The organism is Cryobacterium sp. TMN-39-2, from assembly GCF_004402745.1.
Taxonomy (GTDB): Bacteria; Actinomycetota; Actinomycetes; order Actinomycetales; family Microbacteriaceae; genus Cryobacterium; species Cryobacterium zongtaii.
This window is the reverse complement of the sequence record NZ_SOFX01000033.1, coordinates 115343-173013: the sequence shown is the minus strand read 5'-3', so window position 1 is coordinate 173013 and position 57671 is coordinate 115343. Positions and strand designations below refer to the sequence as shown.

51 protein-coding genes, 2 tRNA genes and 1 pseudogene (2 of these 54 running past the window's edge) are annotated in these 57671 nt (G+C 66.0%); 26 read left to right on the top strand and 28 right to left on the bottom strand.

The window, feature by feature from the left end; all coding sequences use genetic code 11:
- Window positions 1–59 carry the 5' end (the start) of a hypothetical protein gene (locus E3O57_RS12390; RefSeq protein ID WP_133159761.1) on the bottom strand. 238 nt of this gene lie to the left of the window's left edge, so 59 of the gene's 297 nt are visible here — the first part of the coding sequence; it begins with the start codon at window positions 57–59; its stop codon lies beyond the left edge, outside the window.
- Window positions 60–194: 135 nt separating this feature from the next.
- Here E3O57_RS12390 and E3O57_RS12385 point away from each other — a divergent pair, with 135 nt between their 5' ends.
- Both E3O57_RS12385 and purB read left to right on the top strand, forming a co-directional pair.
- Window positions 195–722 carry a low molecular weight protein-tyrosine-phosphatase gene (locus E3O57_RS12385; RefSeq protein WP_088457753.1) on the top strand — a complete coding sequence of 176 codons (528 nt, stop codon included), beginning with the start codon at window positions 195–197 and terminating at the stop codon, window positions 720–722.
- Window positions 719–2101 carry an adenylosuccinate lyase gene (gene purB, locus E3O57_RS12380; protein ID WP_088457754.1) on the top strand — a complete coding sequence of 461 codons (1383 nt, stop codon included), beginning with the start codon at window positions 719–721 and terminating at the stop codon, window positions 2099–2101. Before E3O57_RS12385 ends, purB begins: the two co-directional genes overlap by 4 nt.
- Here the strand turns inward: purB and E3O57_RS12375 are convergent.
- From E3O57_RS12375 to E3O57_RS12365, 3 genes are all read right to left on the bottom strand, one after another.
- Window positions 2089–4872, bottom strand: coding sequence for an HAD-IC family P-type ATPase (locus E3O57_RS12375; RefSeq protein WP_103479205.1), 2784 nt, complete (start codon window positions 4870–4872; stop codon window positions 2089–2091). The genes purB and E3O57_RS12375 overlap by 13 nt on opposite strands.
- Before the next feature lie 80 nt (window positions 4873–4952).
- On the bottom strand, window positions 4953–5222 hold the full coding sequence (locus E3O57_RS12370; protein WP_088457756.1) for a hypothetical protein: 270 nt from the start codon (window positions 5220–5222) through the stop codon (window positions 4953–4955).
- Window positions 5219–5818 (bottom strand): HdeD family acid-resistance protein, encoded by a 600-nt coding sequence (locus E3O57_RS12365; protein WP_174776341.1) that lies wholly within the window; start codon window positions 5816–5818, stop codon window positions 5219–5221. Before E3O57_RS12365 ends, E3O57_RS12370 begins: the two co-directional genes overlap by 4 nt.
- A gap of 125 nt (window positions 5819–5943) precedes the next feature.
- Between E3O57_RS12365 and E3O57_RS12360 the strand changes: the two genes are divergently transcribed.
- Window positions 5944–6729, top strand: a complete 786-nt coding sequence (locus E3O57_RS12360) for a HEAT repeat domain-containing protein (RefSeq protein ID WP_198416831.1) — start codon at window positions 5944–5946, stop codon at window positions 6727–6729.
- Window positions 6730–6795: 66 nt separating this feature from the next.
- Here the strand turns inward: E3O57_RS12360 and E3O57_RS12355 are convergent, their stop codons facing one another.
- The 3 genes from E3O57_RS12355 to E3O57_RS12345 are packed head-to-tail and all read right to left on the bottom strand — an operon-like array spanning window position 6796 to window position 9619.
- A complete protein-coding gene (locus tag E3O57_RS12355) occupies window positions 6796–8169 on the bottom strand; it encodes an NAD(P)(+) transhydrogenase (Re/Si-specific) subunit beta (RefSeq protein ID WP_088457758.1) in 1374 nt (457 codons plus the stop codon).
- Window positions 8166–8474 (bottom strand): NAD(P) transhydrogenase subunit alpha, encoded by a 309-nt coding sequence (locus E3O57_RS12350; protein WP_103460053.1) that lies wholly within the window; start codon window positions 8472–8474, stop codon window positions 8166–8168. Before E3O57_RS12350 ends, E3O57_RS12355 begins: the two co-directional genes overlap by 4 nt.
- Entirely contained in the window at window positions 8474–9619 is a 1146-nt protein-coding gene (locus tag E3O57_RS12345; RefSeq protein ID WP_103460054.1) for an NAD(P) transhydrogenase subunit alpha, read from the bottom strand. Before E3O57_RS12345 ends, E3O57_RS12350 begins: the two co-directional genes overlap by 1 nt.
- 327 nt (window positions 9620–9946) lie before the next feature.
- Between E3O57_RS12345 and E3O57_RS12340 the strand changes: the two genes are divergently transcribed.
- Both E3O57_RS12340 and hrpB read left to right on the top strand, forming a co-directional pair.
- Window positions 9947–11953, top strand: coding sequence for a BCCT family transporter (locus E3O57_RS12340; protein WP_241990401.1), 2007 nt, complete (start codon window positions 9947–9949; stop codon window positions 11951–11953).
- 206 nt (window positions 11954–12159) lie between these two features.
- Window positions 12160–14718 carry an ATP-dependent helicase HrpB gene (hrpB, locus tag E3O57_RS12335; RefSeq protein ID WP_103479207.1) on the top strand — a complete coding sequence of 853 codons (2559 nt, stop codon included), beginning with the start codon at window positions 12160–12162 and terminating at the stop codon, window positions 14716–14718.
- Window positions 14719–14749: 31 nt separating this feature from the next.
- Here hrpB and dnaB read toward each other — a convergent pair whose 3' ends face one another.
- The 6 genes and pseudogenes from dnaB to E3O57_RS12305 all read right to left on the bottom strand — a co-directional run bounded on the left by dnaB (window position 14750) and on the right by E3O57_RS12305 (window position 20313).
- Window positions 14750–16156 (bottom strand): replicative DNA helicase, encoded by a 1407-nt coding sequence (gene dnaB / locus E3O57_RS12330; protein ID WP_088457763.1) that lies wholly within the window; start codon window positions 16154–16156, stop codon window positions 14750–14752.
- Window positions 16157–16600: 444 nt separating this feature from the next.
- On the bottom strand, window positions 16601–17050 hold the full coding sequence (rplI, locus tag E3O57_RS12325; RefSeq protein WP_088457764.1) for a 50S ribosomal protein L9: 450 nt from the start codon (window positions 17048–17050) through the stop codon (window positions 16601–16603).
- An 11-nt stretch (window positions 17051–17061) separates the two neighbouring features.
- The gene (gene rpsR / locus E3O57_RS12320) at window positions 17062–17325 is read right to left on the bottom strand and encodes a 30S ribosomal protein S18 (RefSeq protein ID WP_035835236.1); all 264 of its coding nucleotides are present in this window, start codon (window positions 17323–17325) and stop codon (window positions 17062–17064) included.
- A gap of 54 nt (window positions 17326–17379) precedes the next feature.
- Complete coding sequence (locus E3O57_RS12315) at window positions 17380–17889, bottom strand: single-stranded DNA-binding protein (protein WP_088457765.1); 510 nt, start codon at window positions 17887–17889, stop codon at window positions 17380–17382.
- Window positions 17890–18030: 141 nt separating this feature from the next.
- Window positions 18031–18399 (bottom strand): annotated as a pseudogene (rpsF, locus tag E3O57_RS12310) (30S ribosomal protein S6); the annotation flags it as partial.
- Window positions 18400–18882: 483 nt separating this feature from the next.
- Window positions 18883–20313 (bottom strand): CCA tRNA nucleotidyltransferase, encoded by a 1431-nt coding sequence (locus tag E3O57_RS12305; RefSeq protein ID WP_103479208.1) that lies wholly within the window; start codon window positions 20311–20313, stop codon window positions 18883–18885.
- 90 nt (window positions 20314–20403) lie between these two features.
- Between E3O57_RS12305 and E3O57_RS12300 the strand changes: the two genes are divergently transcribed.
- From E3O57_RS12300 to E3O57_RS12275, 6 genes are all read left to right on the top strand, one after another.
- Window positions 20404–22701 carry a DUF6049 family protein gene (locus tag E3O57_RS12300; protein WP_103479209.1) on the top strand — a complete coding sequence of 766 codons (2298 nt, stop codon included), beginning with the start codon at window positions 20404–20406 and terminating at the stop codon, window positions 22699–22701.
- Window positions 22694–24313 (top strand): murein biosynthesis integral membrane protein MurJ, encoded by a 1620-nt coding sequence (murJ, locus tag E3O57_RS12295; protein ID WP_241990400.1) that lies wholly within the window; start codon window positions 22694–22696, stop codon window positions 24311–24313. The genes E3O57_RS12300 and murJ overlap by 8 nt, the downstream gene beginning before the upstream one ends.
- A 164-nt stretch (window positions 24314–24477) precedes the next feature.
- The gene (trxB, locus tag E3O57_RS12290; RefSeq protein WP_103429920.1) at window positions 24478–25452 is read left to right on the top strand and encodes a thioredoxin-disulfide reductase; all 975 of its coding nucleotides are present in this window, start codon (window positions 24478–24480) and stop codon (window positions 25450–25452) included.
- A gap of 10 nt (window positions 25453–25462) precedes the next feature.
- Complete coding sequence (gene trxA, locus E3O57_RS12285; RefSeq protein ID WP_088457771.1) at window positions 25463–25786, top strand: thioredoxin; 324 nt, start codon at window positions 25463–25465, stop codon at window positions 25784–25786.
- Window positions 25787–25919: 133 nt separating this feature from the next.
- Complete coding sequence (locus E3O57_RS12280; protein WP_088457772.1) at window positions 25920–27239, top strand: PLP-dependent aminotransferase family protein; 1320 nt, start codon at window positions 25920–25922, stop codon at window positions 27237–27239.
- A gap of 41 nt (window positions 27240–27280) precedes the next feature.
- A complete protein-coding gene (locus tag E3O57_RS12275) occupies window positions 27281–28240 on the top strand; it encodes a D-alanine--D-alanine ligase (protein WP_103479211.1) in 960 nt (319 codons plus the stop codon).
- A 1801-nt stretch (window positions 28241–30041) separates the two neighbouring features.
- On the opposite strand, the gene E3O57_RS12270 is transcribed toward E3O57_RS12275, so the two are convergent.
- The 8 genes from E3O57_RS12270 to rpmH form a co-directional block, all read right to left on the bottom strand.
- Entirely contained in the window at window positions 30042–31082 is a 1041-nt protein-coding gene (locus E3O57_RS12270) for a ParB/RepB/Spo0J family partition protein (RefSeq protein ID WP_103479212.1), read from the bottom strand.
- Window positions 31082–32020: a ParA family protein gene (locus E3O57_RS12265; protein WP_088457775.1), complete on the bottom strand. Its 939-nt coding sequence runs from the start codon at window positions 32018–32020 to the stop codon at window positions 31082–31084. The genes E3O57_RS12270 and E3O57_RS12265 overlap by 1 nt, the downstream gene beginning before the upstream one ends.
- 87 nt (window positions 32021–32107) lie before the next feature.
- Window positions 32108–32737 (bottom strand): 16S rRNA (guanine(527)-N(7))-methyltransferase RsmG, encoded by a 630-nt coding sequence (gene rsmG / locus E3O57_RS12260; RefSeq protein ID WP_088457776.1) that lies wholly within the window; start codon window positions 32735–32737, stop codon window positions 32108–32110.
- An 11-nt stretch (window positions 32738–32748) separates the two neighbouring features.
- Window positions 32749–33273: a R3H domain-containing nucleic acid-binding protein gene (locus tag E3O57_RS12255; RefSeq protein ID WP_088457777.1), complete on the bottom strand. Its 525-nt coding sequence runs from the start codon at window positions 33271–33273 to the stop codon at window positions 32749–32751.
- A gap of 5 nt (window positions 33274–33278) precedes the next feature.
- Window positions 33279–34253, bottom strand: a complete 975-nt coding sequence (gene yidC / locus E3O57_RS12250; RefSeq protein ID WP_088457778.1) for a membrane protein insertase YidC — start codon at window positions 34251–34253, stop codon at window positions 33279–33281.
- On the bottom strand, window positions 34241–34573 hold the full coding sequence (yidD, locus tag E3O57_RS12245; RefSeq protein ID WP_088457779.1) for a membrane protein insertion efficiency factor YidD: 333 nt from the start codon (window positions 34571–34573) through the stop codon (window positions 34241–34243). The genes yidC and yidD overlap by 13 nt, the downstream gene beginning before the upstream one ends.
- The gene (rnpA, locus tag E3O57_RS12240) at window positions 34570–34911 is read right to left on the bottom strand and encodes a ribonuclease P protein component (RefSeq protein WP_103460063.1); all 342 of its coding nucleotides are present in this window, start codon (window positions 34909–34911) and stop codon (window positions 34570–34572) included. Before rnpA ends, yidD begins: the two co-directional genes overlap by 4 nt.
- A gap of 8 nt (window positions 34912–34919) precedes the next feature.
- Window positions 34920–35057, bottom strand: coding sequence for a 50S ribosomal protein L34 (gene rpmH, locus E3O57_RS12235; RefSeq protein WP_010204566.1), 138 nt, complete (start codon window positions 35055–35057; stop codon window positions 34920–34922).
- 393 nt (window positions 35058–35450) lie between these two features.
- On the opposite strand from rpmH, the gene dnaA reads away from it, so the two are divergent.
- The 10 genes from dnaA to E3O57_RS12185 all read left to right on the top strand — a co-directional run bounded on the left by dnaA (window position 35451) and on the right by E3O57_RS12185 (window position 46392).
- On the top strand, window positions 35451–36872 hold the full coding sequence (gene dnaA, locus E3O57_RS12230) for a chromosomal replication initiator protein DnaA (protein WP_088454781.1): 1422 nt from the start codon (window positions 35451–35453) through the stop codon (window positions 36870–36872).
- A gap of 365 nt (window positions 36873–37237) precedes the next feature.
- The gene (gene dnaN / locus E3O57_RS12225; protein WP_088454782.1) at window positions 37238–38386 is read left to right on the top strand and encodes a DNA polymerase III subunit beta; all 1149 of its coding nucleotides are present in this window, start codon (window positions 37238–37240) and stop codon (window positions 38384–38386) included.
- 43 nt (window positions 38387–38429) lie between these two features.
- A complete protein-coding gene (gene gnd / locus E3O57_RS12220) occupies window positions 38430–39317 on the top strand; it encodes a phosphogluconate dehydrogenase (NAD(+)-dependent, decarboxylating) (protein ID WP_088454783.1) in 888 nt (295 codons plus the stop codon).
- A gap of 6 nt (window positions 39318–39323) precedes the next feature.
- A complete protein-coding gene (gene recF, locus E3O57_RS12215) occupies window positions 39324–40517 on the top strand; it encodes a DNA replication/repair protein RecF (protein WP_103479213.1) in 1194 nt (397 codons plus the stop codon).
- The gene (locus E3O57_RS12210; RefSeq protein WP_088454785.1) at window positions 40510–40998 is read left to right on the top strand and encodes a DUF721 domain-containing protein; all 489 of its coding nucleotides are present in this window, start codon (window positions 40510–40512) and stop codon (window positions 40996–40998) included. Before recF ends, E3O57_RS12210 begins: the two co-directional genes overlap by 8 nt.
- Before the next feature lie 121 nt (window positions 40999–41119).
- The gene (gene gyrB / locus E3O57_RS12205; protein ID WP_103460065.1) at window positions 41120–43099 is read left to right on the top strand and encodes a DNA topoisomerase (ATP-hydrolyzing) subunit B; all 1980 of its coding nucleotides are present in this window, start codon (window positions 41120–41122) and stop codon (window positions 43097–43099) included.
- Window positions 43100–43181: 82 nt separating this feature from the next.
- Window positions 43182–45674, top strand: coding sequence for a DNA gyrase subunit A (gene gyrA, locus E3O57_RS12200; protein ID WP_241990403.1), 2493 nt, complete (start codon window positions 43182–43184; stop codon window positions 45672–45674).
- Window positions 45667–46074, top strand: a complete 408-nt coding sequence (locus E3O57_RS12195; protein ID WP_088454787.1) for a DUF3566 domain-containing protein — start codon at window positions 45667–45669, stop codon at window positions 46072–46074. The genes gyrA and E3O57_RS12195 overlap by 8 nt, the downstream gene beginning before the upstream one ends.
- An 84-nt stretch (window positions 46075–46158) precedes the next feature.
- Window positions 46159–46232: transfer RNA gene (locus E3O57_RS12190), tRNA-Ile, on the top strand.
- A gap of 87 nt (window positions 46233–46319) precedes the next feature.
- Window positions 46320–46392: transfer RNA gene (locus tag E3O57_RS12185), tRNA-Ala, on the top strand.
- A gap of 236 nt (window positions 46393–46628) precedes the next feature.
- Here the strand turns inward: E3O57_RS12185 and E3O57_RS12180 are convergent.
- Complete coding sequence (locus tag E3O57_RS12180; protein WP_088454788.1) at window positions 46629–47165, bottom strand: hypothetical protein; 537 nt, start codon at window positions 47163–47165, stop codon at window positions 46629–46631.
- A gap of 123 nt (window positions 47166–47288) precedes the next feature.
- On the opposite strand from E3O57_RS12180, the gene E3O57_RS12175 reads away from it, so the two are divergent.
- Window positions 47289–47828, top strand: a complete 540-nt coding sequence (locus tag E3O57_RS12175) for a peptidylprolyl isomerase (RefSeq protein WP_088454789.1) — start codon at window positions 47289–47291, stop codon at window positions 47826–47828.
- 12 nt (window positions 47829–47840) lie between these two features.
- Complete coding sequence (locus E3O57_RS12170; protein WP_103460067.1) at window positions 47841–48686, top strand: rhomboid family intramembrane serine protease; 846 nt, start codon at window positions 47841–47843, stop codon at window positions 48684–48686.
- 150 nt (window positions 48687–48836) lie between these two features.
- Here the strand turns inward: E3O57_RS12170 and E3O57_RS12165 are convergent, their stop codons facing one another.
- Window positions 48837–49079 carry a cell division protein CrgA gene (locus E3O57_RS12165; protein WP_088454791.1) on the bottom strand — a complete coding sequence of 81 codons (243 nt, stop codon included), beginning with the start codon at window positions 49077–49079 and terminating at the stop codon, window positions 48837–48839.
- 85 nt (window positions 49080–49164) lie between these two features.
- Between E3O57_RS12165 and E3O57_RS12160 the strand changes: the two genes are divergently transcribed.
- Genes E3O57_RS12160 through E3O57_RS12155 form a run of 3 tightly spaced genes read left to right on the top strand, consistent with a single transcriptional unit; the run spans window position 49165 to window position 50808 of the window.
- The gene (locus tag E3O57_RS12160) at window positions 49165–49965 is read left to right on the top strand and encodes a class E sortase (protein WP_241990399.1); all 801 of its coding nucleotides are present in this window, start codon (window positions 49165–49167) and stop codon (window positions 49963–49965) included.
- A 46-nt stretch (window positions 49966–50011) separates the two neighbouring features.
- The gene (locus E3O57_RS18735; protein WP_165787924.1) at window positions 50012–50173 is read left to right on the top strand and encodes a hypothetical protein; all 162 of its coding nucleotides are present in this window, start codon (window positions 50012–50014) and stop codon (window positions 50171–50173) included.
- Window positions 50170–50808, top strand: coding sequence for an aminodeoxychorismate/anthranilate synthase component II (locus E3O57_RS12155; RefSeq protein WP_103460068.1), 639 nt, complete (start codon window positions 50170–50172; stop codon window positions 50806–50808). The genes E3O57_RS18735 and E3O57_RS12155 overlap by 4 nt, the downstream gene beginning before the upstream one ends.
- Window positions 50809–50932: 124 nt before the next feature.
- Here the strand turns inward: E3O57_RS12155 and pknB are convergent, their stop codons facing one another.
- The 5 genes from pknB to E3O57_RS12130 form a co-directional block, all read right to left on the bottom strand.
- A complete protein-coding gene (gene pknB, locus E3O57_RS12150; RefSeq protein ID WP_103460069.1) occupies window positions 50933–52630 on the bottom strand; it encodes a Stk1 family PASTA domain-containing Ser/Thr kinase in 1698 nt (565 codons plus the stop codon).
- Window positions 52631–52711: 81 nt separating this feature from the next.
- On the bottom strand, window positions 52712–54451 hold the full coding sequence (locus tag E3O57_RS12145; protein WP_103460070.1) for a protein kinase: 1740 nt from the start codon (window positions 54449–54451) through the stop codon (window positions 52712–52714).
- Window positions 54448–55899, bottom strand: coding sequence for a penicillin-binding protein 2 (locus E3O57_RS12140; protein WP_103460071.1), 1452 nt, complete (start codon window positions 55897–55899; stop codon window positions 54448–54450). Before E3O57_RS12140 ends, E3O57_RS12145 begins: the two co-directional genes overlap by 4 nt.
- A complete protein-coding gene (locus tag E3O57_RS12135; RefSeq protein ID WP_088454796.1) occupies window positions 55900–57300 on the bottom strand; it encodes an FtsW/RodA/SpoVE family cell cycle protein in 1401 nt (466 codons plus the stop codon).
- A protein-coding gene (locus E3O57_RS12130) for a PP2C family serine/threonine-protein phosphatase (RefSeq protein WP_088454797.1) crosses the window boundary here: on the bottom strand, window positions 57284–57671 show its end. Its footprint extends 842 nt past the window's final position; only the last 388 of its 1230 coding nucleotides appear in the window; the start codon falls outside the window, past its right edge; the stop codon is at window positions 57284–57286. Before E3O57_RS12130 ends, E3O57_RS12135 begins: the two co-directional genes overlap by 17 nt.

Sequence of the window (57671 nt, the reverse complement as noted above, 5' to 3'; positions counted from 1 at the left end):
GTCTCGGCATCCGGCCCATTGCCCGCATCCGGCAGGATGCTGCCCCCCAGTGATTCCACCGCGCCTCCTCGGTCCAGACTGTGCGGCCCACCCTGGGCCGGCCCGGTCGTGGCCGCGTGGTCCGCGCTCAACCCGGGGAAAATTTGCCCAGGACCGCGGATGTGGAGGAGGGGAATGTGGAACACAATGGACACATGAATTTCGCGGCGCTCAGTCCAGATGAGTCGACGCCATTCCGGATCATTTTCGTCTGCACCGGCAATATCTGCCGGTCGCCCATGGCCGAGGTGATGCTACGCGACCTCGTCACGCGCTCCGGACTGGGTCGGCTCATCACGACGAGCTCCGCGGGCACCGGCGACTGGCACGTCGGCGAGCAGGCCGACACCCGCACGATCTCGGCGTTGGCCAAGCGCGGCTACGACGGCAGTCACCACCGGGCCCGCCAATTCGACGCGGGCTGGTTCGACGACCTCGACCTCGTCGTGGTGCTCGACAGGTCGCAGGAACGCATCCTGCGCAATTGGGCGCCGACCGAACGGGACCGCAACAAGGTGCGCCTGCTGCTCAGCTTCGACCGGGATCAGGCCACTCTGCGGGACGTGCCCGACCCCTACTATTCCGACGATGCGCTGTTTGACTCCGTATTAGGCATGATTGAGAGAGCCAATTTTGCGCTCTTCGCGCAGCTCGCACCCGCAATCAGACAGGGAGTCCGATGAGTCCTCTACCCCCGCAGGTCCTCAGTCCACTCGACGGCCGGTATCAAGCCGCCGTCACCGAACTGGGCGAGTACCTGTCTGAGGCCGGACTGAACCGGGCCAGGGTCAAGGTCGAGGTGGAGTGGTTGATCACCCTCACCGACCGCAGCCTGTTCGGATCCACGCCGCTCACCGTCGACCAGAAGTCAGGCCTCCGCGCCCTCGTCACCGACTTCGGTCAGGCCGAGATCGACGAACTGGCCGCCCTCGAGGCCGTCACCCGGCACGACGTCAAGGCCGTGGAGTACCTCGTGCGCCGCCGCCTGGTGCCGCTGGGCCTCGAATCGATCAGCGAACTGACCCACTTCGCCGCCACCAGTGAGGACATCAACAACCTCGCCTACGCCCTCACGGTCTCCGACGCCGTGCGTGAGGTCTGGCTGCCCAAGTTCCGCGCCCTGATCGGCGCCCTCCGCGCCCTGGCCGGCGACTACCGTGCCGACGCCATGCTGGCCCGCACCCACGGCCAGCCCGCCACGCCCACCACCATGGGCAAGGAGCTGGCGGTCTTCGTCTACAGGCTCGAGCGGATCCAGAAGCAGATCGAGGCCAACGAGTACCTCGGCAAGTTCAGCGGCGCCACCGGCACCTTCGCCGCGCACGTCGCCGCGGATCCCGCCGTGGACTGGCCGTCGGTGTCCCGCGAGTTCGTCGAGGGCCTGGGCCTGGGCTGGAACCCGCTGACCACCCAGATCGAGTCGCACGACTGGCAGGCCGAGCTGTACGGCAAGGTGTCGCACGCCAACCGGGTGCTGCACAACCTCGCCACGGATGTCTGGACCTACATCTCGATCGGCTACTTCCGTCAGGTGCCGCAGGCCGGCGCCACCGGATCGTCGACCATGCCGCACAAGATCAACCCGATCCGGTTCGAGAACGCCGAGGCCAACCTCGAACTCTCCAGCGCCCTGCTGGATTCGCTGGCCGCCACCCTGGTCACCTCCAGGCTGCAGCGCGACCTGACCGATTCCACCACCCAGCGCAACATCGGCGTCGGTTTCGGGCACTCGTTGCTCGCACTGGACAACCTGGTGCGGGGCTTGGGCGAGATCGACCTGGACCGCGAGCTGCTCGCCCACGACCTGGACACCAACTGGGAGATCCTCGGCGAGGCCATCCAGACGGTCATCCGCGCCGAGGTCAGCTCCGGGCGCTCCACCATCGCCGACCCGTATGCGCTGCTCAAGGAACTCACCCGCGGCAAGCGGATCAACCGCGCCGACCTGGTCGCGTTCGTGCAGGAACTCGAGATCGGCGACGCCGCCAAGGCCCGCCTGCTCGAGCTGACGCCGGCCGGCTACGTGGGCCTGGCCGACCCGCTGGTGGATTACCTGGGCTGACCGTCCGACGGCCGGGCATCCCGGGGTGCTGCGCCCCGGGATCCCGCCGCACTGTCCGCGCGGCGGCGCGCCCCGCGCCGGCCGATCAGCTTGTTGACTTCGACGAGCAGGAAGATCACCAGGGCAAGGCCCAGCGTGTACACCCACTCGCGTAGGCCGATCGGTGTGGAGCTGAACCATACGTTCATCACCGGCGTGTAAATGAAGACCAGCTGCAGCACGAGCATCGTGCCTACCGAGATCCACACCGACCGATTCCCGCGCAGCACGGCCGGGGTGAGGCTCGACGCGCGCAGGAACCGGCAGTTGAACAGGAACACGAGCTGGCTGAGCACCAGCATCGTCACGGCGGTGGTCTGCGCTACCGCGCGCGGCGACCCGATCGACAGCTCGTAGAAGAACACCCCGATGGTCGCGGCCGTAATCAGCACCGAGACCCAGAGCAGCCTGCCCAGGTATTCGGAGTCGAGCACCGCGCCGCCGGCCGGCCGGGGCCGGCGCAGCATGATGCCGGGTTCGGCGGGTTCGGTGGCCAGGGCGAGCGACAGGGTGACGGCGGTGATCAGGTTCACCCAGAGGATCTGGGTGGGCTGCAGTGGCAGCGCAAAACCGAACAGCACCGCCAGCAGCACCACCAGCGACTGGGCCGCGGTGGTGGGCAGGATGAAGATGATCGATTTCTGCAGGTTGTCCCTGATCCGCCGGCCCTCTTCGACGGCCTTCTGGATGGTGGCGAAGTTGTCGTCGGCCAGCACGATGTCGGCGGCCTCCTTGGTGGCTTCCGTGCCCTTGATGCCCATCGCCACGCCCACATCCGCCCGGCGCAGTGCCGGGGCGTCGTTGACGCCGTCACCGGTCATCGCGACGACCTCACCGTGCGATTGCAGCGCCTTCACGATGCGCAACTTGTGCTCAGGGCTGGTGCGGGCGAACACGTCGACGTCGCGCACCACCCGTGCCAGCCGGTCCTGGGAGAGTTTCTGCAGCTCGCCACCGGTGAGCACCCGGGGTTCACCGGTCACGATGCCCATCTCCCTGGCGATCGCGACGGCCGTGCCGTGGTGGTCGCCGGTGATCATCTTCACCCGGATGCCGGCGGCGTGCATGATCCCGATCGCCGCGATCGCCTCCGGCCGGGGCGGATCCACGATGCCGACCACGCCGAGGAACAGCAGGCCGTCCTCGACATCGCCCAGGTGCAGGGCGCTCAGGTCGGCCGGGGCGTCGCCGACGGCCGCGCCGAGGACTCGCAGCCCGGTGGAGCTGAGCTCGTCGACCTGCTGCTCCCAGAAGGCCTCGTCGAGGGGTTCCGGCAGCCCCGCGGCATCCAGCTGCCTGCTGCACCGCTCGAGCAGCCGGGCCGGTGCGCCCTTGACCAGGATGCGTGCGGGCTCGTCGTGCCACCGGTTGAGGGTGGCCATGAACTTGTTGGCCGACTCGAACGGGATCACGGCCAGCCGATCGAAGCCCGCCGGGTCGAAACCGGCCTTGTGCCCGAGGGTGCAGAGCGCCCCCTCGGTCGGTTCGCCGACCACCCGCCAGGCGCCGTCGTCGGCGCTGACCCTGGCGTCGTTGCAGACGAACATGACCTCCACCAGCCGGGCCAGGTCGTCCTGGTCGGCCACGGTCACGGGCCGGCCGTCCCTGAGGACCGCGCCGTCGGGCTCGTAGCCGATCCCCAGCACCTCGTACCGGGCCGCACCGGTGATCACGGTGCGTACCGTCATCTCGTTGCGGGTGAGGGTGCCGGTCTTGTCGGTGCACACCGTGGTCACCGACCCGAGGGTCTCCACGGCGGTGAGCTTCCGCACGATGGCGTTGTGGGTGGCCATCTGCCGCACGCCGAGGGCCAGCGTGATGGTGACGAGTGCCGGCAGCCCCTCCGGCACCGCCGCCACCGCGAAGCCGATGGTGGCGGCGAAGAGGTCGGCAAAGCCGCGGTCGTGCACCAGCCGGCCGATCACGAGCATCAGCCCGGACACGGCGAGGATGCCCAGCGAGATACGGGTGCTGAAGACATCCAGTTGCCGGGTCAACGGGGTGGCCAGGGCTTCGGCGGCGGTGACCAGGGTCTGGATGCGGCCGATCTCGGTGTCCGATCCGGTGCCGGTCACCACGCCCCGGCCGCTGCCCGCCGCCACGATGGTGCCGGAGAAGAGCATGCAGTGCCGGTCCCCGACGCCGGCATCCGCCGCGACGGCGGCGATGTCCTTGCCGGCCGGGACGGATTCGCCGGTCAGCGCGGACTCCTCGACCCTGAGATTGGTGCCCTCGATCAGACGCAGGTCGGCGGGCACCTTGTCGCCGGACTTCACCCGCACGATGTCGCCGGGCACCAGGGTCGCGGCGTCGGTGTTCACCCAGTGTCCGCCGCGGCGGGCCTTCGCGTTCAGCGACAGCATCCGGCGGATCCCGTCGAGCGCCTTCTCCGCCCGGCCCTCCTGCAGGAACCCGATCACCGCGTTGATCACGGCCACCGCGAGGATCACCGACGCGTCCACCCAGTCGCCGAACACCATCGTGAGCACTGCGGAGCCGAGCAGCACGTAGATGAGCACGTCGTTGAAGTGGCCGAGGAAGCGAAGCACCGGGTTCTTCTTCGCCACGACGGGCAGGGCGTTGGGGCCGAACCGGGCCAGCCGTGCGGCGGCCTCGGCCTCGTCGAGACCGTGCCGGCTGGTGTGCAGGTCAGCGCACACGGCCTCGACGGTGCGGGCATAGGGCCGGTCTGGACTCGCCGGGGCGGGGCCGGCCAAGCCGTCTGTGGTCATGGCTGCCCCGTCAGGGGAGGAAACGCCGGGAAGCGGACCACAATGGGTCCATTAAAGCACCCTGCGGGCGGCGGAGGAGGCTAGTGGCCCGGGGTCTCGCCGGTCTTGTTCTGCTCGTCGAGGTCGCTTTTCTCGGCCGCGTCGGGCTTCATACCCAGCGCGAGCATCGCGATGACGACCAGGGCCACGATGAAGGTGATGCCCAGGGCGATCGACGACAGCGCCCAGTTGCGGGTGGCCAGCAGGATGGTGAGCCCGACGAAGAGCCCCATTCCGGCGGAGATGGCGACCAGCTCGACGGGCTTGAGGATCTCGGACCGGCTGGGCTTGTGTGGGCTGTTCTGGGTCACGGGGTGTCCGAATCTGTGGAGGAGGAGGCCAGGTCGCGCGGCGCATCCGCGTGCGCAGAAGAAAGGGAGACGCCGGCGATGACCAGGTAGACGCCGATGATCACCAGGTAGGCGCCGAGCAGCCCGACCGCGACGACGGCGTGCGGCGGCAGCAACAGGAACACCAGCGCGAGCACCGCGGTGAGAGAACCGACGACCAGCCAGTCGCGGGTGACCTGGCCACGTCCGCGGACGCGGATGCCCGTGTACAGCTCGAGAGCGCCAGTGACCGCAGCCCACACCGAGACTATGTAGAGGAAGAAGCCCAGCCCGCCGGCGGGCATGGCCAGCGCGAGCACGCCGGCGAGCACACCGACCGCGCCCTGGATGGCGAAAATGTTGCGGTCGCGGGGGTCGGTGACGGTCTTCCAGCTGAGCAGCCCGGTGATCAGGCCGCTGACCAGCGCGAAGGCGCCGAACACGATGAGCCCGAAACCGGCGGAGTGGTCGGCGTTGAAGGTGATCACGGCCGCCGGCACGAAGGCCACGATGGCGCGCGTTATGGGCACGGTCCAGTACCGGGTACCGATGACGGCTGCTGCCGGGGCATGCGCCACGCGGGCACCTCTTTCGTCGCAGGGAGTCCTGCCAGTCTACGCGGCGCATTCGGCCGGGTTCGGTGCCCGGGCGTAGCGGGCGCCGGCATCCGCGACTACCGTCGGGCGGGACAGGGGGTCCAACGGTGGTCACTTCGAACGTACCGGCCGGCAGCGTGCGGGTCAGCCCTAGGGAAGACGCGGCCGCGTTGGCGGACCTGCTGGCCCGGGCGCCGGCCGAGGTGCCCGGTTTCCTCACCGGTCGCTCCGGCCTGCCGGGCCCGCGGGCCAACCTCCCGCTCGCCGATGCGTTCGCCGGTACGGCGCCGGCCGAACTGATCTGGAGCCTGGTCGATTCGGCCGACGAGTATCTGGCATTCTGCGGCACCGAGGGGCTCGGACGGCTCGCGGTCTCCCCCGACGAGCGGCCCGCTGCCCTCACGGCGCTTCGTCGGGCCGCCGCCGACGAGCGCTGGCGGGTACGGGAGGGCGCCGCGCGGGCGCTGCAGCTGATCGGGGACGCCGACCCGGCCCTGATGCACGCCGTCGTGGAGGCCTGGTCGGAGTCCATGGACGCCTGGCTGGCGCGCGCCGCCGTGGCCGCGATCTGTGAGCCACGGCTGTTGGCCGATGACGACGCCCAGGCGCTGGCACTGCGGGTCTGCGACCGGGCCACGGCCCTGCTGCTTCGCGGCGAACCGAACCCGAACGACCCTGTGCGCGCCCGCGAGGCGCACCGGGTGCTGCGCCAGGCCCTGGGCTACGGCTGGAGCGTGGCGATCGCCGCGAGCCCGGCGGCGGGCCTCACCGCTTTCCGCGCGCTGACCGCCAGCGACGACCCGGATGCCCGCTGGATCGTGCGGTCGAACCACGCCAAGGCGCGGCTGCGGTCGGTGCTCGCCGATCGCAACCTTTGGGGAACCCTCGGCTGAACCGCGCTCTGTACTCCGAGGCACTGAGTCGCCCCGCCTTGCAGTGTCGAAGGGACGCAGCCCGGGTCAGAGGGCGTTGACGGCGCCGAGCACCTTGGTTAGCGAGTCCTTGGCGTCACCGAACAGCAGCGTGGTCTTCGGGTCGAAGAGCAGCTCGTTCTCGATGCCGGCGAAGCCCGGGCGCATCGACCGCTTGAGGAAGACGATCTGGCGGCCCTCTTCGACCTCGAGGATCGGCATCCCGTAGATCGGCGCGCCCGGCGAGGTCTTCGCGGCCGGGTTGACGACATCGTTCGCGCCGACCACGAGCACCACATCGGTGTTCTTGAACTCGGGGTTGACCTCGGCCATCTCCTTGAGCGACTCGTAGGGCACGTTGGCCTCGGCGAGCAGCACGTTCATGTGTCCGGGCATCCGCCCGGCGACGGGATGGATCGCGAAGGCCACGTCGACGCCGCGCGCCTCGAGGGTCGTGGCGAGCTCGGCGATGGTGTGCTGACCCTGGGCCACGGCCAGGCCGTAGCCGGGCACGATCACCACACGCTGCGCGTAGGCGAGCATCACGGCGACGTCCTCGGGGTTCGAGGATCGCACCGGGCGGTCGCTCTGCGTTGTGGAGCCGGCGGTCGAGCCGCCGCGGAAAGCGCCGAACATGATGCCGCTGACGCCGCGCCCCATGGCGGAGGCCATGGCTCGGGTGAGGATGGTACCGCTGGCACCGACCAGGGTGCCGGCGACCACGAGCAGCACGTTGTCCAGCACCACACCGGATGCCGCGACCGCGAGTCCGGTGAAGGCGTTGAGCAGCGAGATGACGATGGGCACATCGGCGCCGCCGACGGGCAACACGAGCAGCAGGCCGACGACCAGGCCGAGTACCAGGAGCAGCAGCGCCCAGCCGGTGGACCCCGTCGCCACGACGAGCCCGCCGATGACGAGGGCTGCCACGACCGCGAGGGTCATGACCCACTTCATGCCGGGGAACACCACCGGGCGGGTGGTGATCAGTTCCTGCAGCTTGGCCACGGTGATCGCGGAACCGGCGAACGAGACCGCGCCGACGAGCATGGTGAAGACCACCGCCACGAGCACCCAGGGGCCTTCACTGTGACCGAGTTCGAGCATCGCGACCAGCGCCGCGGCGCCGCCGCCGACGCCGTTGAACAGTGCCACCAGTTGGGGCATCTGAGTCATCTGCACCCGACGGGAGATGGGCGCCGCGATCGCGGATCCCACCGCGATCGCCAGCAGGATCAGCGGGATGTTGTCGAGCTTGGCCGACAGGAACACCGTGATCACGGCGAGGGTGGCGCCGGCGGCGCCGATCAGATTGCCGCGGCGGGCGGTGCGGGGCGAGCTCAGGCCCTTGAGGGCGAGGATGAAGCAGACGGCCGCGGCCAGGTAGAGCAGTGCGGTCCACTCGGCGGACAGGAGGCTCATTTGGTGGTGTCCTTCGGGGTGGCGGCGGGCTTCCGGCCGCGGAACATGCCCAGCATCCGGTCGGTGACGACGAAACCGCCGACGAGATTGGCGGTGGCGAGGGCGACGGCGAGTAGGGCCACGAATATCAGCCACGGGTCGTCCAGCTGGCCGGCGACGATGATCGCGCCGATCAGGATGATGCCGTGGATGGCGTTGGCGCCGCTCATCAGGGGGGTGTGCAGGGTGCTGGACACCTTGGAGACCACCTCGAAGCCGACGAAGACGGTCAACACGATGACCGTGAGCAGAGTGATCGGATCCATCAGTTCTTTCCTTCCAGCGCGGCAGCGGTCGGTGCGTGCCGCACCTCGCCGCCGGTGGTGAGACAGGCTCCGGCGATGACCTCGTCGGTGAAGTCGGGTACGACCTGGCCGTCATGAATCATCAGCGCGAGCAGGTTGGCGACGTTCTTGGCGTACAGCCGCGATGCGTCGGAGGCCATCGCGGAGGCGGCGTCCTGCATGCCGACGAGGGTGACGAAGCCGTCACCGGCCGCGGTGGGCACCAGCTGGTCGACGCCGGGGAGTACGCCCTCGACGTTGCCGCCGGTTTCGGCGGCGAGGTCGATGACCACGGAACCGGCGGGCATGGCCGCGACCATCTCCCGGGTCACCAACAGCGGGGCCGGCCGGCCGGGGATCGCGGCGGTGGTGATGAGCACATCCGCCTTGGCCACGTGTGGGGCCAGCAGTTCGCGCTGGCGCACGGCGCGGTCCTCGGCCAGTTCGCTGGCGTAACCGCCGGTGCCTTCGACGGCGGCCAGGTCGAGGGTGATGAAGGTGCCGCCCATCGAGGTGACCTCGTCGGCCGACGCCGGCCGCACGTCATAGGCGGAGACCCTGGCGCCGAGGCGCTTGGCGGTGCCGATGGCCTGCAGTCCGGCGACGCCGGCGCCGAGTACGAGCGCCCGGGCCGGCGGAATGGTGCCGGCCGCGGTCATGTAGAGCGGGAAGAACCGGGGGAACCGGATGGTGGCTTCGAGCACGGCCCGGTAGCCGGCGACCAGGGCCTGCGAGGTGAGCGCGTCCATCGACTGGGCCCGGGAGATACGTGGCACCAGTTCGAGCGCGAACGATGTGACCTGTGCGGCGGCCAGGGCTGCCACCGTGGGCAGTTCGGACGCCGGCGACGCCAGACCCACCGTGATGACTCCGGCCGGTAGCGTGGCGGCCAGCTGGGGACTCAGCGGACGCACGTGGCAGAGCACATCGAACGCGGTGGCGTCGAAGTCCGCGACCAGCTGCGCGCCGGCCTTCTCATAGGCGGCGTCGGAGTAGCCCGATGCCAGTCCGGCGCCGGCTTCGACGGTGACGTCGACACCCAGCGCGGTGAGTTGGGTCACCGTTTCCGGTGTTGCTGCGACGCGTTTTTCGCCCTCTCGGCGTTCACGCCCTATGCCAACCTTCACGAGTAACCACTCCTTTGACGCATCTGCCACCTGACGAGCGAAACGGGGTCGTTCGCGCGTCCCAGGGCGATCTCACTCCGTAGCGTACCGTCGGGTTTTGCCGGCCCGGGGCGTTTTTCAGGGCCGAAAGACCCTGCCCGGGTGGCCAAGAGCACCCTCGACCTCGTAGGCTGAAGGATTGCCCGGGCCGCCGTAGTGGCGCCCACCCCGTACGAATTGCCTGATCTTCCCGCACTGCCGCCGGCATCCACACCCGAGCAGCGCCCGGCTAAACGGATGCCCCAACCCGATTGGTTGTCCGTTATCAGCTCCACTGAACCTGCCGACGTGGCGGGCGCTCCCAGCGCCGCCCCGTCCCCGTCAGCCCCGCAAACAGCAGCCGCCTCGACCAGCCGGCCCCGACGTTTCGGGGTGCACGTGCCGGCCCCGCGGATCTTCTATCCGGCGTTGGGCATCATCGTGGCCGTCGTCCTGGTCAGCATCTTCTTCCCGGTGCGCACCGGCGCCGTCCTCGCGCAATTGCAGACCCTGGTGGTGGCCGGCCTCGGGCCGTATTACCTCGTGCTGGTGGCCTTCTTCGTCATCTTCGCACTGTGGATGGGGCTGAGCCGGTTCGGTGACATCAAGCTCGGCCAGGACGACGACAAGCCGGAATTCGGGCTGATGTCCTGGTTCTCGATGCTCTTCGCCGCGGGCATGGGCATCGGCCTGGTGTTCTGGGGTGCCGCCGAGCCGCTCACCTACTTCCTGGAGCCCAAGCCGGGCGTGCACGGCAGCCGCCCGGAACTTGCGGCCGCAGCCATGTCCCAGACCTTCCTGCACTGGGGCTTCCACGCCTGGGCGGTGTACGCCGTGGTCGGCCTGTCCCTCGCCTATGCCATTCACCGCAAGGGACGGCCGGTCTCGATCCGTTGGGCCCTGGAACCGCTGCTCGGCGACAAGGTGAAGGGTCGCCTCGGCGATGCCATCGACGTCACCGCGATCGTGGGCACCCTGTTCGGTGTGGCCACGTCGCTCGGGCTCGGTGTCAAGCAGATCGCTGCGGGGCTGCGCCACCTGGGCGTCGTCGATTCCGTGAGCAACACCCTGCTGGTGGTCCTGATCGTGATCATCACCCTCATCGCCATCGCCAGCGTCGTCAGCGGCGTCGGCAAGGGCATCAAGTGGCTGTCGAACATCAACCTCGGCGCGGCCGCGCTCTTCCTGGTCGCCGTCCTGCTGCTCGGCCCCACGATGTACCTGCTGCGGGTCTTCGTGGAGTCCCTCGGCGGCTACTTGCAGAACATCGTCGGACTCACCTTCGACGCCAGCGCCTTCACCGGCCAGGCGGGTCTGGACTGGCAGGGCAGCTGGACGGTCTTCTACTGGGGCTGGTGGATTTCCTGGGCGCCGTTCGTCGGTGTCTTCATCGCCCGGATCTCCCGTGGCCGCACCGTGCGCGAGTTCGTCGCCGGCGTTCTCCTGGTGCCGACCCTTGTCACGTTCCTCTGGTTCGCCGTGATGGGTGGCAGCGTTATCAAGCAGGTGTGGGAGGACCCCGCGGCCCTGGTCGACCCCGAGGTGGGGATCGTGCCGGAGAACGTGCTCTTCGACTTCCTCGCCGCGCTTCCGTTCGGGCCGGTGCTGGCGGTGCTGGCTGTCGCGATCGTCGCGATCTTCTTCATCACCTCGGCCGATTCCGGCTCCCTCGTGATCGATATGCTCGCCTCCGGTGGTGAGACTGATCCGCCCAAGTGGAGCCGTATCCTGTGGGCCAGCCTGGTCGGCGTCGTCGCGATCGCTCTCCTGCTCGCCGGTGGCCTGTCCGCGCTGCAGACCGGAGCCATCCTCACCGCCATCCCGGTGAGCGTGGTGATGATCGGCATGTGTATCGCCACCTATCGGGCCTTCAGGGCCGAACACCAGGTGCTCGTGCAGGTCGAACGCCGGGTCCGCCGGGAGGAAATGGCCCGCCGGATCAGCCAGAGCGTCACCAACCATCTGGAGAACAACTTCGACGACCACTTCGGCGACCAGATGGACGGCCGCATCAGCGCCGCGATCACGGATGCCGCCGGCAACGTCTCCATCCAGACGCGGGAACGACGTGCTTTCTGGCCACGCCGACCGCGCGGCCAGACCCCCCTGGTCGACCGCCCCGACCTGGGCGAACTCACCCCGGAGGAGATCGGAGAGATGCAGGACCTGGGCGATCTGATGCCTCAGGACCCGCAGCCCACTGCGGACACGTCGTCGGCGCACCCGTCGGCGGCAGACCACGCCGAACCCGACGCCGTGACGCCGGATGCCGCTCTCGCGCCGGACGCCGACCCGGAGGACCCGCGCACGTCGTGAGCCGTCTGGCGAACCGGGCCGGCCGGGCCTGATGCGCCGCACACCGAAAGGGCCTGACAGGCGAGGCCATCCCCGCTGTCAGGCCTTTATCGACGGTTGCCGAAGCGGGCCAGTGGCTCGCTGAGGCAAGTCACGTGGGCACAGAGTCGAGGCTCGGTACCTACGACACGTGAGCACACACCCCCCAAACGCGACAGACTGAGGACGTGACCCGTCTTTCGTTCGATCCGTCCAGACTCGGTCGCGGGCTCGCATTCGCCTCGGCGATCGATGATCTGAGTGCTGCGCTTGATCGGAGCCGCACCGTGGTCGTCAGCGCGCCGCCGGGCACGGGAAAGACCACACTCGTGCCGCCCATCCTCGCCGATCGGGTTCCGGGTCGTGTGATCGTCACTCAGCCACGCCGGGTCGCTGCCCGCGCTGCCGCCCGACGACTCGCGCAGTTGGACGGATCCTCTCTCGGCTCTCGCGTCGGATACACCGTCCGTGGCGAACGCCAGGTGAGTCCATCCACCCTGATCGAGTTCGTTACCGCCGGCGTGCTCCTGCGCCGACTGCTCGATGACCCTGGTCTCGACGGGATCGATGCGGTCATCATCGACGAAGTGCACGAACGGGCTTTGGAGACGGACCTGCTGATCGGGCTACTCGGCGAGGTCCGCGAGCTGCGCGACGACCTCGTCCTCATCGCGATGTCCGCGACCCTCGACGCCGAGAGGTTCGCGTCAATTCTCGGTACGGATGCGGGCCCGGCCCCGATCGTGACCCAGAGCGCACCGGCCCATCCGCTCGAGGTGCGCTGGGCGCCCTCTCCCACCCCTCGACTGGATGAGCGGGGGGTCACCTGGGCTTTCCTCGACCACGTCGCGAGCACCGCGGTTGCCGCACACCGCACCCTCGTGCGCACCGATCCGGCCGCCGATGCTCTCGTCTTCGCGCCGGGTGCGCGTGAGGTCTCCGAGATCGCCGGACGCATCCGTGGTCTCGCCGCGGAGTTCGACGTGCGGGAACTGCACGGCCAGATCCCCGCCGCGGAGCAGGATACGGTGGTCAGTGGGCGGAGCCCCGATGCTGCGGCACGGATCATCGTCACGACGTCACTGGCCGAATCCTCTCTGACCGTGCCCGGCGTACGCCTGGTCGTCGACACCTGCCTGTCTCGTGCTCCGCAGCGGGATGCTGCGCGCGGCATGAGCGGTCTCGTCACCGGCCCGACGCCCAAGGCCTCCGCCATCCAGCGCTCGGGGCGCGCCACCCGGCAGGGGCCTGGCGTCGTGGTCCGCTGCGTCGACGAGCGCACCTTCGCCACGGCGCCGTCGCACGCCGCCCCTGAGATCCAGGCGGCAGATCTCACCGATGCAGCCCTGCTCCTCGCCTGCTGGGGCGCCCCAAGTGGCGTGGGCCTGCGGCTGGTCGATCCGCTCCCGTCTGGCAGCCTGGACGAGGCCCTCGCCGCGCTGCGTGGGCTCGGCGCGATCGATGCCGATGGCCGCGCCACCGACGAAGGCCGAGCGCTCGCCCGCGTCCCGACAGCTCCGCGCCTCGCCCGCGCACTGCGCGCCGGGAGTGACCTGGTCGGCGGGCGCACAGCGGCCGAGGTCATCGCGCTGCTCACAGGTGACCTCCGCGTTCACGACGGAGACGCCCAGGCCGCTCTGAACGCGCTGCGCACTGGACGAAGCCCGGATGCCCGCCGATGGGAGCAGGATGTCCGCCGTCTCGAGCGCTTCGCCGGGGCGATTGACACGGCGCGAGGAGGCGCTGATCAGACCGGACTGATCATCGCGCTCGCCTTTCCCGAGTGGATCGCCCGCCGCGTCGATCAATCGCCCAACGGTGCAACCTTTCTTCTCGCCTCCGGCACCCGTGCCGGGATCACCGGTCAGCTCGCGAGTGCCGACTGGTTGGCGGTGGCGGACGTCACTCGGGCAGAGGGACGAGCGGCCGCAGGAACCGGAGCACTCATCCGCTCTGCCGCCGTCATCTCCGAGAACCAGGCGGAGCAGGTGGCGCCCCATCTCTGCACAGACCGGGTCGAAGCACGGTTCGTGGACGGGCGCGTCGTGGCCCGCCGCGAACGTCGGATCGGTGCGATCATTCGCTCGTCCGTGCCGGTGCGCGTACCGGCGGACGATGGCGGACGGGATGCCGTCCGCCGTGCCGTCACAGCGCACGGCCTCGGAGTGTTCATCTGGTCAGACGCCGCGGACGCTCTGCGGCGTCGCCTCGCGCTGCTGTATCGCGAGCTCGGATCGCCCTGGCCGGATGTCTCAGACACCGTTCTGCTCGCTACGCTCGATGCCTGGCTCGGCCCCGAGCTGTCAGACCTGGCCGCCGGCACTCCGGCCGCGCGCATCGACCTTGCCCCTGCACTCCGCCGTACCCTGCCCTGGCCCGCCGCGGTCGACCTTGACGCTCTGGTTCCGGAGCGCTTCCGGGTTCCCAGCGGTTCGCATGTCCGTCTCAGCTACCCACCCGCCGATGATTCGTCGGCTCGTCCCGTTGTGGCTGTGAAACTCCAGGAGTGCTTCGGATGGGCAGAGACCCCACGAATCGTCGGAGGACGAGTGCCGGTGTTGTTCCACTTGCTTTCCCCCGCCGGGCATCCCCTTGCCGTGACCGACGACCTCGCATCCTTCTGGGCAGGTCCGTACTCGCAGGTGCGAGCGGAGATGCGCGGACGCTACCCGAAGCACCCTTGGCCGGAGGACCCCTGGTCCGCCGTACCCACCCGGCACACCACGCGCCGCGCTGCCCTGGGCTAGGGCCGCGACACACCCTGCGGTCAGCTGAGCGCTATGCGCCGGGCACCATGTCTGCGAAGCGGGAGTAGTGGCCGTGGAAGGCCACGGTGACGGTGCGGGTGGGGCCGTTACGGTGCTTGGCCACGATCAGGTCGGCCTCGCCCGCGCGCGGGTTGTCCTTTTCGTACGCGCTCTCGCGGTGCAGCAGGATCACCATGTCGGCATCCTGCTCGAGCGAGCCGGACTCGCGAAGATCGGAGATCGCGGGCATCTTGTCGGCTCGCTGCTCCGGGCCACGGTTCAGCTGGGACAGGGCGATCACGGGGACCTGCAGTTCCTTGGCGAGCAGCTTGAGCGCCCGGGAGAACTCGCTCACCTCTTGCTGGCGGGATTCGACCTTCTTGCCCGACGTCATCAGCTGCAGGTAGTCGATCACGACGAGCTTGAGGCCGACGCGCTGCTTAAGTCGTCGGCACTTGGCGCGGATCTCGACGAGGGTCATATTGGGGCTGTCGTCGATGTAGAGCGGCGCATCGTTGATGCGGCCGCGGGTGGCGGCGATGGTGGTCCAGTCGCGCGCTTCGACGTTGCCCTTACGCATGCTCTGCAGGGGCACGGAGGCCTCGGCGGCGAGCAGACGCATGGCGATCTCACTGCGGCCCATTTCGAGCGAGAAGAAGATGCTCGGCATGTCGTGGTGGATCGAGGCGGCCCGCGCGAAGTCCAGCGCGAGGGTGGACTTACCCAGGGCCGGTCGGGCGGCGACGATGATGAGCTGGCCGCCGTGGAAGCCGTTGGTGAGCTCGTCGAGGTCGGCGAAGCCGGTGGGGACTCCGGTGAATTGGCCGTCCTTGAGCTTGGCGGCCTCGATGTCCTCGATAGCGGCCGTGACGGCGTCGGTGAGGGGGACATAGTCTTCGACCTCGGTGCTGCCGGTGATCGAGTAGATCTCGGCCTGCGCGGTGTTCACCAGGTCGAGGACCTCGCCCTCCCCCGCGTAACCCATCTGGGCGATCCGGGTTCCGGCGTCGACGAGCTTACGGAGCATGGACCGTTCGGCCACGATGGTGGCATAAAAACCGGCGTTGGCGGCGGTGGGCACCAGGCTGGTGAGGGTGTGCAGGTAGTCGGCGCCGCCGGCGCGGGAGATCTCGCCGAGCTTGGTCAGCTCGTCGGTGACGGTGATGACGTCGGTGGGTTCACCCTGCGCGTAGAGCGAGAGGATCGCGTCGAAGATGATCTCGTGCTTGGGAACGTAGAAATCGGCCGCGCGGACGGTCTCGACGACATCGGCGACGGCATCCTTGCTCAACATCATGCCGCCCAGGGCGCTCTGTTCGGCCAGCAGGTCGTGTGGCGGCGTGCGTTCGGCGTGGCGCGGTTCGGAGCTGCCACGGTACTCGGAGCCGCGTTGATCTGAGCCGCGTTGATCGGCGTAACCCAGGTGAGCTATCGACACGCCGAGCCTCCTCGTGTTGGTGTGGTTCTGGTGTATCAGGAGCCGCTGACAGCGATCATCCGGTAGGCAGGCGCACAAGAGCGAATACCTGCTTGCCCACCATAGAGAGACTCGTCTGCCCAGCCAAACCACCCTGTGGATAACTCTGTGAGTAATCTGCGCGAAACGCCGCACGACTTGTGCACAACCTGTGCACTCGGCTGTGGACAACTCACGGATATTTAACTAGAAGTTGCGTTTGATCAGGCATTAAAACTACTCACATGTGTGTGGAAAAACTAGTTTCAATGCTCGATTGAATGTTGATGAAATAGGTGGACACCTGTGCACAAAGCGGTGTGAAACACGGGACAAATGTGCCAAGAACGGGGGCTACGCGCTTGCCGTTAAATAGGAGTAGCGGCGGCTTCTTTCGAAACCGCCGCTACTCCTGATGAAACGAGACTACTTTGCGGCTACCACCTGGAGGGTGATGGTCGCGCTGACCTCGTCGCGCAGACGAACCGTCGCGGTGTGCTCACCGGTCAGCTTGATCGGGCTGAGCTCGATCTTGCGCTTGTCGATGGCACCGAGGCCGGCCGCGGCAACCGCGTCGGCTACGTCGGTGGTCTTGACGGAGCCGAACAGGCGTCCGCCGGCGCCGGCCTTGACGACCAGCTTGACCTTGGTGTTCTCAAGGGTTGCCTTGAGAGCCTGGGCCTCTTCGAGGGTGGCGTGCTCGCGGGCTACGCGGGCGGCCTTGATCTGCTCGATCTGCTTTTCGCCACCGCGGGTCCACGCAACAGCGAAGCCCTGGGGGAGAAGGTAGTTGCGAGCGAACCCGTTCTTGACATCAACGATGTCACCGGGGGTACCGAGGCCGGAGACCTCGTGCGTCAGAATCAATTTCGACATGTGAGGGCTCCTTACCGGCCTGAGCCGGCGTAGGGCAGCAAGGCCATTTCGCGGGCGTTCTTGACGGCACGCGCGATCAGGCGCTGCTCCTGGACGGAGACGCCGGTGATGCGGCGGGCGCGGATCTTTCCACGCTCTGAGATGAACTTCCGAAGAGTGGGGACATCTTTGTAATCGATGACACCAACCCGGATCGACTTCGCGGGAGCGGCGTTCTTGCCACCCTTAGCACCGCGGAGCGGCTTGCGGCGGTCGCCGCTCGACTTTCCAGCCATGATTTCCTAACTTTCTAAAACGTGTGAGTGCAGCCGTCAACCGTGAGGTTCGGCTTAGAAGGGGGTCTCGTCGCTGAAGTTGCCCGGGGTGTTCCAGACGTCGCCGCCGCCAGTGTTGGCTGCGGGGGCGCTGGGTGCCCAGGGCTCGTCGTTACCCTGCTGCTGCGCGACGGGCGCGCCGCCGCGGGGAGCAGAGGATGACTGCGCGCGCGTGAGGGAGGCGGTGGCGTAGCGCAGCGAAGGACCAATTTCGTCGATCTCGAGCTCCATGCTCGTGCGCTTTTCACCTTCCTTGGTCTCATACGAACGCTGCTTGAGACGCCCGGAAGCGATGACACGGGAACCCTTGGTCAATGAACCGGCCACGTGCTCGGCGAATTCACGCCAAACGCTCGCGCGCAGGAACAGTGCCTCGCCATCTTTCCACTCACTCGTTGCGCGATCGAAATTGCGCGGAGTGGAAGCGATGGTGAAGTTGGCTACCGCCAGCCCGTTCTGCGTGTAACGCAGTTCCGGATCGCTGGTGAGGTTGCCCACCACGGTGATTACGGTCTCGCCGGCCATGGGCTACTTGTCGCTTGCCTTGTCGGCGTCTGCCTCGGCAGGAGCGTCCACGGCGACCGGAGCTGCCGGGGCAGCTGCAGGCTTCGCGGATGCGGCGACCTTGGCAGCGGGAGCTGCGGCAGGAGCGTCGGCCTTGACCGGAGCAGCAGCAGCCTTCGGGTTGGCTGCCTTGCGGGCGGCCTTCTCGGCGGCAAGCTTGCTTGCGACGGCAACCTGGGCGATGCCCTCTTCTGCGCGAAGCACCTTGGTGCGCATGACGGCTTCCGACAGCTTCAGCTGACGGTCGAGCTCGGCAGTTGCTGAGGCGTTTGCGGTGAAGTCGACGACGGCATAGATGCCTTCGGCCTTCTTGTTGATCTCGTATGCGAGACGGCGGCGACCCCAAACGTCAACCTTGTCAATGGTTCCACCATCGTTGCGAACAACGTTGAGGAACTTGTCAAGGCTGGGAGCTACGGTGCGCTCATCGATCTCGGGATCGAGGATTACCATCAATTCGTACTGATGCATGACTAACCCACCTCCTTCGGACTAAACGGCTGCAGTATTTCTGCAACAGGAGGGTTGTGCATGTGTTGAACGTGGAGGCCGGGAATCCGGCACACAGACAACCTGCCAAGACTACTGGAACCGCGGCGATTGCGCCACCATCGCCTCCGATGCCCTCCGCACCGGAAATCTTCGGCCGGGACCGCCGACCCTCCCGGCAACACGTGGAAGCCGCGGCGCAGGTGCTCGGTGGCGCCGGGTCCGTGCTCGCGGGGCCGGGCGCGAGCGTCGTGGTCAAGCTGATCGCGAGTGAGTCGCAGCTGGGACAGCGTGGAAGCTTAAGGGTCCATGCCGAGAAGCGTCTCCCGGTGGTCGTGTCAGGCGCTGACCGCTGCGTGGGCGGTGCAGAACACGGCCGGATTCAACCTGTGGAGGACAGGCACTCCTACCCGAGTTACCCCGCCCCGGTTGGCAACGCGACGAGGGGGTGCAGCGGCGGGCGGGTCAGGCGCTGCGGGCCGCCCACCAGGACTGCAGACGGCGGGTGGCTTCCTCGGTGCCGAGAGGCCCGTCGTCCAGGCGCTGCTCCAGGAGATAGCGGTAGGCCTCGCCCACCTCACGGCCCGGCGTCAGGCCCAGGATCGCCATGATCTCTTCACCATCGAGGTCGGGCCGAACCGAGTCCATCTCTTCCTGGGCCGCGAGCTCACGGATGCGCTGTTCGAGGTCGTCGTAGGCGAAGCCCAGCCGGTCGGCCTTGCGCCGGTTGCGGGTGGTGACGTCGGCTCGGGTGAGGATGTGCAGCCGCTCGAGCTGGTCGCCGGCGTCGCGCACGTACCGGCGCACGGCGGAGTCGGTCCAGGCCCCTTCCGTGTAACCGAAGAACCGCAGGTGCAGTTCCACGAGTTTGCCCACCGCAGCGATGGTGTCGTTGTCGAAGCGCAGCGCACGCAACCGCTTCTTGGCCAGCTTCGCACCGACCACGTCGTGGTGGTAAAAACTCACCACACCGCCGGACTCGAGCCGCCGGGTGGCCGGCTTGCCGATGTCGTGCATGAGCGCCGCCAACCGCACCACGAGGTCGGGTTCGGGAAGGTTCTTACGGGTTCGCTCGTAACCGATGGCCTGGTCGAGCACCGTCAGGGTGTGCTGGTAGACGTCTTTGTGATGATGGTGCTCGTCGACCTCCAGGCGCAGGTCCGGGATCTCCGGCAGCACGATCGCGGCCAGGCCGGATTCCACGAGCAGCTCAATGCCGGCACGCGGGTTCGCCGAGCGCAGCAGCTTGCCGAGCTCATCGCCGACCCGTTCGGCGGAGATGATGTTGATGCTCCCGGCCATGGCGGACATGGCGATCGCGGTGTCGATCTCGAGGGTGAAGCCCAGCTGAGCGGTGAAGCGGGCGGCCCGCATCATCCGCAGCGGGTCGTCGCCAAACGAGATCTCGGGTGCGGTGGGCGTCCGCAGCACCCCGTTGAGCAGATCGTCGATCCCATTAGACGGGTCGACGAGAGTGAGCTGCGGCAGCCGCAGAGCGAGCGCGTTCACGGTGAAGTCCCGCCGCAGCAGGTCATCATCGAGGCTGCTGCCGAAGACCACGTCGGGGCGGCGGGTCTGACCGTCGTAGCTGTCGGCCCGATAGGTGGTGATCTCGACCTTCTCGCCCGCGATCTGGGCGCCGATGGTGCCGAACGCACGACCGATGTCCCAGTGCGCCTCGGCGATCGGCTTGACGATCGTCAGGATCTGGTCGGGAGTGGCGTTGGTGGTGAAGTCGAGGTCATTGGTGACCCGGTTCAGGAACGCGTCGCGGACGGGACCGCCCACCAGGGCCAGTTCAAAACCGGCCGCGGCGAATGAGTTCGCCAAACGGGACACCGTGGGGGACGCAGCCAGGTCGCCCAGTCTTGCGAGGGCTGCCGTGACGCTCTGCATGCCCCAATGGTAGTTGCTCGCCCGTCCCACCCGCGCGCCACCCAGCCGGCGCGGAGGGTTCTCACCCGGCTACGCCGTAGAATCCCGTACATGCTGGCCGATCCGAATCACGCGCGTCGGCCTGCGCTCCCCGGAATCCGGCGTCGCATCGTGGCCGCGCTGCTGTGCGCCCCCCTGCTGCTCTGCCCGGCGCTGGCCACCGCGACTCCGGCAACCGCCGCGACGGGCACGTTCGTCGGGTCGGTGGACACGGCGACCAACGACGACACCGTCGCCCTGCACGTCACACCGGCCACCTCCTCGATCCTGCGCCTCAACGAGGACCTCAAGCTCTCCGTCACCATCACCAACGATTCCGCCACCGCCATCCCCGCCGGAAACATCGACGTCTTCCTGGCGGAGCGGGCGCTGACCAGTTCAACGGACCTGGACGACTGGCTCGCCTCGGACGAGGACGACGACACCGGCAGCGACCTGATGACCAGCGTCCCGCTCACCGTCCCCGTGCAGCCCAACAGCACGGTCACGGTCGCGGTCTCGGTGCCCAACGCCGCGCTCGGCCTGTTCGAGTGGAGTCCCTGGGGACCGCGGGGCATCGCGGCCTCCCTCAACACTGATGAATCGGTGCGGGCGTCCGGTCGGTCCACCTTCGTCTGGTACCCGGATGCCTCCGTGCAGCAGCCCCCCGTCGTCACCCCGGTCAACCTCGCCGTAGCGATGCCGATCACCACCCCCGCGAACAGCTCCGGCCTTATCAGCGCCGAGGATCTCGCCGCGTACACCTCCAGCTCCGGTATCCTCACCCGCCAGCTCGACGGGCTTCTCAACCGCCCCGTCGCAATCGCCGTCGACCCGATGATCATCGCCTCGATCCGGGTGCTCGGAACGAGCGCGCCTGAGTCCGCGATCACCTGGCTGAACCGCCTCGATCTGGCGGAAAACGATATATTCCCGCTCGGGTATGCAGACTCGGATCCTTCTCTGGCCGTTCAGGCCGGGTCAAGCAGCCCGCTCTCACCGACCTCGCTGACCTTCGCCACCGACCCGGCCCTGTTTGTTCCCATCGAACCCACCGCCGCGCCAGAGCCCGAGGGCAGCGCCGTCGATCCCGGCGCACCGACCTCGTCCGACGCGCCCGCGGTCCCGGACCAGCCCACCGGTGAAAACCCTGTGCCGACCCTCGACCAGCTGCTCGCCTGGGACTACACCTCCACGTCCATCGCCTGGCCCGCCGACGACGCCGTCGCTCAGGCAGACCTGTCCGCCTTCGCGACCGCGGGACTCACCACGACGCTCCTCTCATCGGGCAACGTGACCCTGGACGACCCTGAAGTCACCACCAGCACAACTGTCGACCTGGGCTCCAACGAACTCGGCCTGGTTGCCGACGCCGGGATCTCGGAGGCGATGCGCTCGGCCGTCATGGCCACGACCGATGACGACTGGCGCGGGTACATGGCCGAGTTATCCTCCCAAATCGCCGTCGTGGCCGCCGCGAATCCCGACCAGGCGCACACGCTCCTCGCTACCCTCGATCGCGGCTGGCCGCCGACCGCGGCGCGGCTGGCGCAGACCATCGACGCACTGTCGGCCCTGCCCTGGTACTCCGCAACAACGCTGACGGCGGCAGCAGCAGCCCCGGTTTCCACCGACGTCACCTTCCGGCCGCAGGCCGAGCCCAGCAGCAGCGTCGACCTCGCGAGCCGACTGATCGCCCGGGAAGCCGAGATCGTCTCCTTCTCCACAGCCCTTGCCGATCCGGCCGCCGTCACGGCACCGAACCGGCTCGCCGTGCTGGCCCTGCTGGCGACGTCCTGGCGGGCCGACCCGGACGACTGGCGCACCGCCGTTGACGACAATCTGGCGACGTCCAGCGAGGTGTTGCGGTCGGTCACGGTGAGCACCAAGGGACCGATCAATGTCGTCGGAAGCAAGGTCGACATCCCCGTCACGCTGAACAACGCCCTCGGCCAGGCCGTCACGGTGCGGGTACAGGTCGTCCCCTCCAACGGCCGCCTGGTGGTGGGCAACGATGTCGAGGCCGTGATCGACGCGAGTTCGGCCAAGACAGTGTCTATCCCCGTGACCGCAGCGGTCGGAAACGGCGCGGTCAGCCTGCGAGTGACGCTCTTCACCCCGTCCGGGGCGCAACTGGGTCAGCCCTCGTTGATCTCGGTCAATGTGCGCGCGGACTGGGAAGGCATCGGATCCCGCATCTTTGCCGCTCTGGTCGTGCTGTTCTTCGGCTTCGGCGTGTGGCGCAACATCGTGCACCGGCGACGCGACCGTTCACAGGGCGCCGAAGCTGACGCCGACCCGCTCGACAGCGACCCCGCCGTCACTCCCCCAGCTGTTGCCGACGATGTCCCCCCGGCTCCCCGTGGTTAGCCAGGGCGGCGTCGGCCGCGCCAGTGCGATCCTGGCCTCGGGAACTCTCGTCTCGCGTCTGCTCGGTTTTCTCAAGGTCATCGTCTTCGCCCACATCATCGGGCAGATCGGCAACGTCCCCGACGCCTTCACGGTCGCCAACCAGCTGCCGAACACCGTGTACACGATCGTTGCCGGCGGCGTCCTCACCGCGGTGCTGGTTCCCCAAATCGTGCGCGCGAGCCTGCACGACGATGGCGGGACCGCATACATCAACAAGCTCGTCACCCTGGCCTTGAGCATCCTGGCCATCACGACCCTGGCCGCCACGCTGCTCGCACCCCTGATCACCCGGTTCATCGGCCTGGGCTTCTCCCCCGAGCAACTGTCGTTGGCGATCGGATTCGCGTACTGGTGCCTGCCGCAGATCTTCTTCTACGGCTTGTACACGGTCCTGGGCGAGGTCCTCAACGCCCGCAAGTCCTTCGGCCCGTTCACCTGGGTGCCCGTGATCAACAACGTGATCTCCATCGGCGGTCTGCTGCTGTTCGGTCTCCTGTTCGGTATCGACACGGATGGCCAACGGCCGCCGGCCGACTTCACCCCGGGGATGACCGCCCTGCTGGCCGGCAGCGCGACGCTCGGTGTCGTGTTGCAGGCCGTGGTGCTCTACTACTTCTGGCGCCGCATCGGCTTGCGCTACCGTCCCGACTTCGCCTTCAGGGGTGTCGGCCTCGGCGCGGCCGGCAAGATGGCCAGCTGGACCTTCGGCATGCTGCTGCTGACCACGATCGCCGGCATCGTCGAAACGCAGGTCGTGACCCTAGCATCGGGAGAAGGCGCTTCCTCCACCGTCATGAGCACGGCGTGGCTGATCTTCATGTTGCCGCACTCGATCATCACGGTTTCCGTGGCCACCGCGTATTTCACCCGGATGAGCGAGCACGCCGCCCGCGATGACACCGAGAAGTTGCGCACGGACGCCTCCTCGGCCATCCGCGGGACCACCCTGCTGATCGTGCTCGCCAGTGCGGTCATCATGGTCTGCGCGTACCCGTTCGCCACGGTCTTCGGCGAAGCCGGGTTCGAACAGGTGCAAGCCATCGGCAACGTCATCATCGCCTTCCTCCTGGGCCTGGTTGCCTTCTGCGTGCTCTTCGTCGTGCAGCGCACCTTCTACGCCCTCGGCGACACGCGGACCCCGTTCTTCTTCACCCTGTTCCAGGTGGTCCTGGTCATCACGGGTGTGCTGGGCTGCGCCCTGCTTCCGCCGCAATGGATCGCGTTCGGCATCGCCCTCGTGGTGACGGTATCCGGGATCCTCCAGGCGATCCTGGCCGCGTGGCTGCTGCGCAAGCGGCTCGGCGGTATCGACGGGCGGCGGATCCTGCGCAGCCTGGTGAAGTACGTCGTCGCCGTCATCGTCCCGGTCGCCGCGGGAATCGGCATCCTGGTCGTGCTGGGCGGCACCACGGCGGGCGGTTTCGCCGTGTCGGGAATCGGACCGGCGATTCTCTCCATGATCCTGATCGGTTCGGTCATGGCCGTGCTGTACTTCGGCCTGTTGCTTCTCATGCGCAGCCCCGAACTACACGGCTTCCTGGCCCCGTTGAAGGCCCGTCTCGGGCGGTAGCCCGCCCGTGCTGCGGGTAATGGCCAGGTGACCGGTTGCTGAACAGCAGCTGTGCAGCGGGGGCTCGAGCCGGACGGAGCGGAATAGCTTCCGATTAGGATGTGTTGTACCCGAATGTGAGGCGCCGAAAGGCGTCTCTTCCACTGATTTCAAGGAGTCTACGCGTGCGTCAGATCATCATCATCGGTTCGGGTCCTGCCGGATTCACCGCCGCCATCTACGCTGCGCGTGCGAACATGAAGCCGCTGCTGATCGCCAGTTCGGTCGAGGCCGGCGGTGAACTGATGAACACCACCGACGTTGAGAACTTCCCGGGCTTCGCCGACGGCATCCAGGGCCCGGAGCTGATGGCGAAGATGCAGGAGCAGGCCGAGAAGTTCGGCACCGAGGTCGTCTACGACGACGTGACCAAGCTCGAATTCGGCGACACGGTCAAGTCGGTCACCCTCGGCAACGGCGAGAAGCACGAGGCCCTGTCGGTGATTTTCGCCACCGGGTCCGCCTACCGCAAGCTCGGCATCCACGACGAAGAGCGTCTGAGCGGCCGGGGCGTGTCCTGGTGTGCCACCTGCGACGGTTTCTTCTTCAAGGAGAAGGTCATCGCCGTTGTCGGCGGCGGCGACTCCGCCATGGAGGAGGCCACCTTCCTCACCCGCTTCGCGAAAAAGGTCTACATCATTCACCGCAAGGACACCCTCCGGGCGTCCAAGATCATGCAGGAGCGCGCTCTGTCGCACCCGAAGATCGAGTTCGTCTGGAACTCCGAGGTCGTCGGCATCGATGGTGAAGAGGCCGTTGAGGGTTTGCGTCTGCGCGACACCGTCACAGGCACCGAGAGCACCCTCGAGGTGGGCGGCCTGTTCGTCGCCATCGGCAACGACCCGCGCACCCACCTCGTGCACGATCTGCTCGACCTCACCAGCGAGGGCACCATCGCCGTCGCGGGACGCTCCTCCAAGACCAGCCAGGCCGGCGTCTTCGCCGCCGGAGACGTCATCGACCCCACCTACCGCCAGGCCGTCACCGCGGCCGCCAGCGGCACTGTGGCGGCCCTGGACGCCGAGCACTACCTGGCCACCCTCCCCGAGGACTTGCTGGCTGCGGCCGGCGACCCCGAATTTGCAAGCGTCACCAACTAAGGAGCACTACATGTCAGCACGCGCCGTCACCGACGCCACCTTCGACCAGGAAGTCATCAACAACGAGAAGACCGTCCTGGTGGACTTCTGGGCCGAGTGGTGTGGTCCGTGTCGCGCCGTCAGCCCGATCCTCGACCAGATCGCCGCGGAGCACTCCGACAAGATCGACATCGTCAAGCTGAACGTGGACGACCACCCGGCCCTCGCCGCAAAGTACATGATTACCTCCATCCCCGCGATGAAGGTCTTCCAGAAGGGTGAGGTCGTCAAGACCGTCATCGGCGCCAAGCCGAAGCCCGCCCTCGAAGCCGACCTGGCCGCCTACCTCAAGTAGCCGCCGGCAGGTTCTTCCGCGAACCCGACACCCGCCCGGCAGCCGCCGGGCGGGTGTTTTTGTATATTCAGGCGGATGCGGCCGCTGAGCGACGCACCCCATACGATTAAGGCCACACCAGAACGGATATGACGTGACAGCGATAGGCACCTCCCAGGCCGGCAACAACCTCGACCCGTGGTACCACCACTACGCCGAGCGGGCCGCCGCCCTGCGCGCCTCCGAGGTGCGCGCCCTGTTCGCCGTCGCCTCACGCCCCGAGGTCGTCTCCCTTGCCGGTGGCATGCCCTACGTCGCCGCCCTGCCCCAGGACCTCGTGATCAACGCGATGGACAGCGTCATGCGCAAACAGGGCCCCGTTGCGCTGCAATATGGCTCTGGCCAGGGAGTTCCCTTGTTCCGTGAGCAGATACTCGAGGTCATGGCGCTGGAAGGCATCCGTGCCCACGCCGATGACGTCGTCGTCACCACGGGGTCGCAACACGCTCTCGAACTGGTCAGCAAGCTCTTCCTGGACCCCGGCGACGTTGTCATCGCTGAGGGGCCGAGCTATGTCACGGCCATGGTCATCTTCAAGTCGTACCAGGCCGATGTCGACCACGTACCCATGGACGAGCACGGCATGATCCCCGAGGCCCTCCGCGAACACATCGCACGCCTGAAGGCCGCCGGTCGCAAGATCAAGTTCCTCTACACGATTCCCAGTTTCCACAACCCGGCCGGGGTGACCCTCAGCTGGGCCCGCCGTCTGGAGATCCTGGAGATCGCGAAGGCCAACCAGATTCTGGTCCTCGAGGACAACCCGTATGGGCTGTTGTATTTCGACCAGAAGGCACCGGATGCCATGCGTTCCATCGAACGGGACGGTGTGGTGTACCTGGGGACCTTCTCCAAGACCCTCGCCCCCGGCTTCCGGGTGGGTTGGGCCCTGGCCCCGCACGCCATCCGCGAGAAGCTCGTGCTGGCCAACGAGGCGGCGGTCCTCTCCCCCAGCTCGTTCAGCCAACTGGTGATCTCCGAGTACCTGTCCACCGCGGATTGGAAGGGTCAGATCAACACCTTCCGCGGCGTCTACCGCGAACGCAAGAACGCCATGCTTTCCGCGTTGACGGAATACCTTCCCGAGCTCACCTGGACCAACCCCAACGGCGGGTTCTACGTGTGGCTCAATCTGCCGGACACCCTGGACTCCAAGGCAATGCTGCCTCGCGCGGTCAAGGAGCTCGTGGCGTACACCCCCGGCACGGCGTTCTTCGCGGATGGTCAGGGTCGCCAGAACATCCGGCTTTCCTTCTGCTATCCCACGCCGGACCACATCCGCCTGGGTATCCGTCGCCTCGCCACCGTCATCCGTGACGAACTGGAGCTGCTCGACACCTTCGCCGGAACAGGCTCGCTGTTTCCCGCCCACGACGGTCGCCGCTTCGGCGCCCCGCCGCCCGACATCAACTAACCCCGCGTTTCTCCGGCTCGAGCTAAGGAAAACCCCAGATCATGAGCGAATCAGAGTTTCTTGACATTGTGGTGCTCGCGGGTGGAATCTCGCACGAGCGCGACGTCTCCATGCGCAGTGGCCGCCGGGTGGCAGACGAGCTGACCGGGCTCGGTCACACCGTGGCCGTGCTCGACCCGCAGGCGGGACTCCTCACCGAGCTGGCCACCCGCAAGCCCGACGTGATCTGGCCCGTTCTGCACGGTGCGACCGGAGAAGACGGTGCCCTGCTCTCACTGCTCGAGACCACCGGGATCCCGCACGTCGGCCCGCGTGGCACAGCGGCGGGACTGGCCTGGTCCAAGCCCACCGCCAAGGAGCTTGTGCGTCGCGCCGGATACGCCACCCCGACCTGGATCGCCCTCTCGCGTGAGACTTTCCGAGACCTCGGTGCCGCCAGCGTGCTCGAGCACCTCGTGACCGCCCTGGGCACACCCCTGGTCGTCAAACCCGCTCAGGGTGGTTCCGCCCAGGGCGTGACCATTGTCGACACGGCAGCGGGTCTCCCCCGCGCCATGGTCGATGCTTACACCTACGACGAGACCGCCCTCGTCGAGACGAAGATCGAAGGCACCGAGCTTGCCGTCACGGTCATCAACACCGGTGCCGGGCCCGTCGCACTCCCCGCCGTTGAAATCGTGCCCGTGAGTGGCGTCTTCAGCTTCGAAGCGCGGTACAACGCCGGCGAAACGCTGTTTTTCACGCCGGCCCGCATCGCGCCGGACGTCGCCCAGCGGGTGGCAGAGACCGCTGTGGCGATCCACAGCCTGCTCGGATTGGCCCAGCTTTCCCGCATCGACCTGATGGTCGACGCCGATGGCGTCGCCTGGTTCCTCGAGGCGAACGTCCTACCCGGACTCACCGAAACCTCGCTCGCCCCGCAGTCCATCGAAGCCTCCGGAGAATCGCTCGGAACCGTCTACGCCGCCCTCGCTCGAGCGGCCTCCACAAGCCTGCAGTAGCCGCCCGAGCCGTCATGTTTCACGTGAAACATGCCCCTCCTAGGGTGAGCGTTTCACGTGAAACATTGACATCGACTGCTCCCGGCGGCCGCTCGTTACCCTCTCGCCGGTCCAGCCAAGGCGCGAGGCGCGCATGCCGGTGGTGGAGGTTGTCGAGCAGCCCACGAGTCGCACATCGCCGGTGGTCGAGGTTGTCGAGGCCCTGTCGGCGGCACCTTGGGTGCTGTCCGCTTTTGGCGACAGATCCGAATTTCGGTCCACAGTTCGTGTGATTTTCCGGTTCGGAGCGCCACCGCTGCCCACTCCCCCGCGCGTCACTGCTGCCGAAGCATGTCGGGAGCGCCACAATCGTCCTCAACTGGCCCCAAACCGGCCCAAAATGTGCTCTAGAAACAGTCTCATGCGCCCCAGTGCAACCCATAGCCACCGAAAACCCGCTTTCGACCAGCACAATCAGCGAAGGGGCACACCCAAGACCATGAAGTGCAGGCCGTAACCACCTCGCCGGTCGAGACTGTCGAGACCCGCCACGACCAATGTTTCACGTGAAACACCGAGCCTGAGACGAGGTAGCTTCGGACTGTGCATCGGCCACAACGACCAAATTGCCTCAATTTTCGCTGAAATAGCCCCGTAGGTCCCCTCCTTCGACCGCTCCCCTCAGGGGATCGTACGTACTCATCAGTGCCGGGAGCTTGATTTCGACGAGCTCAATATTCGAGAAACGCAGCCCGCTGAGCCTGTCCAGTAGCGGAAGCCGAACCTCGACGGGCCCAATCAGGGAGCGGGTCGTGTCGAGACAGCCAGAAGGCCCGAACCGCGGGCACGGCCAGATTGCCCGGCTAGTTCCGGCCAGAACACCATGTCGCAACCACGTCGGTGGTCAGGCCTTTCCAGACCCGACAGCCAGTGTTTCACGCGCAGGTAGAAGCCTGCGGGGACACGCGATTCAGTTTCAACTGAAACAGCCGTCGACCCCGTTGCTGCCGGTTGAGGTCTAGTCGGCACAATCGCGGGCCGTTTCACGTGAAACCGGAGACCTGAGCGCCATCGTGCGGCCACTCCCCCGTTCTTCGGACGGCCAGAGACAGCCCTGGAACGCCAGGATCGTCTTACGAACGTCCGCAATTGGTCCGCAAGGCGGTCAAGGTCGGCACAGAGCAGTGCGAATCGCGCACATTGGCACAAGAGGGCTCATCTCGAAAAGGTCAAGCGGGTAGGTCAGGCCTGTCGAGCTCGGCTTCTCGGACCGGTCAACCCGACTTCGGGGCGCCCATTCAACGTGCCCCGAATGAGATGCAATGGCATGCGCGGCGCAACCACGTCGTTGGTCAAGCTTGTCGAGACCACGCGCCGCAAATGTTTCACGTGAAACATGAGGCTCGAGAACCCCCCGCCATGAGCCAGGGTTCGGCAACCAGCGGCCAAGCGGATACCCGCCGCGGAGGGGCTCCAATGAGCAGTTTTCCCGCGAGAAGGGGATGAAACGGCGACCCTGAGAGCCATCGTACGGCTGCTTCTGCACTCATCAACCGCGCAAATGCTGCGCCGTCGCGCCACAATTGCCCTCTCAACGCCCGACATGGGCTCAAAATAGCGCTCCCCGAAGACGGCCGGCCGCGCGGTTGGGTGCTCATCGGCAGCGGGGGTACGATTTGACACGCTCAAGCAAGGAGGACTGCCGCAGGGCAAGCGTGCCCAGAGTAGGTATTCCGACTTCGATCAGCTCGATCAGCGAGACACACCGTTTGGCAGGCCTACCTTGTCCCACACCGAATGTTTCACGTGAAACAGTGCCCGGCTAGTTGGCTCCGAAGCCGGGTTCCCCGAGTACGCCGAGGATGCGGTTCAGGTCGCCGATCGTAGCGAAATCAACCGTGATCTGGCCTTTTCGTGCGCCCAGGTTGATTTTCACGCGGGTATCGAGGCGGTCTCCGAGGTGTTCGGCGATCTCGTTGAGATGTCCCTGCCGCTTTCCGGGTGCGGGTTTCACGACAACGGGCTTGGGTCCTGCAGCGGCTGCGGCCTCAGCCGCACGCACCGACAGGTCCTCGTTGACGATCTTGTCTGCGAGGCGCAACATGCCCTCGGTGTCCCCCACTGACAGCACTGCTCGCGCATGACCAGCCGACAATACGCCGGCCGCAACACGAAGCTGCACGGCCTCCGGCAGCTTCAACAGGCGCAGGGTGTTGGTGATCTGCGGGCGCGACCTACCGATGCGGCTGGCCAGCTCTTCCTGGGTGATGTCGAAGTCCGACAGCAGCTGCTGGTAAGCGGACGCTTCTTCGAGCGGGTTCAGCTGCGCGCGGTGCAGGTTCTCCAGCAGCGCGTCTCGGAGCATGTCGATGTCAGCGGTATCCCGCACGATCGCCGGGATGCTGTCGAGGCCGACTTCCTTGGTGGCGCGCAAGCGCCGCTCCCCCATGACGAGTTCGTACTTGCCCGGCTGCTCCACGAGCGGACGCACGACGATGGGCTGCAGCACTCCGACTTCGCGAATGCTGTGCACGAGTTCGGCCAGGTCGTCCTCGTCGAAAACGCTGCGCGGCTGTACGGCATTGGGCACGATGTCGGCCGGATTCAGATGCGCAAGGCGCGCCCCGGGAACCGGAAGCAGCTCAACGGTGGCCTCGTCGGCCGCCTCGATGGTCGCCGTCGAAGCCGAACCTGCGGAAGACGTCGGCGCAGAGCCGGGCACCGGGGAGGCGCCGGCGGTGCCCTCGGCGTGCGGGACCTCGTTGTACGGGAAGAAGACGTCGACGGGCCGGGCCTGTGAAGGGTTGTCCTGCACGGGAATGAGCGAACCGATACCGCGGCCGAGCCCTGTACGTTTCGCCATTACTGCGCATCTCCTGTTCGTGGAACGCCCCGACGGGCGATTTCTGCGGCTGCTTCGAGGTAGGAGAGCGATCCTGCCGAGTTGAGATCGTAGCTGATGACACTCTGACCGTAGCTGGGCGCCTCAGAAACCCGCACCGAGCGCGGAATCAGCGTGTCCAGCACCTGTTTCGGGAAGTGATCGCGCACATCTTGCGCCACCTGGTTCGCGAGGTTCGTGCGGCTGTCGTACATGGTGAGCAGGATCGTCGAGACGATGAGTTGCGGGTTCAGGTGCTTCTCGATCAGCTCGATGTTCTTCAACAGCTGACTCAGTCCCTCCAGCGCGTAGTACTCGCACTGAATCGGGATGAGAACCTCCCGAGCGGCGACGAACGCATTGATCGTGAGGAGCCCGAGGGACGGCGGGCAGTCGATGAAGACGTAGTCGTAGGGGTCCGCCATCTCCTTGATGTGCAGGTCCAGGGCGCGACGCAGTCGCTGTTCCCGGGCAACGAGCGAAACGAGTTCGATCTCTGCGCCGGCCAGGTGGATGGTCGCCGGTACACAGTACAGCGCCCCGAACTCCGGGCTCTTCTGCACAACGTCCACCATCGGCAGGTCATTGATGATGACGTCGTAAACACTCGAGGTCTCGGCGCGGTGCTCCACACCGAGCGCGGTGGAGGCGTTGCCCTGCGGGTCCAGGTCGATCACGAGAACACGCGCACCCTGGCGGGCCAACGCGGCGGCCAGGTTGACGGCGGTGGTGGTCTTGCCCACCCCACCCTTCTGATTGGAGATGGTGATCACCCGGGTGCTCTCGGGCTTGGGTAGCCTCTCGGCGGCGATCACCTGACGGCGGCGGGTCAGATCCGAGATCTCCCGCGCCAGGGGGGTGCTGTTGTCGACGCCGGAACCGGGAGTGCCGGTCTGCTGGTCTTCGCCGGGATGTTTCACGTGAAACCTTTGCGTTCGACGGTTGATGAGCCACCCGAAAGGGTGCCCCGGAGTTCTCCGCCCATGTTGCGCGGATGTTGCCGGGGACTAGTCCACTGTAGCCTTAATGACCCGCGTGACGTCCTCCAGCACACCCTCGCCGAGGGTGAGGACCTCCACATCGCGCAGGCGGAACTTCTTGATCGGCTTGGCGGCGTTGGCGATCTCCCCCGCGGCACCCGCGCCCTTCATCAGCACGAGTTCACCGCCGGAACGCAACAGTGGGGCCGTGAGGGGAATCAGGGTCTTGAACGCGCTCACGGCGCGGGCGGTGACCTGATCCAGGGGCGTATCCAGACGGATGTCTTCGGCGCGGGCCCGCTGCACCCGTGCGTTGGTGAGGCCGAGTGCGGCGATCTGGCCGGTCAACCACGCCACTCGGCGTTCCATCGGCTCGATGAGCACGAACGAGACATCGGGCCGCGCGATCGCCAGCACCAGACCCGGCAGCCCGGCGCCCGATCCCACGTCGCCGACCAGGCCGGGCTTCAGGAGTGGTGCTACCACGACGCAGTTCAGGATGTGCCGGCTCCACAACCGGGGAAGTTCGAGCGGACCGATCAGGCCGAGCTCCTCCCCCTGCTCGGCGAGGTGCCTGGTGAACTCTCGGGCGACCTCGATGCGGTCACCGAAGAGTCCAGCTGCAACGGCGGGCTCGGCCTCGAGGGTCTCAGTCATACTCGGTGTGGCTACGCTGCCGTGATGACGGTGTGACGGTCGCGACCTTCGCCCAGGGACTCGGAGACGTATCCGCGCTCCGAAACGATGTCGTGCACGAGTTTGCGCTCGTAGGACGACATCGGGGGGAGGGAAGCCTCCGTTGCGCCGCCTTCGATGCGCTCGATGGCGTGGCCGACGAGGTCGGTCAGCTCGGCCTCGCGGGCCTCGCGGGATCCGCCGATGTCGAGGATCAGCCTGGAGAAGGACCCGGTCTTGTTCTGCACGGCCAGTCGGGTGAGCTCCTGCAGGGCGTTCACGGTGTCGGGCTTGGACAGCAGGCGCAGGTTCTGCGGGTCAACCGAATTCACCGACAGGTAGGCCCGTCCGTTCCGGGCATCGATGTCGATGTCACCGTCGAGGTCGCAGATATCCAGGAACTCTTCAATGTAGTCCGCTGCGATGTCGCCTTCCTGCTCCAGCTGGCCGATGGTGGGAGCGGCGTCGGACGCGGCATCCGCGTTGATCACGTCGGTGTTCTCAGTCACGATGTCCATCCCTCTTACTTCTTGGGGCCGGTCTGCTTTTTGGCACGGTTCTTGCCAACGGGCTGCTGGCGCTGGGCCGGCTTCTTGGGCTCGTCGACAATGATGACGTCTCCGTCGGTTGCGATGAGCTTGCCCTTGCGGGCGAGCCGCTCTTCGCGGGCCTTGGCGGCCTCACTGCCCGGTGTGGGCATGTTTCGGATGACGAGGAACTGCTGGGCCATGGTCCAGATGTTCGAGGTGAGCCAGTAGAACATCACGCCGAGCGGGAAGGCCACACCGGAGAAGGCGAAGACCAGGGGCAGCAGGTACAGCATGATCTTCTGCTGCTTGAACATCGGGCTGGCCTTGGTCTCCGGCGACATGTTCTTGGAGACGATCTGCAGCTGGGTGATGAACTGCGACGCGGTCATCAGGACGACCATCGTGGCCGCGATGATCATGACGGAGAGATTGAAGTCCGCTCCGGAGGTCCACAGCGTCCACTGCTGGGCGAACGTGTCGTGCAGCGGGGCAACGCCGAACAGGTTGGCATTGCCGAAGCTGGTCGCCAGGGCCTGGTTGAGGGGGCCGACGCCGGCGTTGGAGCGCTGGGCGTCGTTGAGCACCGAGAACAGGGCGAAGAAGATCGGCATCTGCAGGAGCAGGGGCAGGCACGAGGCGAGCGGGTTGGTCCCGGTGCGCTTGTACAGCTCCATGGTCTCGCGGGACATGGCCTCGCGGGAGAACTGGTCCTTCTTGCCCTTGTACTTGTCCTGAATCTTCTTCAGCTGCGGCGCGACCTCGAGCATCTTGCGCTGGCTCTTGATCTGCTTCACGAAGATGGGGATCAGCGCAGCTCGCACCACGAGGACGAGGCCAACGATGGACAGCACCCAGGTGATGCCGTCGTTGTAGCCCATGCCGAGGTTGGAGAACAACCAGTGGAAGGCGACGAGCAGAAGCTCAACGGCCCACTTCAGCGGCCAGAGGATAGTACCTATGAGGTCCATACGTGCGGGTCAGCCCTTTCCGTGGCTAAAGGAACTACAAATCCAAACGACGTCACGGTGTAGCGACGGTGTCGTTTCAGGGGAACATCATCGATTCCGCCCTCAGCCCAAGGATGACAACGCAAGACCCGACGTGCGGCGAAAAAAGAGCCGACGATCAGGCCATATTCTTGGACGGCGCCGAGGGCGTACGCCGAACACGAGGGGTAGTACCGGCAAACATCGCCGTACAACGGTGAGATTACTGCGCGATAGACCCGCAGGAGGGCTACCCCGAGATTTCGGGGCAGCAATACCAACGTGAGGATCACCCTGTTCATCTCGCGCGCTGCCCCTTGACCAGTGCGGTCGACAGCTCGGCCACAAGATCGGGCCAGCTGGCGTGCACAGATGTCGGCAGTGCGCGAAAAACGATCTCCGTCCCGGCGGGAACGCCAGGAAGGAGATCGAAGCTTGCCGCTTTCAGACGACGACGCACGCGGTTTCGAACCACCGCGCCGCCCACGTTCTTGGCGACGATGAACCCGAACCGCACCGGGGTGGGTTCTGAGTTGCGGCGGAGGTACGCCACAGTGTGCGGGCCGACGACCCGCACACCTCGTCGAACGACAGCCTTATAGTCGCTCCCGCTCGTGATGCGATTGGCGTGAGCGAGCACGGGAGGTCTTACGCGGAGAGTTCGGTGCGACCCTTGCGACGACGAGCACCGAGGATGGCGCGTCCGGCGCGGGTGCGCATACGAAGACGGAAACCGTGCACCTTCGCGCGACGACGGTTGTTCGGCTGGAACGTTCTCTTGCTCATTGTTCAATCTCCACGTATTGGATCTCCGCAGGCCAAAACGAGCGGCCGGGAAAGAGTGAGGTAGCCCACGGGCTGGGGTCAACTGATTAAAACTACGGCTTCGCTCGCCCGTGGTCAAACTGACGACGCCCAAACGTTCGATTCTGCCCATTGAATTCCCATTTCCGGTACAGACACGCTGGCAATCTTCAAGCTAATTTGGCCTGACCGCCGGTCATTGACTACCGTGAGGACAAGTTATCCACAGGTTGTGGGTAAACCCTGAGAATCCAGTTGTTATTTGCCCACAGGCGGTGGATAACGTTGTGGATGAATCGCCCGATGGGCATTCTGTGTCCACCCGCGAAGGCTCTCTCAGGGCGGCAAACGTACAGATGAAGATTGTGGGAAACCATGCCAGACGGGGAACAGCCCATCAGCGAGACATGGCGGTCAGTTCTGACCATTCTGGAGTCGGACGACACGGTCACTCCGATGCTGTACGGCTTCCTGAACCTGGTCGAGCCCAAAGGCATCGCGGCCGGCACCTTCTACCTGGAAGTCCCGAACGAGTTCACCGCGAGCATGCTCAACGTGCGCATGCGGGTTCCCCTGCTCACGGCCATGGGCCAGCTCAGCGAATCGGTCGCGGTCACCACGTTCTACGTCGTGGTCAATCCCGAGCTCGAGCAGGAGTCCCTGCGCCCGGTTCAGGAACCCATCGAACGCCAGCCTGACATCGAGACGCCGGCCACGCCGCAGTCGGTTTTCGAAAGCACTCCCCCTGAGCGCCCCCACGACACCCGGCTGAACTCCAAGTACAGCTTCGACAACTTCGTCATCGGACAGTCCAACCGGTTCGCACATGCCGCGGCCGTCGCCGTTGCCGAGGCTCCGGCCAAGGCGTACAACCCGCTCTTCATCTACGGTTCCTCCGGCCTGGGCAAGACCCACCTGCTGCACGCCATCGGCCACTACGCGATGAGCCTGTATCCGGGCATCCGTGTGCGCTACGTCAGTAGCGAGGAATTCACCAACGACTTCATCAACTCGATTGCCAACAACCGCGGTTCCGCCTTCCAGAACCGGTACCGCAACATCGACATCCTGATGATCGACGACATCCAGTTCCTGCAGGGCAAGGCGGAGACCCAGGAAGCGTTCTTCCACACCTTCAACACCCTGCACGATCACAACAAACAGGTCGTCATCACCAGCGACCTGCCGCCGAAGGCCCTCACCGGGTTTGAAGACCGCATGCGGTCGCGCTTCGAGTGGGGCCTGATCACGGATGTCCAGGCTCCTGACCTGGAGACCCGCATCGCGATCCTCCGCAAGAAGGCGCAGAGCGAGAAGCTGCAGGTTCCGCACGACATTCTCGAGTTCATGGCGTCGAAGGTGTCGTCGAACATCCGCGAACTCGAGGGCACGCTGATCCGGGTCACCGCGTTCGCGAGCCTGAACCGCACCCCGGTGGACATGAACCTCGTGCAGACGGTGTTGAAGGACGTGATCACCCTCGATGAGGACAACGTGATCGCTCCGGTGGACATCATCACGAACACCGCGGACTACTTCAAGCTCACCGTCGACGACCTGTACGGTTCGTCACGTTCGCAGGCTGTGGCCACCGCACGACAGATCGCAATGTACCTGTGCCGGGAACTGACAAATCTCTCGCTCCCCAAGATCGGCCAGCTGTTCGGCAACCGCGACCACACGACGGTGATGTACGCGAACAAGAAGATCAGCGAGCTCATGAAGGAACGCCGATCCATCTACAACCAGGTGACGGAACTGACAAACCGCATCAAGCAGGATCACCGCTACAAGTAAGAGAAAATTTTTTTGTGTTTCGTACCTGTGGATAACCCTGTGGAAACTGCCCGGACAACTTGGCACAATCTGTAGAAACGCACGGCTCGCTTGTGAAAACTCGGAATTAAAGAAACAAGTTCGTGTCATTCATTGGGCTTACCGCTCACAGGGCGTCCACAAGTTACAAGTTTGTAGTTCCCAGTCGCTGAGCGCTATCCACCGAGTTATCCACAGTTTCCACAGCGGTTAAGAAGATTAACGATTAACTTCATTAGCTCCAGGTCCAACAACCTTTACTCGCCGAGGCTCACAAGAAATGGGCAGCGGATAAACCCGACTAGCATTGAGGCCGTATCCAGGTCTCCACCGACAGGAGTGACTTCGTGAGATTTCAGGCCAATCGGGATGTCTTCAGCGAAGCCGTATCTTTCGCTGTCAAGCTCCTTCCCCAACGCACCACCCTGCCCATTTTGAGCGGCGTCTTAATCGAAGCGACAGAGACCGGCCTGATCCTGTCCTCGTTCGACTACGAAGTGTCGGCCCAGACCGAGATCGCCGCCGATGTCGAAGAGACCGGCAAGGTGCTCGTCTCCGGACGCCTTCTGGCCGAGATCGCCAGCCGGATGCCGAACGCTCCGGTGCGGTTTTCCACCAACGAGTCCCGCATCACCGTGAGCTGCGGTACCGCGAACTTCACCCTGCTGTCTATGCCGGTAGAGGAATATCCAAGTATTCCCCAGGTCAGCGCCCAATCCGGCCTGGTACCCGCCGAGGAATTCGCCGCGGCAGTCTCGCAGGTCGCTGTCGCCGCATCCCGCGATGACGTCACCCCGGTGATCACCGGCGTGCAGCTGCAGATCACCGAGAACAGCATCAGCCTCGTCGCAACCGACCGGTACCGTGTCGCCGTTCGCGAGATCGACTGGGACCCGGGAGCCAACCAGGCCCAGGAACCGATCACGGCCCTGGTGCCGGCGCGGACCCTGCAGGAGGTCGGTAAGACCTTCGGCCACAGCGGCACGATCTCGGTGGCCATCACCAACACCGACGACCGCGAACTGATCGCCTTCACCGCGGACAAAAAAACCGTCACGTCGCTGCTGATCAAGGGCAACTACCCGCCGGTGCGTCGCCTGTTCCCGGACAACGTCGACAACTACGCCGTGATGAACACCGCCGAACTGATCGAGGCCACCCGCCGCGTGCAGCTGGTGCTGGAGCGGGAGGCGGCCCTGCGGTTCAGCTTCACTTCCGACGGTCTCACCCTCGAGGCCATCGGCTCGGAGCAGGCCCAGGCCTCTGAGACCATCGACGCGATCCTCGCCGGCGGCGACACCGTCGTCTCTCTCAAGCCGCAGTTCCTGCTGGACGGCCTCGGCGCCGTGCACTCCGAGTTCGTGCGCATCTCTTTCACCAAGACCGAGAACCCCAACAAACCGGGACCCGTGCTCATCACGAGCCAGACGTCGCGCGAGCAGCCGGGCGCCGACAGCTACCGGTACCTGCTGCAGCCGAACCTGCTCCTGCGCTAACCCGCCGGCCTCACCAGCACGACACGAACCACGAAGGACTGCCATGCACATCGGAATCGTCGGCCTGGGCAAAATGGGCGCCAACATGCGCGACCGCCTGCGCGCCGCCGGTCTGACCGTCACCGGCTACGACCGCAATCCCGAGGTTTCCGACGTCGCCGGCACCGCCGAGCTGGTCGAGGCGATCCCGTCTCCCCGGCTGGTCTGGGTCATGGTTCCGGCCGGAGCCATCACCACCGCGGTGATCGCGGACCTGGCCACGAAGCTCTCCCCCGGCGACCTGGTCATCGACGGCGGCAACTCCAGGTTCACCGACGACTTCACCCATGAAGCGCTGCTCGCCGAAAACGGGATCCACTACGTCGACGCCGGTGTTTCCGGTGGGGTCTGGGGTCTCACCAACGGATTCGGCCTCATGGTCGGCGGTTCCGCCGCCGATGTGGAAACGGCCATGCCGGTCTTCGACGCGCTGCGTCCGGAGGGCCCGCGCGAAGAAGGCTTCGTGCACGCCGGCAAGGTCGGCGCCGGTCACTACGCCAAAATGGTGCACAACGGCATCGAATACGCGCTGATGCAGGCCTATGCCGAGGGCTACGAACTGCTGGAGAAGCGCGACGACCTCATCCAGGATGTGCCCGGCATTTTCACGGCCTGGCAGCGCGGCACCGTCGTGCGGTCCTGGCTGCTCGAACTCCTGGTGCGTGCCCTCAAGGACGACCCGCAGCTGGGCGACATCGAAGGCTACGTCGAAGACTCCGGCGAGGGACGCTGGACCATCGAAGAAGCCATCAACAATGCCGTTCCGGTGCCCGCGATCAGCGCGTCGATCTTCGCCCGGTTCGCCTCCCGCCAGGATGATTCCCCGGCCATGAAGGCGGTGGCCGCGCTGCGCAACCAGTTCGGTGGGCATGCCATAAAGAAGGCAGACTGATCCCGAGTGCGGGTCACACACCTCTCCCTCACTGACTTCCGCAACTATGCGCAAGCCGAAGTCCCGTTCGGCCCCGGACCCAACCTGATCGTCGGCCGAAACGGCCAGGGCAAGACAAATCTGGTCGAGGCGCTCGGATTCCTCAGCACCCTGAGCTCGCACCGGGTGTCCCAGACCGGGGCGATGGTGCGCTCCGGCGCAGAATCCGCGATCATCCGCGCACGCCTTGAGTACAACGGCCGGGACATCCTCGCTGAGGTGCAGATCAACCGGTCCGGACTCAACCGGGCCCAGATCAACCGGTCGGTCATCAAGACCCGGGAACTTCCCCGCTATTTCTCCAGCGTGCTGTTCGCACCGGAAGACCTTGCCCTGGTGCGCGGCGACCCGTCCGGTCGTCGACGATTCCTCGACCAGTTGCTGGTGTTGCGGAGCCCCAGACTCTCCGGGGTGCTTGCCGACTATGACCGGGTGCTGAAACAACGCAATACCCTGCTCAAGTCCGCCAGGGCCTCCGGTTTGAAGACCACCCAGCTGGGCACCCTCGATATCTGGGACGAACGGCTGGTGGCACTGGGCTCCGAGATCATCGATGCCCGCGCGGATCTGGTGGCTGAGTTGATGCCGCCGCTGCAAAAGGCGTACAAATCGGTTGCCGGCGCGGATCACGGGCCGAACCTGGTCGCGTCGCTGAGCATTCTCGGTGCCGATGAGGAAGCCGACGAGACCGCCTCCCCCGCCGCAGCTTCGCCGAGTGCGAGCTCCGGTTCCGCGACGGCCGACACCTTCCGCACCGCGCTGGCCGGTCTGCGGCGCAAGGAACTGGACCGCGGAATGACCCTGGCCGGACCGCACCGTGACGATCTGGTCTTCGAACTCAACAATCTGCCGGCCAAGGGCTATGCCAGCCACGGCGAATCCTGGTCCTTCGCGCTTGCGCTCAAACTCGCGTCGGCGGAGCTGCTCCGGCGAGATTCGTCCAGTGGTGACCCGGTGCTGATCCTCGACGATGTGTTCGCCGAGCTCGACCAATCTCGCCGCCGGCGCCTCGCCGAAGCCGTCACCGGCTACGAACAGGTTCTGATCACGGCCGCCGTCTTCGAAGACGTCCCTGCGGTGCTCGCTGCCCATGCCATCCACATCCACGCCGGCGCCGTGGTCGCTGCGCCCGAGGCCGAGAGCGGGACGGTCCGTGGCTGAACACAGTGAAGCCGCCAAGGTCTACCTCCGGTTCAAGGATGTCTTCGGCGACCCGAACGCGAAGCGAACCCGCGCCAGGCGCAAGGCCAGCCCTCAAATCGGGTCGAGCGTGCCGTTCGGCGCCGGCCGGGACCCGCGGGGACTGGGCGAAACCATCAATTCGCTCACCGCGCAGCTGGGCTGGAATTCACCGATGGCCCAGTCGGACCTGCTCGGGTCCTGGATCGAACTCGCCGGTGAGGAAACCGCGAAACACTCCACCCCGGCCGGTATCGACGAGGGCATCCTGACCGTGCACTGCGAGTCGACGGCGTGGGCGACTCAGCTGCGCATGATGCGGGTGGAAATCATGACTCAGATCATGCAGAAGTTCCCGGATGCCGGCATCGCCGCAATTCGTTTTCAAGGACCCAACGCCCCCTCCTGGAAAAAGGGTCCCAGATCAATCCCAGGGCGTGGTCCACGCGATACCTATGGCTAGGTAGCCAAAACAGGTCACCCTTACGAATAAAACGCGTCAAACGGCGGTTTTGGCCGTTGGGGCTTGGGGTGTTTGGTAGGCTGAGGGGTCGCCTGTGCGACGGTCAGGAGCCCAATTTCACATGACAATTGAACCGAAAACTGAGCCGGAGCAGCACGCTTACGGCGCAGAAGACATCCAGGTTCTCGAAGGCCTCGAAGCTGTTCGCAAACGACCCGGAATGTACATCGGTTCAACCGGTCCACGCGGTCTGCACCACCTGGTCTACGAGATCGTCGACAACTCCGTCGACGAGGCCCTGGCCGGCTATTGCGACACCATTGACATCCGTATTCTTCCCGATGGCGCCGTGCGCGTGCAGGACAACGGTCGAGGTATCCCTGTCGATATCCACAAGGCGGAAGGCAAGTCCACCGTCGAGGTCGTCCTGACCGTGCTGCATGCCGGTGGAAAGTTCGGGGGCGGCGGTTACGCGGTCTCCGGAGGACTCCACGGCGTCGGCAGCTCGGTGGTCAACGCGCTCTCCAGCCGCCTCGAGGTCGAGGTGCGCCGGCAGGGCCATGTGTGGCGCCAGAGCTTCCACGACGGTGTGCCCAACGAGTCACTGCACCAGGACGAGGTCTCCGACGAGACCGGGACCACGATCACCTTCTGGCCGAGTTCGGAGACCTTCGAGACGACGGTCTTCGACTACGAAACCCTGCGCGCGCGCTTCCAGCAGATGGCGTTCCTCAACAAGGGTCTGCGCCTCACGCTCACCGACGAGCGTGCGGACAGCTTGGACGCCGAGGACAAGCCGCTCAGCAACAGCTTCATGTACGAGCAGGGCCTGATGGACTACGTGGCCTACCTCAACCGGGCCAAGAAGGCCGAACTGGTCAACGAGGAGATCATCTCCTTCGAGTTCGAGGACACCGAGAAGAAGATCGCCCTCGAAGTGGCTATGCAGTGGACCACCGCGTACACCGAGAGCGTGCACACCTACGCGAACACCATCAACACCCACGAGGGCGGTACCCACGAAGAAGGCTTCCGCGCGGCGCTGACCACCCTGGTGAACAAGTACGCGCGTGAAAAAGGCATCCTGAAGGAGAAGGACGACAACCTCTCCGGCGACGACGTGCGCGAAGGCCTCACCGCCGTCGTCTCGATCAAGCTCGCCGAACCGCAGTTCGAGGGCCAGACCAAGACCAAGCTGGGTAACACCGAGGCCAAGGCATTCGTGCAGCGGGTCGTCGGCGACCAGCTTTCCGACTGGTTCAACCGCAACCCGGTTCAGGCCCGCGAGATCATCCGCAAGTCGCTGCAGGCCGCGACCGCCCGGATGGCCGCCCGCAAGGCCCGCGAGACCGCCCGACGGAAGGGCCTGCTCGAGGGTGGCGGCATGCCGGGCAAGCTCAAGGACTGCCAGAGCAAGGACCCCGCCGCCTCAGAGATCTTCATCGTGGAGGGCGACTCGGCCGGCGGCTCTGCCGTGCAGGGCCGCAACCCGGAGACCCAGGCGATCCTGCCCCTGCGCGGCAAGATCCTCAACGTGGAGAAGGCGCGCCTGGACCGTGCCCTCGGCAACGCCGAAGTGCAGGCGATGATAACGGCGTTCGGCGCCGGCATCGGTGAAGACTTCAACCAGGACAAGGTGCGCTACCACAAGATCGTGCTGATGGCCGATGCCGATGTCGACGGCCAGCACATCACCACCCTGCTGCTCACCCTGCTCTTCAGGTACATGCGTCCGCTGATCGACCTCGGCTACGTGTACCTCGCGCAGCCGCCGCTGTACCGACTCAAGTGGTCCAACTCCGCCCACGAGTACGTGTACTCGGATGCGGAGCGGGACGCCCTGCTCGCCGACGGCGCGGCCGCCGGCAAGCGGATCCCCAAGGACAACGGCATCCAGCGCTACAAGGGCCTGGGTGAGATGGACTACAAGGAGCTGTGGGAAACCACGATGGCTCCCGAGTCCCGCACCCTGCTCCAGGTGACCCTGGACGACGCGGCAGCCGCCGACGAGATTTTCTCCACCCTGATGGGCGAAGACGTCGAATCCCGACGCAACTTCATCCAGAAGAACGCGAAGGACGTGCGTTTCCTTGACATCTGACGACACCACAGGCACCACGCCCGAAGCCCCCGACGCGGCCAGCGTCGCGGCAGCTGCCGCGCACCTCACCCAGCACGGCAAGATCGACCAGGTCGACCTGCAGCTGGAAATGCAGCGCTCCTACCTCGACTACGCCATGAGCGTCATCGTCGGGCGCGCGTTGCCGGACGTGCGTGACGGCATGAAGCCCGTGCACCGCCGCGTGATCTACGCCATGTACGACGGCGGCTACCGCCCCGACAAGGCGTTCTCCAAGTGCGCCCGCGTCGTCGGCGACGTGATGGGCCAGTTCCACCCGCACGGTGACTCCTCGATCTACGACGCACTCGTGCGCCTGGTGCAGCCGTGGAGCCTGCGGTACCCGCTGGCACTCGGCCAGGGCAACTTCGGCTCCCCCGGCAACGACGGCGCCGCCGCCCCGCGATACACCGAAACCAAGATGGCTCCGCTGGCCCTCGAAATGGTCCGCGACATCGACGAAGACACCGTCGACTTCCAGGACAACTACGACGGCCGGACCCTCGAGCCCACGGTGCTGCCCGCCCGCTTCCCCAACCTGCTGGTGAACGGCTCCGTCGGCATCGCCGTCGGTATGGCTACCAACATCCCGCCGCACAACCTGCGCGAGGTCGCCGCCGGCGCCCTGTGGTACCTCGAGAATCCCGACGCCAGCCGCGACGAGCTGCTCGAAGCGCTGATCCAGCGCATCAAGGGCCCTGACTTCCCCACCGGCGCGCAGATCCTGGGCATCAAGGGCATCCAGGACGCCTACCGCACCGGACGTGGCTCGATCACGATGCGCGCCGTGGTGAGCATCGAGGAACTGCAGGGTCGCACCTGCCTGGTGATCACCGAACTGCCGTACCAGGTGAACCCGGACAACCTGGCGATCAAGATTGCCGACCTGGTCAAGGACGCCAAAATCACCGGCATCGCCGACATCCGCGACGAGACCAGCGGCCGTACCGGTCAGCGCCTCGTTATCGTGCTCAAGCGCGACGCTGTGGCCAAGGTCGTGCTGAACAACCTCTACAAGCACACCCCGCTGCAGGAGAACTTCGGCGCGAACATGCTCGCGATCGTCGACGGCATCCCGCGCACCCTGGCCTTGGACGGCTTCATCACCGCCTGGGTGTCGCACCAGATCGACGTCATCGTTCGCCGTACCCAGTTCCGGTTGAACAAGGCTGAGGCGGATGCGCACATCCTGCGCGGCTACCTCAAGGCGCTCGACGCGCTCGACGAGGTCATCGCCCTGATCCGCCGCTCCCCCACCGTGGACGACGCCCGTGAGGGTCTGATGGACCTGTTGACGGTCGACAGGCTCCAGGCCGACGCCATCCTGACGATGCAGCTGCGCCGCCTTGCCGCTCTCGAGCGACAGAAGATCATCGACCAAGCCGCCGAACTCGAACTGCAGATCGTCGAATTCAAGTCGATCCTGGCCAGCCCCGAGCGTCAGCGCACCATCGTGAGCACCGAGCTCGGTGAGATCACCGATAAGTTCGGTGACGACCGCCGCACCGAGATCATGTTCGGCTTCGACGGCGACATGTCGGTCGAGGACCTCATCCCCGAAGAGGAGATGGTGGTCACCGTCACCCGCGGCGGCTACATCAAGCGCACCCGCAGCGACAACTACCGCAACCAGCACCGCGGCGGCAAGGGCGTCAAGGGCGCCCAGCTGCGCGCCGACGACGTGGTCGAGCACTTCTTCGTCACCACGACCCACCACTGGCTGTTGTTCTTCACGAACACCGGCCGGGTCTACCGGGCCAAGGCCTATGAAGCTCAGGAATCCGGTCGGGACGCCAAGGGCCAGCACGTGGCCAACCTGCTCGCGCTGCAGCCGGGCGAGGAGATCGCCCAGATCCTGGACATCCGGGACTACGGCGTGGCCCAGTACCTCACCCTGGCCACCCGTGACGGCCTGATCAAGAAGACCGCGCTCAGCGAGTACGACACCAACCGCACCGGCGGCATCATCGCGATCAAGCTGCGCGAGGGCGACGAACTCGTCTCCGCGCTGCTCGTCGACGAGGATTCCGATCTGCTGCTGGTGTCGAAAAAGGGCATGTCCATCCGGTTCACCGCCTCCGACGAGGCGCTGCGCCCGATGGGCCGCAGCACCTCGGGCGTGATCGGTATGCACTTCCGTGGCCAGGACACCCTGTTGGACGCGTCCGTGGTTTCCGACGACGGGTTTGTGTTCGTCGTCACGGAGGGCGGCTACGCCAAGCGCACCGCCGCCGACCAGTACCGCCTGCAGAACCGCGGCGGACTGGGCATCAAGGTGGCCAAGTTGAACGATGACCGCGGCGATCTGGTCGGTTCTCTCATCGTCGACGAGGAGGACGAAGTCCTTGTGGTCCTTGCCAGTGGCAAGGTGGTACGCTCTGACGTCGCCGAAGTGCCGGCCAAGGGCCGGGATACCATGGGCGTCGTTTTTGCAAAGTTCGCGACCGAAGATCGAATCATCGCCATCGCGAAGAACACCGAACGCAATCTGGTCGCCCTCGAAATCGAGGCGGCCACCGAGATTGATTCGGGGAAAGTAGAATCAGCAGATGAGTAGTGTTGCCGAGAAACTGGCCAAAAAGTCGAGTCGGGGTGCAATGTCGTCCAAGCAGGTACGTCTGAAGCTCGTTTACATCGACTTCTGGTCGGCCGTCAAGCTGTCCTTCCTGATCGCCGTGTGCCTGGCCGTGGTGACCATCGTCGCCACGTTCCTCACCTTCACGGTCCTCAATGGAACAGGCATCTTCACCCAGATCGACGCCCTGTACACGGATATCGCCGGGAGCGCGTCTGAGCTCACGACAATCCTGTCGATCGGCAACGTGATGGGCTTCGCCGTGGTCGTCGCCGTCATCAACACCGTCGTCGTCACCGCGCTGGGCGCAATCTTCGCCGTACTGTACAACCTGAGCGTCAAGGTCACCGGAGGCCTGCTCGTCGGATTCACCAACAACTGACGGATGTGTGCCCAATCGATGGTCGCTTGCGGCCTCGATTGGGACTTTTCGCCAGTTTCCGTTAGTCTGAAACCTGCCCAATGGGGGGATATAGCTCAGTTGGTTAGAGCGCTTCGCTGATAACGAAGAGGTCCCAGGTTCAAATCCCGGTATCCCCACGCAGTACCTCAACACCGTGTCCGTAAACACCGTGTACTTCATAGCCTTACATCTCCGCCAGATCCTCACCCGTGAAGATCCGGTTCGGGGCCATAGCTCAATTGGTAGAGCGCCTGCTTTGCAAGCAGGAGGTCCGGGGTTCGATTCCCCGTGGCTCCACAGAAGAAAACCCCCCCAGTCGGCACTGCCGGCCGGGGGGTTTTTTGATTGTCCCCTCTTCGGGCCCCCAGTGGGCCTCTGTACACCGCAGGATGCGCCCAGGCCAGCCGCGTCCATGCCGGCATGCGCGTCCGCTCACACCAGCACTCAGCGCCGTTGAAGGTATGGTCGGGCGAAGCAGCACAAAAAGGGGCCCCCGTCGTATGACGGGGGCCCTCTTCTGTAAAGTGCCGGAGCTAGATGTCCGAGGACTTCTCGATCGGCGAGTCAAGCAGCGACTCGTCTTCGGAGACCCACAACTCATCGTCGGCACGGAAGGTCTGCCAAATGGCGTAGGCGACCCCGGCGGCGGCAGCGATGCCGACTCCGATGGCGATGTACGTGCCCGCGCCCAGACCCTGCTTCTCAATCACGACGGGCTTCTGGAAGCGAACCCGGTTGAGAGCGGCGATGCGCGCGTCCTTGGCGATATCCCCCACCGACATGACAGTGCCCAGTGCGGTTCCGATCCCCGGCAGAACCTTGTCAGTGACCTGGTGGCGTACGCCACCGGCAAAATCTTGGGTAGCGTGCACGCCGGGGAGCAGGTAGTGCTCGTATCCCTGGCGAACGCGGGGTACAACTTCTTCACGAGTGAGCACACCAGCCTGACGGCCGGCTTCACGTGCAATCTCGTTGGCGCGGTCGAGAACTTCCTGCTGATTACTCCACAGTTCGTCCGCGCTCTTGCGCAGACGAGTGAGTTCCTTTCGGCGCTTGCGTGACAGGCTCATCTGGACCCTCCATCGTTTCTTGTGGTGAACACTGCCCATCTTGCCACTGAATACCCTGTGAGCGCTCTGAATGCCTGACCGGCATACGGATTCGGATAAAGCTGCTGTGCAAGAATTGTGCCTATGTCTAAGCACACTGCCGTCGCCACGCTCAATACCACCCTCGGACCCATCAAGGTCAACCTCTTCGGGAACCACGCTCCGAAGACCGTCAAGAACTTCGTCGGCCTCGCCACCGGCGAAATCGAGTGGAAGCACCCGGCCACGGGAAAGACCTCCAACGACCCGCTGTACAACGGGACCGTCTTCCACCGCATCATCAAGGACTTCATGATCCAGGCCGGCGACCCGCTGGGCCAGGGCACCGGCGGACCGGGCTTCCAGTTCGACGACGAGATCAACCCCGAACTCGACTTCACCCAGCCGTACGTCCTCGCCATGGCCAACGCCGGCATCCAGGGCGGCCGCGGCACCAACGGTTCGCAGTTCTTCATCACCGTCGTGCCCACCACCTGGCTGCAGGGTAAGCACAGCATCTTCGGCGCCGTCGAGGACGAGGCGTCCCGCGCGATCGTCGAGCAGCTTGCGGCCGTGCCGACCGATGGCCGCGACCGTCCGCTCACCGACGTCGTCATCGAGAGCATCACCGTCGAGCAGGTCTAGGACCACCAGCTCATGAGCCTGCCCGGAACCGCCGCCAACTTCTGTTACCGGCATCCGGGCAGGCAGAGTTTTATCCTCTGTCAGCGCTGTGGACGCACCATCTGCCCCGAGTGCCAGACCCAGGCCGCCGTCGGTGTCATCTGCCCCGAGTGCATGCGCGAGCAGCGCCAGAGCGCGCCCCGCACCAAGTCGGCCGCCCGCACCCGGCTCGGCCGCATGACCGCTGCCGGTGAGCCGGTGGTCACCTATTCGATCATCGCCCTGACCGTCGTGGTTTTCCTGCTGCAGCTCGTTCCCGGGCTCGATGTCACCAACCGGCTGCTCTACGCCGGCCTGTACTCCTACCCGGTCGCCTTCGAACCGTGGCGGATGTTGACCAGCATTGTTGTGCACTCCACGGGGTTCTTTTTCCACGTGCTCCTGAACATGTACACCCTGTGGATCTTCGGCCAGATCCTCGAGCGGATGCTCGGACGCGGCCGATTCCTCACGCTCTACCTGCTCAGCGGCCTGGCCGGTTCGCTGGGCGTGCTGTTCCTGGCCGACCCGCGCGTGGCCGTGGTGGGCGCCTCCGGGGCGATCTTCGGCCTGATGGGCGCGTTCCTGGTCATCCAGCGAAAGCTCGGCGGCAACGCCACCCAACTGTTGATCCTGGTGGGGATCAACCTGGTGATCGGCTTCCTGCCCGGGCTCAACGTCGCCTGGCAGGCCCACGTGGGTGGTCTCATCGGCGGTGCCGTCATCGGCCTGATCTACGTGCAGACCCGCCAGCGCAGTAAGCGGACCCTGCAGTTCGCCCTGATCGGCGGTTTCGCTGCCCTGCTGGTGGCGTTGAGCCTGACCAAGCTGTTCGTCTAGGCGGCCCGGCGACTGAGTTTCCCCAGGGTTATCCACACCCCGGGAGAAAGTTATCCACAGGAGTTTCCACATTGGGGATAATTACACTGCTGTAATTGACTACCCGAACGGGTGGTTAATTCACGCGGAACGGGTGGTGAACAACCGGGCTCAGCGCCAGCGGGTGGTCATCAGGAAGCCGATGAAGGCGATCCCGAAACCGACGAGGATGTTCCACGATCCGAACGCTGCGACGGGTAGGGCGCCCTGGCTCACGTAGAAGACGATGATCCAGGCCAGCCCGATGAGCATGAAACCGAACATCACGGGCTTGAACCAGACGGCGTTCGGGGCTTCCTCGCCCGCGCGGGCCTCGGGGCGGGCGGGCTTGGTTCGGGGATTTGTGCGTGCCATGCCTGCGATTCTAGCGTCACTGCCTGCGCGGGCCTGCCGGAACTGTCGGCAGATCACCATGTGCGCCCCGATTAGAATCGACTGCATGACCGAGTCGGCCAAGACCGAAGTTCCGGCCCTGCGCGGGCGGAGAGCCCTTCGCGGGCCGAAGGCGCGGGTGCGCCCCCGGGTGAGCGTGTTCGGCGTCCTCGGTGAACTGCTGATCACGGGCGGCGTGCTCGTGCTGCTCTTCCTGGGTTGGCAGCTCTGGTGGAACGACGCCGTGATGGCTGCCTCCCAGTCGCGTGCGGCGGAGTCGATCAGCCAGGGCTGGGTCGAAGACGTCAAGCCAGACCCGGCACCGGCTCCGGCTGCCGAGACGGGGTTCGGCGATCCCGTGGTTGCGACGGCCCCCGGTGATCAGACGGCCTTCGCCGTGCTGTACGTGCCGCGCTTCGGCGACACCTACAAGCGCACCATCGCCGAGGGCATCGGCACCAATGTACTGAACAGCCCCGACCTCGGCATCGGCCACTACCCGGGCACCCAGATGCCCGGGGAGGTGGGTAACTTCGCGATCGCCTCCCACCGCAGTGCCAATGGCGGCGGGATGCACCTGATCAACGAGCTGCAGCTGGGCGATGCGATCTACGTGCAGACCGCCGACGGCTACTACACCTACAGGTTCCGGGACATGGAGTACGTGCCGCCGAGCGCCGTCGAGGCCATCGCACCGGTCCCGCACGACCCTGACGGCACACCGGTGGACCGGCTGATCGCCCTCACCACCTGCAACCCGCTGTTGTCCACCGCTGAACGGATCATCGCTTACGGTGTGTTCGAGTCCTGGCAGCCGACCTCGGCCGGGCCGCCGACCGAGCTGGCGGCTCTGCTCCCCGCCGCTTAGCGGCCCCTCCCTCCACCCGCGACACAGAAGACCGAAGGAACATCCGATGTACGCAGCAATCTGGCGCCTGATGCCCGGACCGGTCTGGGTGCGCATCCTGCTCGTTCTGGTGCTCCTGGCCGCGGTGCTCTATTCCCTCGCCACCTGGGTATTTCCCTGGGTCGACACGATGGTCAACAACCAGGAAGTGACGGTGGGCGTCCCATGACCCGCATCCTTGTAATCGACAATTACGACAGCTTCGTCTACACCCTCAACGGATACCTGCGGGAGCTGGGCGCCGAGACCGAGGTCGTGCGCAACGACGCCTTCCCGGCAACGGATGTGGCCGCCCGCCTCGCCGAGTTCGACGGGGTGCTCGTCTCCCCCGGCCCCGGCAAGCCGTCCGACGCCGGGGTATCGATCGCGGCGGTGGAAGCGGCCCTCGCGACCAATCAGCCGTTGTTCGGGGTGTGCCTGGGCCACCAGGCCATCGCCGAGGCCTTCGGTGCGACAGTCACCAACGCCGAAGAGCTCATGCACGGCAAGACCTCGCAGATCACTCACGACGGCAGCGAGTTCTACGACGGGGTGCCCCAGCCCTTCACGGCCACCCGGTACCACTCCCTGGCCGTGGTGGACGGAACCGTCCCCAGCGATCTGGTGGTGACCTCCCGCACCCAGGGCGGAGTGATCATGGGACTGCGGCACGTCTCGGCGCCGATCCTCGGGGTGCAGTTCCATCCGGAGTCGGTGCTGACGGAGGGGGGCTACCTGATGGTGGCCAACTGGCTGGCGCTGGCCGGCCTGCCGGATGCGCGCGAGACGGCCAAGCACCTCACCCCGATGCTCAAGCTCAACTGACGGCTCCGCGGCCCCAGGTGGTCCGGACAGGATCGAGGGCGTGCCCAGTGCAGGTTGAGCCTGTCGAGCCTGTCGAGCCTGTCGAGAGACCCGGTGAGACGGCCTGCGCGGCGTTGGCGGCTGGTTAGCCGGCGCAGTAGGTCAGGACGACCTCGGACTTCTGCGGCACATCGCCGGGTGGCAGCGACTGCTTGGTGACCGGTGAGCCGTCGGCGCTGTCACAGGTGTAGTCGGGCTCGAGCTCCAACTCCAGTTGCGTGTTGTCGGATTGCAGGAGCGCGGTGGCCGCGGTGAGGGCCTGGCCGACGACGTTGGGCATGGTCACCAGGCCGCTGGACACCGTGAAGTCCACCGTGGAGCCGACCGGCGTCTTCTCTTCCGGAGCCGGGATGGTCTTCAGCACGATGCCCTCCGGAACGTCCGGAGAGTTCTCGGTGGTCACCGAGCCAGACACGAAGCCGCGTTCGGTGAGGAACGGTTCGGCCGCGGCGAACGGCTGCGTGGTGGTATCCGGCATATCGACAAGCTCAGCGCCAGACGACACGTAGACCTTGACGACGGTGGCCGGCGGTGCGATGGTGCCGGACGGCGGATCGGTGCGGATGACCTCGTCCTTGGCCACGGTGGGACTGCTCTCTTCGGCCTTCGTGGCGGCGAGATCCAATTCCAGCAACGCATCCTGAGCGTCGTCGTAGCTGAAGCCGGTGAGGACCGGAACCCGGCGGGACGTGTCGGGCAGGTTGTTGCTGGGGGTGAGGCTCAGCGCCCAGAACATCACGGCGATGACGATGACGATGACACTGACGATGCCGGCCCAGATCCAGATCACCGGGGGGCGACGCTGGGTACGGTCCATGGTCTGGTCTTCGGCAAGCTGTTTGAGGGCGAGCTCCGAACTCGATTCCACCTCTGGAGGCGCGCCGAACAGACCGCCGGCGACATCGTCCGCCGGGCGTTTCACGGGAATGTGGCCGGCGCCGGCCGTTTCGACGTCGTTGCGGAACTCGACGGCGCTCTGGTAGCGGCCGAAGCGGTCCTTGGCCAGGGCGTGTACCACTACCGTATCCAGCGCGGGGGACACCTTGGGGTTGATGGAACTGGGCTTGACCGGGGCTTCGCTGACATGCTGGTACGCCACGGCGACGGGGGTGTCGCCCCGGAACGGTGGGCGGCCCGTAAGCATTTCGAAGAGCACCACACCGCTGGAGTACAGGTCGGTGCGGGCATCCACCGACTCGCCCTTGGCCTGCTCGGGGGAGAAGTACGAGGCGGTGCCGAGGATGGCGGTGGTCTGGGCGACCGTCGTGGCGGAGTCGGAGATGGCCCGGGCGATACCGAAGTCCATCACCTTGACCTGGCCGGCCTTGGTGATCATGATGTTGCCGGGCTTGATGTCCCGGTGCACCACACCGGCACGGTGCGAGTACTCCAGGGCGGTCAGGACCCCGTCGATGATGCGCACGGCCTCGACGGAGTCGATCGGACCCTCACGGATGATGTCCTTGAGCAGACGCCCGTCGACGAACTCCATGATGATGAACGGGATCTGCGATTCGTTGCCGTTGTCCTCGGTGATGGTTTCTTCGCCGGCGTCGAAGACCCGAACGATCGTCGGGTGCGCCATTCGCGCGGCGGCCTGGGCTTCCTGGCGGAACCGGGTGCGGAAGGCGGGGTCCGCGGCGAGGGAGGACTTGAGGAGCTTGATGGCCACCGTGCGGCCGAGCCTGGAGTCGGTGCCGATGTGCACGTCGGACATGCCTCCGCGGCCGATCGACGCCCCCACGCGGTATCGACCAGCAAGCAGACGGCCCTCATCACTCAATGCAAAACTCCCTGCTCGCGGACAATGTTGATCATTTTAGTCAAGATCCGGTGGGCGCCGGCGGGCGCCCACCGGGTGCACCTACCCTGCAGGCGTGGTGGGGGTCGGGACGGGCACAACCGGCGCCGTCACGGTGACCGTGCTCGCGCCCGAGTAGTCGGAGGCCGTCTCGCCGCAGAAGTACCGGAACTTCACGGTGAAGTTTCCGGTGCCCGCCGTGACGGTGGTCGTGGTCGTGTCCGGCCCGGTGCGAGCGGGGGAGGAGACCCCGTTGCCCTCGGCGAGCAGCTCGTAACCGGAGAGCTCCTGGCCGGCCGGGCAGGACTGCCCCGGCCAGGTGACCGTGACGGTACCGGCGGGAGCGACGGTGGACGGCGTGGCCGACGGCGTGCCTGAGGGCGCGTCGGGGAGCGCGGGAATGAAGTCGGAATAGACCCGCACCTCGATCGGCGTGCCCTCGGCGACCCGACCCGTGGGGTTGATCCCGTAGACCCTGTCGACCTGGTCGGCGTCGGGCGCGGCCTTGTCCGCCACCACGTTGGCGCTGAGACCGAGCTCGCTGAGCCGGTCCCGTGCCTCGGAGCTGGTCATACCGAGGAACTCGTTCTGGTCGAGTTCCACCATGTTGGTGGTCGGCGTTGGTGTCGGCGTGGGCGTGGTCTTGGGCGGAGTCGGCGTCTGGGAGGTTGCCGTGGGTTCCGGTTCCGGCGTGGCGGCCGGCTGCATGAACAGCGTGACCAGGGTACCGACGAGAACCAGACCGAGGATGGAGATGAGCGCCACCAGCGGCCAGGTCCAGGGACTGCGCTTCTTCTTTTTCTTGGGATCCGCTGCGGCTGCCGCGGCGGCCGCCTCAGCGCGGGTGCCCGGCTGTGTCACACCGGACGCTGACGGCATCAGCTGGGTGGTCTGGTCGTTGCCGGCACCGGGCATCAGCATGGTGGCCGCTGTGGGCGTGAGGCCCGTCATGACGGCCGGTACGGATGCGGCAGCGGCCGCGACGTCACCGCGGCGGAGCGCGATGGCGGCACGAGCCAGGTGCGCCGCCGAGGCGGGGCGCTCGGCTGGGTTCTTGGCCAGGCAGGAGATCACCAGGTTACGGACCGGCTCCGAGACCGTTTCGGGCAGGGGCGGTGGCTGCTCGTTGATCTGAGCCATCGCGATCGCCACCTGGGACTCGCCCGTGAACGGGCGCCGGCCGGCGAGGCTTTCGTAGGCGACGATGCCCAGGGAGTAGATATCGGTGGTCGGCGAGGCCGAGCGTCCGCTCGCCTGTTCGGGCGAGAGGTACTGCACCGTGCCCATGACCTGGCCGGTCGCGGTGAGGGGAACCTGGTCGGCGATACGTGCGATGCCGAAGTCGGTGATCTTGACGCGGCCCTCTGGGGTGATCAGCAGGTTGCCCGGCTTGATATCGCGGTGCACGAGCCCGGCCGCGTGCGCGGCATGCAGGGCGGCGGCGGTCTGCGCGACGATGTCGAGGACCTTGTCGGCGGGCAGCGTGTGCTCGCGTTCGAGGATCGTGGAGAGCGCCTCACCGGGCACCAGCTCCATGACGAGGAAGGCGCTGCCGTCTTCTTCGCCGTAGTCGAAGACGTTGGCGATGCCCTCGTGGTTCACCAGGGCGGCGTGCCGGGCCTCAGCGCGGAAGCGCTCGAGGAATCCGGGGTCGCCAAGGTACTCGTCCTTGAGGATCTTGATGGCGACTGTGCGCCCGATCACCAGGTCGACGGACTGCCAAACCTCGCCCATACCGCCGATGGCGATGCGGGATTGCAGCTCGTATCGTCCCCCGAAGGTGAGCCCTGCTGTGGGTCTCATTTATTCAGCACCGCCTCTAGTACCTGTTTCGCTATCGGTGCGGCAAGCAAGTTGCCGTACCCCGTCTGACCGAGTCCCCCGCCATCTTCGATGAGAACGGTGATCGCGTATTGCGGGTCTGCCGCGGGGGCGAATCCGGTGAACCACAGTGTGTATGGGTCATCGGCGCCGTTCTCCGCAGTCCCCGTTTTTCCCGCCACGTCGACTCCGTCTATTCTTGCATTGCTCGCGGCCCCGTCCTGGACCCCGTTGACCATCATCTGGGTCATGGTCGCCGCGGTTTCGGCGCTGAGCACCCGGTCGGCGGCGACGGGTTCGAAGGTCTGCAACGGGCTGAGGTCCGGTGCCAGGATTTCATCGACCAGGTTGGGCTGCATTTCGATACCTCCATTGGCGATCGTCGCTGAGACCAGCGCCATCTGCAGTGGTGTGGCGCGCACGCTGGTCTGGCCGAAAGCCGACAGGGCAGTCTGCGCGTCGTCGGGGTCTTCGGGATACTCACTGGCGGTGACCGACAGGGGGATGGTGAATTCGGAGTTGAAACCGAACTTCTCCGCCATGGCGCGGATGGCGTCATCGCCGAGCGCCAGGCCGAGCTCGGCCATGGGGATGTTGCAGGACAGTTTGAGCGCCGTGGCGATGGTTACGGTGTCGCCCGAACCGCAGGTGCCGCCGCCGGAGTTGATCACGACGGAGCTGGAATTGGGCAGCGTCCAGGTCGCCGGGTTCGGGAAGGTGCTCTCCGGGGTGTACTGACCCGATTCCAGGGCCGCAGCCACCACCACGAGCTTGAACACCGAACCGGGCGGGTTGAGCGAATTGATGGCCCGGTTGATCAGCGGGTTGCCCGGAGCGTTGACGAGGGCGTCGTAGGTGTCGTTGACCGCGGCACTGTCGTGCACGGCGAGGGTGTTGGGGTCGTAGCTCGGCTTGGACACCATCGCGAGCACCCGGCCGGTTTTGGGCTCGGTGACGACGACGGAGCCGGTGTTGTCGCCCAGCGCGTCCCACGCGGCCTGCTGCGCGACCGGGTCGATGCTGGTCTCGACCGAGGCGCCCTTGGGGTCCTGGCCGGTGACCAGGCTGGAGACCTGGTCGAAGAACTGCGCATTCGAGGTGCCGCTGAGCTCGCCGTTGAGGGCCTGCTCCAGCCCGGTGGGCGCACCGTTGACCGGGATGAAGCCGGTGATCGGGGCGTAGAGCAAGCCGTTGCTGTAGGTGCGCTGGAACTTGTAGTTGTCATCGACCGGCATGGACTGGGCGATCGGCTCGCCGCCGGCGAGGATCGCGCCGCGCTCGACGGAGTAGCTGTCGAGAAGGGTGCGGGTGTTCCGGTCATCCGCCGCGAGGTTATCGGCCTGGAAGACCTGCACGACGGAGGTTGATCCGAGCAGGGCGGCGAACATGAGCATCACGACGATACTCACGCGCTTGAGTTCACGATTCATCTAGACCACCAGCCGAGGTTGGTTGCGCACAGTGTCGGACAATCGCAGCAGCAGGGCCACGATGATCCAGTTGGCGACGAGGGAGGAGCCACCGGCGGCCAGGAACGGGGTGGTGAGGCCGGTGAGCGGGATGACACGGGTGACACCGCCGATGACGATGAAGCACTGCAGGGCGATGACGAAGGAGAGTCCGACGCCGAGAAGCTTGCCGAAGTCGTCTTGCCCGGCGAATCCGATACGGAAGCCGCGGGCGACCAGGAGCAGGTACAGGGCCAGGATCGCGAAGACGCCGGCCAGGCCGAGTTCTTCGCCGAGGCTGGCGATGATGTAGTCGCTCTGGGGGACCGGGGTGAGTTCCGGACGGCCCTGGCCGAGGCCGGTGCCGATCAACCCGCCCTTGGCGAGGCCGAAGAGACCCTGAACGAGCTGGTAACTGCCGCCGGCTGCGTCGTAGACGGCCGGGTTGAGCGCATCCAGCCAGTTGGTGAACCGGCCGTTGACGTACTCGAGGGTCTGGCTGGCGATGAGGGCCCCACCGAGGAACAGGCCCATGCCCAGCAGCACCCAGCTGAGCCGGCCGGTGGCGAGGTAAAGCATCACCAGGAACAGTCCGAAGTACAACAGGGCTGTGCCCAGGTCGCGCTGGAAGATGATGACCGACATGGACAGGGCCCAGACGACCAGGATCGGGCCGAGGTCGCGCAGACGCGGGAAACGCATTCCCAGGAACTTCTTGCCGACCATGGAGAGGCTGTCGCGGTTGCGCACGAGGTAGCCGGCGAAGAACACGGCCAGGGCGATCTTGGCGATCTCGCCGGGCTGGAAGGTGGCGAACGAGCCGAAGCCGATCCAGACCCTGGCACCGCTGACCTCGCGGCCGAGACCGGGAACCAGTGGCAGCAGCAACAGCAGAACGCCGACAAAGCCGGCGACGTAGGTGTACCTGAACAGCACGCGGTGGTTGCGGATGATGAGGAGCACGGCGATGGCGAGGGCGATGGCCAACCCGCTCCACACCGTCTGCCGCACGGCGGCACTGGCCCAGCCGGCTTCCTCGTTGGCGATATCGATGCGGTAGATCATCGCGATGCCGATGCCGTTGAGCAGGGTGGCGATCGGCAGGATGAACGGGTCGGCCTCCCTCGCGACAAAACGCAGCACGATGTGCATCGCGAAGACCAAACCGGACAAGCTCGCGCCCAGGAGCACCAGGGTGGTGTCGATCTGGCCGAGTGCGCCCAGCTGCACGAGCACGACGGCGCCCAGGTTGATGCCGCAGGCGAGGATCAGCAGAAACAGCTCGAGATTGCGCAGCTTCTGCGGCAGGTGCAACCGGCGGATTTTGCCGGTCTGCGGGGCCGCCTCGCGGGCATCCGAGGTCGTTTTACTCTGCCGGGGCATTGCTCAACCGTTCCACGATGAGTTTGGCGTCTTCCAGGGATGACGCGTTGATGGTGCGCTCCACCAGCTGGCGGTCGTAGACGCGCAACTGGTTCAGCTCCAGGTTGGTGTCTTCGTAGACGCTGGACAGTTTGAGCGGGCCCAGATCCTGCTGGATGCCCTGGTAGATCGCGACGGTGCTGCCTTCGACGCCGACGAAGTACCGGCTCTGCGTCCACTGGTAACCCAGCAACGCGGCACCGACGATGGTCACGATCAGCAGCACGATGGCGGCCAGCCAGGTGACCTTGCGGCGTGTGGCGCGGCGCGCGTCTTCCTCGATGAGTTCGGACAGGTAGTCCTGGGAGTCGGGTTCGAAGTGGGTTTCCCGC

Bases quoted from the DNA above. Each gene is read 5' to 3' on its own strand.
- rsmG (WP_088457776.1), bottom strand. From the start codon at position 32,737: ATGACTGAGACCCTCGAGGCCGAGCCCGCCGTTGCAGCTGGACTCTTC.
- E3O57_RS12255 (WP_088457777.1), bottom strand. From the start codon at position 33,273: ATGGACATCGTGACTGAGAACACCGACGTGATCAACGCGGATGCCGCG.
- E3O57_RS12160 (WP_241990399.1), top strand. From the start codon at position 49,165: ATGACCGAGTCGGCCAAGACCGAAGTTCCGGCCCTGCGCGGGCGGAGA.
- E3O57_RS12350 (WP_103460053.1), bottom strand. From the start codon at position 8,474: ATGGATCCGATCACTCTGCTCACGGTCATCGTGTTGACCGTCTTCGTC.
- trxA (WP_088457771.1), top strand. From the start codon at position 25,463: ATGTCAGCACGCGCCGTCACCGACGCCACCTTCGACCAGGAAGTCATC.
- purB (WP_088457754.1), top strand. From the start codon at position 719: ATGAGTCCTCTACCCCCGCAGGTCCTCAGTCCACTCGACGGCCGGTAT.
- E3O57_RS12135 (WP_088454796.1), bottom strand. From the start codon at position 57,300: ATGCCCCGGCAGAGTAAAACGACCTCGGATGCCCGCGAGGCGGCCCCG.
- yidC (WP_088457778.1), bottom strand. From the start codon at position 34,253: ATGGACCTCATAGGTACTATCCTCTGGCCGCTGAAGTGGGCCGTTGAG.
- E3O57_RS12170 (WP_103460067.1), top strand. From the start codon at position 47,841: ATGAGCCTGCCCGGAACCGCCGCCAACTTCTGTTACCGGCATCCGGGC.
- rpmH (WP_010204566.1), bottom strand. From the start codon at position 35,057: ATGAGCAAGAGAACGTTCCAGCCGAACAACCGTCGTCGCGCGAAGGTG.
- yidD (WP_088457779.1), bottom strand. From the start codon at position 34,573: ATGAACAGGGTGATCCTCACGTTGGTATTGCTGCCCCGAAATCTCGGG.
- E3O57_RS12300 (WP_103479209.1), top strand. From the start codon at position 20,404: ATGCTGGCCGATCCGAATCACGCGCGTCGGCCTGCGCTCCCCGGAATC.
- E3O57_RS12155 (WP_103460068.1), top strand. From the start codon at position 50,170: ATGACCCGCATCCTTGTAATCGACAATTACGACAGCTTCGTCTACACC.
- E3O57_RS12180 (WP_088454788.1), bottom strand. From the start codon at position 47,165: ATGAGCCTGTCACGCAAGCGCCGAAAGGAACTCACTCGTCTGCGCAAG.
- E3O57_RS12175 (WP_088454789.1), top strand. From the start codon at position 47,289: ATGTCTAAGCACACTGCCGTCGCCACGCTCAATACCACCCTCGGACCC.
- E3O57_RS12140 (WP_103460071.1), bottom strand. From the start codon at position 55,899: ATGAATCGTGAACTCAAGCGCGTGAGTATCGTCGTGATGCTCATGTTC.
- rpsR (WP_035835236.1), bottom strand. From the start codon at position 17,325: ATGGCTGGAAAGTCGAGCGGCGACCGCCGCAAGCCGCTCCGCGGTGCT.
- E3O57_RS12195 (WP_088454787.1), top strand. From the start codon at position 45,667: ATGAGTAGTGTTGCCGAGAAACTGGCCAAAAAGTCGAGTCGGGGTGCA.
- E3O57_RS12375 (WP_103479205.1), bottom strand. From the start codon at position 4,872: ATGACCACAGACGGCTTGGCCGGCCCCGCCCCGGCGAGTCCAGACCGG.
- E3O57_RS12275 (WP_103479211.1), top strand. From the start codon at position 27,281: ATGAGCGAATCAGAGTTTCTTGACATTGTGGTGCTCGCGGGTGGAATC.
- E3O57_RS12165 (WP_088454791.1), bottom strand. From the start codon at position 49,079: ATGGCACGCACAAATCCCCGAACCAAGCCCGCCCGCCCCGAGGCCCGC.
- E3O57_RS12315 (WP_088457765.1), bottom strand. From the start codon at position 17,889: ATGGCCGGCGAGACCGTAATCACCGTGGTGGGCAACCTCACCAGCGAT.
- E3O57_RS18735 (WP_165787924.1), top strand. From the start codon at position 50,012: ATGTACGCAGCAATCTGGCGCCTGATGCCCGGACCGGTCTGGGTGCGC.
- E3O57_RS12305 (WP_103479208.1), bottom strand. From the start codon at position 20,313: ATGCAGAGCGTCACGGCAGCCCTCGCAAGACTGGGCGACCTGGCTGCG.
- dnaA (WP_088454781.1), top strand. From the start codon at position 35,451: ATGCCAGACGGGGAACAGCCCATCAGCGAGACATGGCGGTCAGTTCTG.
- E3O57_RS12270 (WP_103479212.1), bottom strand. From the start codon at position 31,082: ATGGCGAAACGTACAGGGCTCGGCCGCGGTATCGGTTCGCTCATTCCC.
- E3O57_RS12355 (WP_088457758.1), bottom strand. From the start codon at position 8,169: ATGAGCCTCCTGTCCGCCGAGTGGACCGCACTGCTCTACCTGGCCGCG.
- E3O57_RS12145 (WP_103460070.1), bottom strand. From the start codon at position 54,451: ATGAGACCCACAGCAGGGCTCACCTTCGGGGGACGATACGAGCTGCAA.
- gnd (WP_088454783.1), top strand. From the start codon at position 38,430: ATGCACATCGGAATCGTCGGCCTGGGCAAAATGGGCGCCAACATGCGC.
- gyrB (WP_103460065.1), top strand. From the start codon at position 41,120: ATGACAATTGAACCGAAAACTGAGCCGGAGCAGCACGCTTACGGCGCA.
- rplI (WP_088457764.1), bottom strand. From the start codon at position 17,050: ATGTCGAAATTGATTCTGACGCACGAGGTCTCCGGCCTCGGTACCCCC.
- E3O57_RS12385 (WP_088457753.1), top strand. From the start codon at position 195: ATGAATTTCGCGGCGCTCAGTCCAGATGAGTCGACGCCATTCCGGATC.